At 56.8% G+C, this 53,091-nt stretch carries 71 protein-coding genes and 1 tRNA gene (1 of these 72 only partly in view); 53 read left to right on the top strand and 19 right to left on the bottom strand.

What is annotated here, in order from left to right:
* The first annotated feature begins 502 nt into the window (after positions 1-502).
* From HBR94_RS10635 to HBR94_RS10610, 6 genes are all read left to right on the top strand, one after another.
* On the top strand, positions 503-3,583 hold the full coding sequence (locus tag HBR94_RS10635) for a TrlF family AAA-like ATPase (protein ID WP_170044758.1): 3,081 nt from the start codon (positions 503-505) through the stop codon (positions 3,581-3,583).
* Between the two features lie 110 nt (positions 3,584-3,693).
* Positions 3,694-4,353, top strand: coding sequence for a hypothetical protein (locus HBR94_RS10630; RefSeq protein ID WP_170044757.1), 660 nt, complete (start codon positions 3,694-3,696; stop codon positions 4,351-4,353).
* Complete coding sequence (locus tag HBR94_RS28630; RefSeq protein ID WP_170044756.1) at positions 4,353-5,195, top strand: CoiA-like domain protein; 843 nt, start codon at positions 4,353-4,355, stop codon at positions 5,193-5,195. The genes HBR94_RS10630 and HBR94_RS28630 overlap by 1 nt, the downstream gene beginning before the upstream one ends.
* Positions 5,167-5,733, top strand: a complete 567-nt coding sequence (locus HBR94_RS10620) for a hypothetical protein (protein ID WP_262383384.1) — start codon at positions 5,167-5,169, stop codon at positions 5,731-5,733. The genes HBR94_RS28630 and HBR94_RS10620 overlap by 29 nt, the downstream gene beginning before the upstream one ends.
* Positions 5,734-6,290: 557 nt before the next feature.
* The gene (locus HBR94_RS10615; RefSeq protein ID WP_170044754.1) at positions 6,291-7,271 is read left to right on the top strand and encodes an ImmA/IrrE family metallo-endopeptidase; all 981 of its coding nucleotides are present in this window, start codon (positions 6,291-6,293) and stop codon (positions 7,269-7,271) included.
* Positions 7,268-7,921: a hypothetical protein gene (locus HBR94_RS10610; RefSeq protein ID WP_170044753.1), complete on the top strand. Its 654-nt coding sequence runs from the start codon at positions 7,268-7,270 to the stop codon at positions 7,919-7,921. Before HBR94_RS10615 ends, HBR94_RS10610 begins: the two co-directional genes overlap by 4 nt.
* On the opposite strand, the gene HBR94_RS10605 is transcribed toward HBR94_RS10610, so the two are convergent.
* The 9 genes from HBR94_RS10605 to HBR94_RS28900 form a co-directional block, all read right to left on the bottom strand.
* Positions 7,902-9,050 carry an integrase gene (locus tag HBR94_RS10605; protein ID WP_170044752.1) on the bottom strand — a complete coding sequence of 383 codons (1,149 nt, stop codon included), beginning with the start codon at positions 9,048-9,050 and terminating at the stop codon, positions 7,902-7,904. The two genes, HBR94_RS10610 and HBR94_RS10605, sit on opposite strands and share 20 nt — an antisense overlap.
* Complete coding sequence (locus HBR94_RS10600) at positions 9,047-9,253, bottom strand: hypothetical protein (protein ID WP_025858917.1); 207 nt, start codon at positions 9,251-9,253, stop codon at positions 9,047-9,049. Before HBR94_RS10600 ends, HBR94_RS10605 begins: the two co-directional genes overlap by 4 nt.
* Positions 9,254-9,316: 63 nt before the next feature.
* Entirely contained in the window at positions 9,317-9,517 is a 201-nt protein-coding gene (locus tag HBR94_RS10595) for a hypothetical protein (protein WP_170044751.1), read from the bottom strand.
* Complete coding sequence (locus HBR94_RS10590; protein WP_170044750.1) at positions 9,514-9,789, bottom strand: hypothetical protein; 276 nt, start codon at positions 9,787-9,789, stop codon at positions 9,514-9,516. The genes HBR94_RS10595 and HBR94_RS10590 overlap by 4 nt, the downstream gene beginning before the upstream one ends.
* Positions 9,777-10,217 (bottom strand): hypothetical protein, encoded by a 441-nt coding sequence (locus HBR94_RS10585; RefSeq protein ID WP_170044749.1) that lies wholly within the window; start codon positions 10,215-10,217, stop codon positions 9,777-9,779. The genes HBR94_RS10590 and HBR94_RS10585 overlap by 13 nt, the downstream gene beginning before the upstream one ends.
* A 75-nt stretch (positions 10,218-10,292) precedes the next feature.
* The gene (locus tag HBR94_RS10580) at positions 10,293-10,964 is read right to left on the bottom strand and encodes a Rha family transcriptional regulator (RefSeq protein ID WP_262383383.1); all 672 of its coding nucleotides are present in this window, start codon (positions 10,962-10,964) and stop codon (positions 10,293-10,295) included.
* A gap of 23 nt (positions 10,965-10,987) precedes the next feature.
* Positions 10,988-11,263 (bottom strand): hypothetical protein, encoded by a 276-nt coding sequence (locus HBR94_RS10575; protein ID WP_170044747.1) that lies wholly within the window; start codon positions 11,261-11,263, stop codon positions 10,988-10,990.
* 33 nt (positions 11,264-11,296) lie between these two features.
* Positions 11,297-11,680, bottom strand: a complete 384-nt coding sequence (locus HBR94_RS10570; RefSeq protein WP_170044746.1) for a helix-turn-helix transcriptional regulator — start codon at positions 11,678-11,680, stop codon at positions 11,297-11,299.
* A gap of 127 nt (positions 11,681-11,807) precedes the next feature.
* Positions 11,808-12,569 (bottom strand): helix-turn-helix transcriptional regulator, encoded by a 762-nt coding sequence (locus tag HBR94_RS28900; RefSeq protein ID WP_170044745.1) that lies wholly within the window; start codon positions 12,567-12,569, stop codon positions 11,808-11,810.
* A gap of 110 nt (positions 12,570-12,679) precedes the next feature.
* Here HBR94_RS28900 and HBR94_RS10560 point away from each other — a divergent pair, with 110 nt between their 5' ends.
* Both HBR94_RS10560 and HBR94_RS10555 read left to right on the top strand, forming a co-directional pair.
* Complete coding sequence (locus HBR94_RS10560; RefSeq protein ID WP_170044744.1) at positions 12,680-12,973, top strand: YdaS family helix-turn-helix protein; 294 nt, start codon at positions 12,680-12,682, stop codon at positions 12,971-12,973.
* On the top strand, positions 12,973-13,527 hold the full coding sequence (locus HBR94_RS10555; RefSeq protein ID WP_170044743.1) for a KilA-N domain-containing protein: 555 nt from the start codon (positions 12,973-12,975) through the stop codon (positions 13,525-13,527). The genes HBR94_RS10560 and HBR94_RS10555 overlap by 1 nt, the downstream gene beginning before the upstream one ends.
* A 254-nt stretch (positions 13,528-13,781) precedes the next feature.
* On the opposite strand, the gene HBR94_RS10550 is transcribed toward HBR94_RS10555, so the two are convergent.
* The gene (locus HBR94_RS10550; protein WP_170044664.1) at positions 13,782-14,171 is read right to left on the bottom strand and encodes a hypothetical protein; all 390 of its coding nucleotides are present in this window, start codon (positions 14,169-14,171) and stop codon (positions 13,782-13,784) included.
* Positions 14,172-14,395: 224 nt separating this feature from the next.
* Here HBR94_RS10550 and HBR94_RS10540 point away from each other — a divergent pair, with 224 nt between their 5' ends.
* From HBR94_RS10540 to HBR94_RS10480, 13 genes are all read left to right on the top strand, one after another.
* On the top strand, positions 14,396-14,701 hold the full coding sequence (locus tag HBR94_RS10540; RefSeq protein ID WP_170044741.1) for a hypothetical protein: 306 nt from the start codon (positions 14,396-14,398) through the stop codon (positions 14,699-14,701).
* Positions 14,698-14,967, top strand: coding sequence for a hypothetical protein (locus HBR94_RS10535; RefSeq protein WP_170044740.1), 270 nt, complete (start codon positions 14,698-14,700; stop codon positions 14,965-14,967). Before HBR94_RS10540 ends, HBR94_RS10535 begins: the two co-directional genes overlap by 4 nt.
* Complete coding sequence (locus tag HBR94_RS10530; protein WP_170044739.1) at positions 14,964-15,251, top strand: hypothetical protein; 288 nt, start codon at positions 14,964-14,966, stop codon at positions 15,249-15,251. The genes HBR94_RS10535 and HBR94_RS10530 overlap by 4 nt, the downstream gene beginning before the upstream one ends.
* Positions 15,251-15,988: a Rha family transcriptional regulator gene (locus HBR94_RS10525; RefSeq protein WP_262383382.1), complete on the top strand. Its 738-nt coding sequence runs from the start codon at positions 15,251-15,253 to the stop codon at positions 15,986-15,988. Before HBR94_RS10530 ends, HBR94_RS10525 begins: the two co-directional genes overlap by 1 nt.
* A complete protein-coding gene (locus HBR94_RS10520; protein WP_262383381.1) occupies positions 15,985-16,638 on the top strand; it encodes a hypothetical protein in 654 nt (217 codons plus the stop codon). Before HBR94_RS10525 ends, HBR94_RS10520 begins: the two co-directional genes overlap by 4 nt.
* Positions 16,635-16,871 (top strand): hypothetical protein, encoded by a 237-nt coding sequence (locus HBR94_RS10515; RefSeq protein ID WP_170044738.1) that lies wholly within the window; start codon positions 16,635-16,637, stop codon positions 16,869-16,871. Before HBR94_RS10520 ends, HBR94_RS10515 begins: the two co-directional genes overlap by 4 nt.
* Positions 16,868-17,632, top strand: coding sequence for a helix-turn-helix domain-containing protein (locus HBR94_RS10510; RefSeq protein ID WP_170044737.1), 765 nt, complete (start codon positions 16,868-16,870; stop codon positions 17,630-17,632). Before HBR94_RS10515 ends, HBR94_RS10510 begins: the two co-directional genes overlap by 4 nt.
* Positions 17,619-18,440 carry an ATP-binding protein gene (locus HBR94_RS10505; RefSeq protein ID WP_170044736.1) on the top strand — a complete coding sequence of 274 codons (822 nt, stop codon included), beginning with the start codon at positions 17,619-17,621 and terminating at the stop codon, positions 18,438-18,440. Before HBR94_RS10510 ends, HBR94_RS10505 begins: the two co-directional genes overlap by 14 nt.
* Positions 18,437-19,873 carry a DnaB-like helicase C-terminal domain-containing protein gene (locus HBR94_RS10500; protein WP_170044735.1) on the top strand — a complete coding sequence of 479 codons (1,437 nt, stop codon included), beginning with the start codon at positions 18,437-18,439 and terminating at the stop codon, positions 19,871-19,873. Before HBR94_RS10505 ends, HBR94_RS10500 begins: the two co-directional genes overlap by 4 nt.
* Before the next feature lie 158 nt (positions 19,874-20,031).
* On the top strand, positions 20,032-20,331 hold the full coding sequence (locus HBR94_RS10495; protein WP_099167751.1) for a hypothetical protein: 300 nt from the start codon (positions 20,032-20,034) through the stop codon (positions 20,329-20,331).
* The gene (locus HBR94_RS10490; protein ID WP_170044734.1) at positions 20,328-20,873 is read left to right on the top strand and encodes a hypothetical protein; all 546 of its coding nucleotides are present in this window, start codon (positions 20,328-20,330) and stop codon (positions 20,871-20,873) included. Before HBR94_RS10495 ends, HBR94_RS10490 begins: the two co-directional genes overlap by 4 nt.
* A 160-nt stretch (positions 20,874-21,033) precedes the next feature.
* The gene (locus tag HBR94_RS10485) at positions 21,034-21,204 is read left to right on the top strand and encodes a hypothetical protein (RefSeq protein WP_170044733.1); all 171 of its coding nucleotides are present in this window, start codon (positions 21,034-21,036) and stop codon (positions 21,202-21,204) included.
* Between the two features lie 212 nt (positions 21,205-21,416).
* Positions 21,417-22,226 carry a hypothetical protein gene (locus tag HBR94_RS10480; RefSeq protein WP_170044732.1) on the top strand — a complete coding sequence of 270 codons (810 nt, stop codon included), beginning with the start codon at positions 21,417-21,419 and terminating at the stop codon, positions 22,224-22,226.
* Positions 22,227-22,231: 5 nt separating this feature from the next.
* On the opposite strand, the gene HBR94_RS10475 is transcribed toward HBR94_RS10480, so the two are convergent.
* The gene (locus HBR94_RS10475; RefSeq protein ID WP_170044731.1) at positions 22,232-22,657 is read right to left on the bottom strand and encodes a type II toxin-antitoxin system HicB family antitoxin; all 426 of its coding nucleotides are present in this window, start codon (positions 22,655-22,657) and stop codon (positions 22,232-22,234) included.
* A 51-nt stretch (positions 22,658-22,708) separates the two neighbouring features.
* A complete protein-coding gene (locus tag HBR94_RS10470; RefSeq protein WP_071486899.1) occupies positions 22,709-22,888 on the bottom strand; it encodes a type II toxin-antitoxin system HicA family toxin in 180 nt (59 codons plus the stop codon).
* An 87-nt stretch (positions 22,889-22,975) separates the two neighbouring features.
* On the opposite strand from HBR94_RS10470, the gene HBR94_RS10465 reads away from it, so the two are divergent.
* From HBR94_RS10465 to HBR94_RS10320, 30 genes are all read left to right on the top strand, one after another.
* Entirely contained in the window at positions 22,976-23,299 is a 324-nt protein-coding gene (locus HBR94_RS10465; protein WP_138454224.1) for a peptidase M48, Ste24p, read from the top strand.
* A gap of 1 nt (position 23,300) precedes the next feature.
* Complete coding sequence (locus tag HBR94_RS10460; RefSeq protein ID WP_170044730.1) at positions 23,301-23,573, top strand: hypothetical protein; 273 nt, start codon at positions 23,301-23,303, stop codon at positions 23,571-23,573.
* A gap of 56 nt (positions 23,574-23,629) precedes the next feature.
* Positions 23,630-23,920 carry a hypothetical protein gene (locus HBR94_RS10455; protein WP_170044662.1) on the top strand — a complete coding sequence of 97 codons (291 nt, stop codon included), beginning with the start codon at positions 23,630-23,632 and terminating at the stop codon, positions 23,918-23,920.
* On the top strand, positions 23,920-24,249 hold the full coding sequence (locus HBR94_RS10450) for an HNH endonuclease signature motif containing protein (protein WP_170044729.1): 330 nt from the start codon (positions 23,920-23,922) through the stop codon (positions 24,247-24,249). The genes HBR94_RS10455 and HBR94_RS10450 overlap by 1 nt, the downstream gene beginning before the upstream one ends.
* A 155-nt stretch (positions 24,250-24,404) precedes the next feature.
* Positions 24,405-24,848: a terminase small subunit gene (locus tag HBR94_RS10445; RefSeq protein ID WP_170044728.1), complete on the top strand. Its 444-nt coding sequence runs from the start codon at positions 24,405-24,407 to the stop codon at positions 24,846-24,848.
* Positions 24,848-26,527: a terminase large subunit gene (locus HBR94_RS10440; protein ID WP_170044727.1), complete on the top strand. Its 1,680-nt coding sequence runs from the start codon at positions 24,848-24,850 to the stop codon at positions 26,525-26,527. The genes HBR94_RS10445 and HBR94_RS10440 overlap by 1 nt, the downstream gene beginning before the upstream one ends.
* A 187-nt stretch (positions 26,528-26,714) precedes the next feature.
* A complete protein-coding gene (locus HBR94_RS10435) occupies positions 26,715-27,926 on the top strand; it encodes a phage portal protein (RefSeq protein WP_170044725.1) in 1,212 nt (403 codons plus the stop codon).
* A complete protein-coding gene (locus tag HBR94_RS10430) occupies positions 27,904-28,563 on the top strand; it encodes an HK97 family phage prohead protease (protein ID WP_170044723.1) in 660 nt (219 codons plus the stop codon). The genes HBR94_RS10435 and HBR94_RS10430 overlap by 23 nt, the downstream gene beginning before the upstream one ends.
* Positions 28,564-28,573: 10 nt before the next feature.
* Positions 28,574-29,779 (top strand): phage major capsid protein, encoded by a 1,206-nt coding sequence (locus tag HBR94_RS10425; protein WP_170044721.1) that lies wholly within the window; start codon positions 28,574-28,576, stop codon positions 29,777-29,779.
* 41 nt (positions 29,780-29,820) lie between these two features.
* Complete coding sequence (locus tag HBR94_RS10420) at positions 29,821-30,246, top strand: HeH/LEM domain-containing protein (RefSeq protein WP_170044719.1); 426 nt, start codon at positions 29,821-29,823, stop codon at positions 30,244-30,246.
* Positions 30,239-30,556 (top strand): head-tail connector protein, encoded by a 318-nt coding sequence (locus tag HBR94_RS10415; protein ID WP_170044717.1) that lies wholly within the window; start codon positions 30,239-30,241, stop codon positions 30,554-30,556. The genes HBR94_RS10420 and HBR94_RS10415 overlap by 8 nt, the downstream gene beginning before the upstream one ends.
* 11 nt (positions 30,557-30,567) lie before the next feature.
* Positions 30,568-30,873, top strand: coding sequence for a phage head closure protein (locus HBR94_RS10410; protein ID WP_262383380.1), 306 nt, complete (start codon positions 30,568-30,570; stop codon positions 30,871-30,873).
* Complete coding sequence (locus tag HBR94_RS10405; RefSeq protein ID WP_170044715.1) at positions 30,870-31,340, top strand: HK97-gp10 family putative phage morphogenesis protein; 471 nt, start codon at positions 30,870-30,872, stop codon at positions 31,338-31,340. Before HBR94_RS10410 ends, HBR94_RS10405 begins: the two co-directional genes overlap by 4 nt.
* A 5-nt stretch (positions 31,341-31,345) precedes the next feature.
* On the top strand, positions 31,346-31,693 hold the full coding sequence (locus tag HBR94_RS10400; protein WP_170044713.1) for a DUF3168 domain-containing protein: 348 nt from the start codon (positions 31,346-31,348) through the stop codon (positions 31,691-31,693).
* Between the two features lie 8 nt (positions 31,694-31,701).
* On the top strand, positions 31,702-32,169 hold the full coding sequence (locus tag HBR94_RS10395; RefSeq protein WP_170044711.1) for a phage tail tube protein: 468 nt from the start codon (positions 31,702-31,704) through the stop codon (positions 32,167-32,169).
* Positions 32,169-32,639, top strand: a complete 471-nt coding sequence (locus HBR94_RS10390; RefSeq protein WP_170044709.1) for a phage tail assembly chaperone — start codon at positions 32,169-32,171, stop codon at positions 32,637-32,639. Before HBR94_RS10395 ends, HBR94_RS10390 begins: the two co-directional genes overlap by 1 nt.
* Before the next feature lie 23 nt (positions 32,640-32,662).
* Positions 32,663-32,968 carry a DUF4035 domain-containing protein gene (locus HBR94_RS10385; protein ID WP_222932001.1) on the top strand — a complete coding sequence of 102 codons (306 nt, stop codon included), beginning with the start codon at positions 32,663-32,665 and terminating at the stop codon, positions 32,966-32,968.
* A 66-nt stretch (positions 32,969-33,034) separates the two neighbouring features.
* The gene (locus HBR94_RS10380; RefSeq protein ID WP_170044708.1) at positions 33,035-33,391 is read left to right on the top strand and encodes a hypothetical protein; all 357 of its coding nucleotides are present in this window, start codon (positions 33,035-33,037) and stop codon (positions 33,389-33,391) included.
* A 37-nt stretch (positions 33,392-33,428) separates the two neighbouring features.
* The gene (locus tag HBR94_RS10375; RefSeq protein WP_170044706.1) at positions 33,429-36,806 is read left to right on the top strand and encodes a tape measure protein; all 3,378 of its coding nucleotides are present in this window, start codon (positions 33,429-33,431) and stop codon (positions 36,804-36,806) included.
* Positions 36,806-37,144 carry a phage tail protein gene (locus HBR94_RS10370; RefSeq protein WP_170044704.1) on the top strand — a complete coding sequence of 113 codons (339 nt, stop codon included), beginning with the start codon at positions 36,806-36,808 and terminating at the stop codon, positions 37,142-37,144. Before HBR94_RS10375 ends, HBR94_RS10370 begins: the two co-directional genes overlap by 1 nt.
* Positions 37,141-37,827 carry a phage minor tail protein L gene (locus HBR94_RS10365; RefSeq protein WP_170044702.1) on the top strand — a complete coding sequence of 229 codons (687 nt, stop codon included), beginning with the start codon at positions 37,141-37,143 and terminating at the stop codon, positions 37,825-37,827. Before HBR94_RS10370 ends, HBR94_RS10365 begins: the two co-directional genes overlap by 4 nt.
* Positions 37,828-37,833: 6 nt before the next feature.
* Positions 37,834-38,586, top strand: a complete 753-nt coding sequence (locus HBR94_RS10360) for a C40 family peptidase (RefSeq protein ID WP_170044700.1) — start codon at positions 37,834-37,836, stop codon at positions 38,584-38,586.
* Complete coding sequence (locus HBR94_RS10355) at positions 38,586-39,182, top strand: tail assembly protein (protein WP_262381248.1); 597 nt, start codon at positions 38,586-38,588, stop codon at positions 39,180-39,182. The genes HBR94_RS10360 and HBR94_RS10355 overlap by 1 nt, the downstream gene beginning before the upstream one ends.
* Positions 39,183-39,191: 9 nt before the next feature.
* Entirely contained in the window at positions 39,192-43,103 is a 3,912-nt protein-coding gene (locus HBR94_RS10350; RefSeq protein ID WP_170044698.1) for a DUF1983 domain-containing protein, read from the top strand.
* 30 nt (positions 43,104-43,133) lie between these two features.
* The gene (locus HBR94_RS10345; protein ID WP_092236114.1) at positions 43,134-43,529 is read left to right on the top strand and encodes a hypothetical protein; all 396 of its coding nucleotides are present in this window, start codon (positions 43,134-43,136) and stop codon (positions 43,527-43,529) included.
* Between the two features lies 1 nt (position 43,530).
* The gene (locus HBR94_RS10340) at positions 43,531-44,256 is read left to right on the top strand and encodes a hypothetical protein (RefSeq protein ID WP_170044696.1); all 726 of its coding nucleotides are present in this window, start codon (positions 43,531-43,533) and stop codon (positions 44,254-44,256) included.
* Positions 44,257-44,294: 38 nt separating this feature from the next.
* The gene (locus tag HBR94_RS10335) at positions 44,295-45,053 is read left to right on the top strand and encodes a hypothetical protein (RefSeq protein ID WP_170044694.1); all 759 of its coding nucleotides are present in this window, start codon (positions 44,295-44,297) and stop codon (positions 45,051-45,053) included.
* Between the two features lie 2 nt (positions 45,054-45,055).
* Complete coding sequence (locus HBR94_RS10330; RefSeq protein ID WP_170044692.1) at positions 45,056-45,604, top strand: tail fiber assembly protein; 549 nt, start codon at positions 45,056-45,058, stop codon at positions 45,602-45,604.
* Between the two features lie 61 nt (positions 45,605-45,665).
* Positions 45,666-46,091: a cell wall hydrolase gene (locus HBR94_RS10325; RefSeq protein ID WP_170044691.1), complete on the top strand. Its 426-nt coding sequence runs from the start codon at positions 45,666-45,668 to the stop codon at positions 46,089-46,091.
* Entirely contained in the window at positions 46,091-46,609 is a 519-nt protein-coding gene (locus HBR94_RS10320) for a lysis system i-spanin subunit Rz (protein ID WP_170044689.1), read from the top strand. The genes HBR94_RS10325 and HBR94_RS10320 overlap by 1 nt, the downstream gene beginning before the upstream one ends.
* A 34-nt stretch (positions 46,610-46,643) precedes the next feature.
* Here the strand turns inward: HBR94_RS10320 and HBR94_RS10315 are convergent, their stop codons facing one another.
* The 4 genes from HBR94_RS10315 to HBR94_RS10300 form a co-directional block, all read right to left on the bottom strand.
* Positions 46,644-47,162, bottom strand: coding sequence for a type II toxin-antitoxin system death-on-curing family toxin (locus HBR94_RS10315; RefSeq protein WP_169898439.1), 519 nt, complete (start codon positions 47,160-47,162; stop codon positions 46,644-46,646).
* A gap of 3 nt (positions 47,163-47,165) precedes the next feature.
* A complete protein-coding gene (locus HBR94_RS10310) occupies positions 47,166-47,336 on the bottom strand; it encodes a hypothetical protein (protein ID WP_169898437.1) in 171 nt (56 codons plus the stop codon).
* A gap of 380 nt (positions 47,337-47,716) precedes the next feature.
* The gene (locus HBR94_RS10305; protein WP_169898435.1) at positions 47,717-48,067 is read right to left on the bottom strand and encodes a hypothetical protein; all 351 of its coding nucleotides are present in this window, start codon (positions 48,065-48,067) and stop codon (positions 47,717-47,719) included.
* A 161-nt stretch (positions 48,068-48,228) separates the two neighbouring features.
* A tRNA-Thr gene (locus HBR94_RS10300) sits at positions 48,229-48,304 on the bottom strand.
* 253 nt (positions 48,305-48,557) lie between these two features.
* On the opposite strand from HBR94_RS10300, the gene HBR94_RS10295 reads away from it, so the two are divergent.
* Both HBR94_RS10295 and bcsQ read left to right on the top strand, forming a co-directional pair.
* The gene (locus HBR94_RS10295) at positions 48,558-49,406 is read left to right on the top strand and encodes an SDR family oxidoreductase (RefSeq protein ID WP_170044687.1); all 849 of its coding nucleotides are present in this window, start codon (positions 48,558-48,560) and stop codon (positions 49,404-49,406) included.
* A gap of 190 nt (positions 49,407-49,596) precedes the next feature.
* On the top strand, positions 49,597-50,448 hold the full coding sequence (bcsQ, locus tag HBR94_RS10290; protein WP_170044804.1) for a cellulose biosynthesis protein BcsQ: 852 nt from the start codon (positions 49,597-49,599) through the stop codon (positions 50,446-50,448).
* Positions 50,449-50,678: 230 nt separating this feature from the next.
* On the opposite strand, the gene HBR94_RS10285 is transcribed toward bcsQ, so the two are convergent.
* The 3 genes in view from HBR94_RS10285 to HBR94_RS10275 are tightly spaced (at most 38 nt apart) and all read right to left on the bottom strand, a layout consistent with a single transcriptional unit that may run on beyond the window.
* Positions 50,679-51,902 carry a methyltransferase gene (locus tag HBR94_RS10285; protein WP_170044685.1) on the bottom strand — a complete coding sequence of 408 codons (1,224 nt, stop codon included), beginning with the start codon at positions 51,900-51,902 and terminating at the stop codon, positions 50,679-50,681.
* On the bottom strand, positions 51,883-52,572 hold the full coding sequence (locus tag HBR94_RS10280) for an ABC transporter permease (RefSeq protein WP_029295855.1): 690 nt from the start codon (positions 52,570-52,572) through the stop codon (positions 51,883-51,885). The genes HBR94_RS10285 and HBR94_RS10280 overlap by 20 nt, the downstream gene beginning before the upstream one ends.
* A gap of 38 nt (positions 52,573-52,610) precedes the next feature.
* Positions 52,611-53,091, bottom strand: partial view of an ABC transporter permease gene (locus tag HBR94_RS10275; RefSeq protein ID WP_057437111.1) — the 3' portion only. 215 nt of this gene lie beyond the right edge of the window; only the last 481 of its 696 coding nucleotides appear in the window; the start codon falls outside the window, past its right edge; its stop codon occupies positions 52,611-52,613.

Below are 53,091 nucleotides of genomic sequence, written 5' to 3'. Positions count from 1 at the left end.
AAGCCCCCGCATTTCTGTGGAGGCTTCGTTTTGTATGGTACGGCACCAGACGAACGGTAGCGGTCAGCGGGGCTAGGTTTTCTGCGGGTCTGGAAGTCGGTGGAAAATTTGGCGTATCCGAACTAGTAACTATAAATAAATCAGCTAGTTATGGATTTCTGTGGAGTCGAATCCGGGACATCTTGAGATGTCACCATGGAGTAGTAAATCTACTGAATTCGAACGTTGTCGACCATCACCTCCGTAGAGAATAGGCAGGAGTTCGCCAAAAGCTGTCGTGGCGACAGACAGCAGACGGCTAGACGCGGACGCTTACCACCTTTCGCACATAAGCTTAGGGCGGCAAGCTAGGTCTCGGTTGACTCAACGCAGGCCGTCGAGCAGAAGATAGGCTCGTCTAAGAAATGATTGTTTTTTAACCCCCTTCTTGCTAAGACTGAGCGCAAAGGTGGTAAAAGGCCACTCGTCTAGTTTTTGCCGTTGACCAGTGGGGGAAAGGAGCATGGACGCAGCGAGCTATGAGCGCGGCTCAGAGTGGCGCCAGTGGGACCTTCATATTCACACGCCGGCATCATTCCACTGGCAAGGCCAACGATTTGATGCAAAAAATCCGGACTCAGCGGAAAACCGTGCACTGGTAGACGAAATGATCAAGGCTCTCAATCAAGCAGAGCCCGCTGTGTTTGCTTTGATGGATTATTGGACATTCGATGGATGGTTCGCGCTTAAGAGACGACTAAGTGAACCAAATGCTCCTAAGTTGGAGAAGACAGTATTTCCTGGAATTGAACTACGGCTAATGTCCCCTATGAAGGGGCGGCTAAATGCGCACGTCGTCTTTTCGGACAAAATCGATAACCAAACGCTGAATGACTTCAAGGCTGCGCTAACCGTTGAATTGGTCAACAGACCTTTGTCGGATACAGCACTACGCAGTCTTGCGGGAATTGTCACTGCTGAGAAGTTAAAGGCCCATGGGTTTTCAAAGTCTGATGTCGACTCGGCTGATGCTACTGCATTAAAGGCTGGCAGCACTATTGCGGAAATTAATTGCGATAGCTACAAGGAAGCAATTGCAGCAGTTCCAGAAGGAATGGCAATTGGCTTCATGCCTTATGACACTCACGATGGACTCGCTGAGGTGGACTGGGTTGAGCACTACGCCTTCTTTATTGGGCTAGCGAAAAATTCACCTATATTCGAGTCTCGAAATCTGACAATGCGTGATGCATTGGTCGGGGTTAGAACCTCTGAAAATGAGCGATTCATTGATAGTGTTCAGCGATCTTTGAAAGACTTACCCAGATTAGTTGTGGCTGGCAGCGATGCCCATAGGCTTGTGGGCACCCCTGGCGATCCAGACAAAAGAGGCTACGGAGATTTCCCGTCTGGGAAGATTACTTGGATAAAGGCTGATCCTACGTTTCTAGGCTTGCAGCAGGCCATCAGAGAACCGGCTAAGCGATCATTTATTGGCGCCAAGCCCCCAAAAGTAGATGAAGTTGAAAGAAATAAAACTTTCTTCATTGATAAGGTAGAGATTAGTAAGATTGGGGGGGGGACTACCTCTGGGGATTGGCTGGCTGAGACGGAACTTCCTCTGAGTCAAGACTTAGTTGCAATTATCGGTAACAAAGGTAGTGGGAAAAGTGCTCTGGCAGACATTTTGGCCTTGCTGGGTAACTCTAAGCAGAAAGCACATTTTTCTTTTTTAAAGAAAGATAGATTCAGAGGGAAATCCGGTGACCCGGCGAAGAACTTTGAGGGCAGGCTTACATGGGTTAGCGGTGCGTCTGAAAGCCGTAACTTGAATGATGATCCGCCTGAGTCAAAGGTCGAGTTGGTTCGTTACATTCCTCAGGGGCATTTCGAAGAGCTTTGTAACGCACATATCAGTGGAAAATCCGACTCCTTCGAAAATGAGCTGCGAGCAGTCATCTTTTCTCACGCAAGTGAGTCGGTCCGACTGGGAGCACTTGATTTCAATCAATTGATTGAACAGCAGGAAGGAGAGTACCGAGATCGTCTTGGTGATTACCGTAATGATCTTAGAAAGCTTAATGAAGAAATTGCATACATTGAAGATCAGGTTAGGCCTGAAGTAAAAAAAGAAGTGACTGAATTGCTCATTCAAAAAAATAAGGAAATTGAAGAGCATGAGAAATTAAAGCCTGAAGTTTTGCCGCTGCCCGACACTAAACTAACGCCTGAGCAAAATGCTGCGTCTCAGGAGCTAGATTCTATAGCTGTGGCTCTGAAGGAGAAGGCAGAGGCGATTGAAAGAATCGTCAGTGAAGAAGTTAGTCTCGCGAGCAAATTGAAGGCTGCCCTGAATGTACGTGGTCGCATGCTGTTGTTAGACAAAAATTACAAACAATTCATTGCTGACTCCCAATCTGACTTCGAGTCTTTAGGAGTTGATCATGCGGATTTGGTAAAGATTGAATTTGATTTTGGCAAGCTAAGTGAGGTCATCACCTCATCACCGGACAAGCAACTCGAGTGTTCACAAAGGGTTGCCGATGTCGAGGCCGAGAAACAGAAAATACAAACTAGGCAGTCAGAATTGGAAGCTAAGCTGGCTGAGCCCCAGCTGCTTCACCAGCAAAGCTTGCAGGCTTTGCAGCAGTGGAATGAAAAATTTGATGAGCTTATTGGTACGTCAGTAGAGCCAGAGTCGCGGGCTGGGCTTCAGACCAAGATTGCTCAAATTGAACTCCTACCTCAGCGACTTAATGAATGTAAGACTCGGCGCGAAGAGATGGCCGAGCACATATATGAGGTTCTCGACTCCCAGCGTAAAGCGCGTGAGACTTTATTTGCACCAGTTCAAGAGTTGATCAAAAGCAATAGTCTCATAAGAGAAGAATATAAGCTCCAGTTCCAAGCAACGCTTGGGGCTTCAGCAGACTCAATTGCGGCGTCTTTATTCAACCTCATAAAGCAAAACGCTGGTGAATTTCGAGGAGAGGACGAAAGTTTCAATGTGGTGCGACGCCTCGCCGAGCAGTTCGATCTTAATCAGAAATCGCAGGCATTAGATTTTGTTCGAGATTTGAATTCAAAAATTGAAGCAGCATCCAATAGTAAGAGCCTTGGCGCAAGCTCCATGTTGCGCAAAGAGATTGTGGCGAATCAGGTTTACGATTTCTTGTTTGGGTTAAGCTTCTTGGAACCCAAATACTCTCTACTTTTTCAAGATGCTCAGATTGAGCAACTCTCTCCTGGTCAGAGAGGGGCGCTACTTCTAATTTTCTATCTCCTTGTCGATAAAGGACGAACGCCTATTATTCTTGATCAGCCAGAGGAAAATCTGGACAACGAAACCGTGGTAAGCCTGCTAGTTCCAGTCTTAACTGAGGCCAAGAAGAGGCGCCAAATAATCATGGTAACGCACAACCCAAATTTGGCAGTGGTTTGCGATGCAGAGCAAGTTATTTGGTCGGTTTTTGAACGAAAGAATAAATCAAAAATTTCATATCATGCGGGCTCGATCGAAAACCCATTGATTAATCAACAGGTAGTGAATGTGCTTGAAGGCACGATGCCTGCATTCAGCAATCGAAGAATCAAATACCATTAAAGTCTAGAGGCAAGGGAATGCTTGTAAATCCATATCATACTAAAGTTTTGATGGAATGCGCTCATTGGGCTGATCGACTAGCCAGGTCGGATCTCATCAATGGTTACATAGTGGATGAAAATGACTATACTTCAAATTTTTTGGCTAATTTTCGTCGAGAGATTAACTCTCGGAACGTAGTTGGTCTGAAGGCAGTCGCTTATCGATTAACTCCAAGAATTGAAAGAAGATTCGGTGCTGATGGTTGCATTATTATTGATAACGGATCGAGCTATAAGGTTGGTATTTTTGAAGCTAAATGGCCCGGGGTACAAATAGAGAGAGGTCCGTGGGATTATATTCAGAAATCTGCTGGAGTCTCGCATTTCGATACTCAAGTTAAGCGGCAGTCACAATGCAGTCGAGATTTCGCTATCTGGGAAATGTTTTATTGCGATAGTCATTTTGAACAGCAGCCTGGTGGTTACTCTGACTACGGGTCGGCGTGTGTAGAACATAAAAATGCTGCTCATCACGTGAATAATCGGAACAATAATTTTCCTTGGAGTGATCGGGAGTTGGAGTCTATGTTAGCTTCCTCCACTTCCATTGAGTTTGTAATCAAAGATATCTGTGAGTGCCTTCGTGGAAGGCCACTAAATATTAGGCCCTATGAAAAGGCTTTCGATGGAATGAACCTTCCACAGGAGATTCTGTTAATAAAGTCTGCCAATCAAGACGAAAAGCCCTATTCGCCTGAGTTTTCATATACGGATCACCCGGAAATATAATGCAGTACGCAATTGTTGGGGAGCAGCGACTTGAGCCGTTTCGGGGGGGTAGGGGAAAATGCCCTATCTGTGGATCGGTGATGATTGCCAAATGTGGCCCGCGCATACTTCACCACTGGTCCCATTTTGGGCGAAGAAATTGCGATGCATGGTGGGAGAGTGAAACGATCTGGCATCGTGATTGGAAGTCTCAGTTCCCCGCCAATTGGGCAGAGGTACGCCATCAAGCTCCGGATGGTGAGATCCATAGAGCTGATATAAAAACTCCCAAAGGAATCGTTGTGGAGATCCAGCATTCTCCAATGAGTGATGCAGAAAGGATATCTCGCGAGCAGTTCTATAAAAACATGGTGTGGGTAATCGACGGCAGAGATTTTAAGCGAAATTTCGATATCTATCACATGCTGCCTAGTCCAAACTCAAAACTTGCTGATGATATCGTCTGGATTAAAGCATCTCGACCTATGCAGGGAGCAGCTAGAGGAATTTTTTTCAAATTAACAGAGGCGCTTGAATACACTCCAGAGGCTAATAAGAAAACTTTAAATAGCGGCATTATGCATTTTTTCAATGAAATAGAACGCGATATTAAGCTAGAGTTTCGAGGCCACCATCAGTACGACTGGGTTCGTCCGAGAAGAACATGGCTCGATTCTTCATGTCCCGTCTTTATTGATTTTGGATGGGATTGCCTAGTTAAACTTTCTTTATATGATGAGTATGCACTGCCTTGTATTGTGTTGGTTTCGAAATTTCAATTTATTCATGACACAATGACAGTAAGTCATGCTTCTGAAATTTGCGGAGTACTCGATGATCTCTGGACCATTGGAAGGCATTAAGCTTTCTAGTAAATGCACTATTTCCCAATATATGGATATGTTGGCTGCTCAAGATAGAGTTGCAATAGCTGATTTTATTGAGCAAAGATTTTTGGAGAGATATCTAGATCCAGTGACAGTGGGGTGCAATAGTAAGAACGGTTTTTCTATCATGGCAATATCTTGCTTAATGATCGAGGCGCTAGAGTGTTTTGCGCAGGGGCGTAAAGACTCAAAACAATTATCGAGGCGTATGTTTCATGATTTTTTTGATTGTCATCAACAGTTCTCGTCCTTTCGGGCTGTTGCCGATGACTTTTATGTCCACGTTCGATGCGGCATTCTCCACCAAGCAGAGACAACGGGTGGTTGGCGTATTGTTAGAAAGGGCCCTTTGATTGAGGGGAAAGTAATTAACGCGACCCAGTTTGAAGGAAGGCTGCGGAAAGCACTTAGCGACTACTGTGCTCGATTGAAAGCTGAGGATTGGAACTCTTCCGTATGGGAATCCTTCAAGCGAAAAATGGACTCTGTCTGTGCGAATGCGTCCGCACTATGACTCATCGCAATTTATTAAAACCTCGTCTGCAAAAACTATATTTAGTTAATCGGAAAAGTGGAAGGATTTATTTTCACCCGTAATATGCAGGCAGTGAGTACGTCGGGTGGTAAGTAGCCAGGTGAGGACGTAAACGGCAGAGTGGAAAAGACGGGTGCGCCCAGCCCCCCCCAATCCCCAGAAACAACAAAGCCCCCACATTTCTGTGGAGGCTTCGTTTTGTATGGTGCCGGCACCAGGAGTCGAACCCGGGACCTACTGATTACAAGTCAGTCCCGTTAGCGATGTGTGATACGGGGTCTAGCGTATTATTTGTACGCGGAGATGCAATTTAAAGCCCCGATTTCCGCGCCTCCAGCCTCCTAATGTACGCGCCATCTGAAGCCGTTTATACCGGCTGAGGGCTGTGCACAAGGCTGTGGATAACTTGCGTGAAACGCAAAAAAGAATTATGCTTTGCGTGACTTTTCAGGGGCGGGCCGATGTCTAACCGGCATGCAGAAAAGCTCACACCTGACTATTTCTTATGTCATTAACGTCTGAATGGAGGCTTTGATATGACTGAATCCATGCAAAGCCTTTACAGTGCGTTCCGAGCCCACGGCCTGCCTAAGCGGCAGGTGCAAGCGTTCCTGCCTTCATGGTGGGATGACGAGATAGCTGAAACGCCTAGCGGTCTCCAGCAAGCTAAGTTCATCTTGGCGCGGGCATTGAATCTGAAGCTGCGATCTATCGCCGAGACGCCTGCGCGTATCGAGTTTGACTTGCCTGAGCAGCGTCGATTCAGGCTCATCAAAGGCACGACAGCGGACGATGTTGAGCTCGCTGTGGCTTTGGCTCGCAGTGCATCCAAAATCGTACTGTCTAATATCGAGCGTCCTTACGTACGGCCGGCAGCTGCAGCGGACATTCGTAAAAAGATATTGTCCTCTGGTAAACCTTGGGTGGGCTTGAGCGACCTATTGGACTACTGCTGGGAGTGCGGCATTCCAGTAATCCATCTTGCGTCTTCTATTATGAAGAAAAAGATGGACGGTATCGCAATGTCTACGAACGAGCGCCCGTCGATTGTGCTCTCGTCGAAGAAAGAGTGCGGCTATCTGCTTTTCCACCTCGCTCACGAACTCGGACACATAGCTTTAGGGCATGTAGATGCCAATGGCGCGATCGTTGATACGGAAATTGCAAAAAACGATGACGGTCGGGATGACGATGAAGTTGCGGCTGATGAATTTGCGCTTGAGCTTCTTGCGGGTAAAGCATCAGCGAAGTTGCGGCTGGGTCGCTTTATGCCGGCCGCAGATCTCGCTAGAGTTGTAAACAACTATGGCGCTGCGAACCATATTGATCCAACACATGTTTTGTTGAATTGCGCTCATAACGGTAATTTTTGGCCGTTGTGTACTAAAACGCTTAAGCTTTTAGCTCGAAATGTGAGTGATAAAGCTTTGGTGTCTAGCTATTTGTTTTCAAATCTTGCAGAAGAGATTAAAGAAGATAGTCTCGACTTGCTAAGGGCTCTAGTTGACCCTGAATGATCCTACTGTCCGATAACGACTTGGTGGTCAAGCTTGCACAATGTGACCTTCTTCAAGAAACTCTCGTTAGCTTAGAGTCGGGCGCCAATGATTGCTTCGTGCTTTCTAGCCTTCCATACAGCCTTCGTCTTAAAGACCCAGATAAATCTATCGAAAAGTATGTTGGAAGCGTACAGGCTTACGAGCGAATCTGTGGATTTCTCGAGCAGTGCAGCGTGCTCAATGACGCGAAAGTTGATTTTGACTTAATCGATCATATGCAAAAAATCGATGAGGTTGATCCTGGAGAGTTTGCTTTATTTCTGCACGCGAACGATCTCCACGGCAGCGGCGAACAGTTCAAAATACTGACCGGAGATAAGAGAGCGCTATCGGCTATCTGTTCCTATGAGCATTTTGATACGGCATTTTCTTTCCTGCCGGATAATGTTGATTGCTTAGAATCTTCAATGTTAAGGCTTATCGACTATGCCGGATATGAATTTGTCAACGAGCGGGTTTCGGTCGCTCGACAACAAGTAATTGAAAAGAAATACGATAAAGTTCTTCGTTTTGCATTTGGCGAAGGCCGGGACGAAAAACATTGTACTGAATGCCTTCGCAGTTACATGCTTGATGTTGTAAAGCTATTCAATCCCCAGATGGGTTGACTGTCGGTACGCTCAGGTCGTACACATCCATCATAGATTCGTCTTTGTGGCCTGACGCCTGCTGCTTGTCCGCCCGGGTGCCCACGGTATCGGTGATGCCCTTGCGCTTGAAGTCGTGCATCCCGAAACGTTGCTCCTCAATGAGCACTTTCTTTTCAATGGCCTGAACGATCAGTCGCTGGAAGGCTGTATCAAGCCCCGACTTCGACAACTGTCGACCGGTGGCGGCAATGATCAGGAAGCGCTGGTCTGCGCGGATCGGCACCGGCACACGCTTTCGTTCCCACGTCTCCGACCTGATGGCCTTGGCCGCATCCCACGCCGCCCGCAGCCTGGGCGTCCATCGAACAATATTGTCCCGGCTCCCCTTGCGGCGGTTGGTGAGGACGCCTTCGGCGAGCTCGTTCTCGTCGGTGAGCGTGATCGTCTCGATACCGCGTAGGCGGCAGAGGTAGCCGATTTCCATCACATACCAAAGGTAAGGCGAGCAGGCTCCGGGCTGGCCGCTCTTGAGCTGGCCTTGTTGTTTCGCGAAACTGATCAGGTTAATCATGACCGTGTCGTCTGGCAGTCGGCGCTGTTTGCGCTCCTTGGGCGACTCGATGCCCTTTGCCGGGTTGTCCTTCACGAACCCACGGTTGCGGCCCCACTGCATCACACGGCGCAGGTAACGCAGGGCGTGAGCGGCCTTCGATGGCTTGCCCTCCTGGGCGATCTTGTCGATGATCCGCTGAATCAGCGCCGGCGTGAACTTGAGCACCGCCAGCTCGCCCAGCGGCTTGCCGAGCTTTGTCGGGAACGCCAGCAGCACATCGCGGGAGTAGACGTAGTCGTCGTGGGTTTTCGGGCTGAGGACTTTGTACTGGTCGCTCTTGTGGAATTCGTCACAGAGGTACTGCAGGCTGTCGCGGTCTACGCCGTTGCGTTCCTCGATCAGTCGGTGGAGCTCTGAAAGCGTCACGTTGCCCGCGCACAGGTTCTGCCGCTGGCGCCGGCCGGCCTCATTGAAATACAGGATGTACCAGCACCCCGCCCCCCGGTGGTCGAAATACACCGAGCGTGGCAGGGCCGCCTGGTCAATATGCCCAGGGATGTTCGGGTTGTGCTGGCGCTTCCTTCCTCGCTTCATACAATGTCCGCGTCATACTTTTCTTGATCGATTGGCTTGAGCCCGCCCGCCTGGTTGACCAGGTCCACGGTGGTCCAAGGCCCCTTCCTGCCGAGGAATATCCGTATTCCTTCCCCGCGCAACGCCTTCTCTACGTCAGCACGCCGCGTATAGCCGGTGATCCGCTGTAACTCCTCAAACTCTATAACTCTAGCTGCGCTCATGTCTGCCCGCCTTCGTGTCGCGACACGTCTTCGTTATACGCGGATGGTGTCGCGACACTTTCACTAATCATCGCCGCGCCCATCCGAATCAGTCGCCACATGCAGGTTCAGATTGAAGCGGCACTCCTGGGCCAGGCGCATCAGTTCGCCGATCTTGGTCTGGTCGTCCTGCAGCATCTGGCCCAGGCGGACCAAGCGAGAACCGAGGTTGGCCAGCTCGCCGGCACGGTTACGGTGCGTCACTACTCTTGCTTCGCTGCTCATAGCTGGAACCTCTCGTCGCCTGGTGCGGGGGCGGCCTGCAATGGGGCGATTTCAGCCGATGAACTGGCCTGAGAGGCCCGGCCCGCCTCGCTTGAGGGGGTGGCCTGCTGCTGGTGCTGAAGCGAGCTATCCGGCAAGCAGCTTATCCCGGTGTTGTTCAAGATCCAGCAGGTGACGCCTCGGGCGCTGTCGTGCTGGACATCGATCAGTTGCTCGCCGGCGGAGGCCTGGCCAACGATCAGCAGCAGGGCAATGGTGATCAGTTCGCGCATGGGTGCAACTCCTCCAGGCGGGCCAGGCGCATTTCATCGTCGACGTTCATGTCTAGGTCGTGGCCGAAGAACACGGTGTCATAACGCGCAACGCACAGCGCGGTATCGATATCGGTGACGCGGTTCCGGTCGCGCAGCCATTCGTAGCGCTTGGCGTTCGCTGCCATCTTCACGCGGTCGTCGATGTGCATCGAATCGGTTGGCGCACGACTGGTCGCGGGCAGGCCGATCACGCTCAAGGCCAGGCACGCAGAGGCAATCAACCAAACGGAAACGCCAAAGAAGCCAGCAACAACTTCAAACTCTGATGAACTTCCGATCAGATTTGGAGCGAAGTGGATCAACCAAATACCCGAGGCAGTGATGTAGGAAAGCATCACTGTCAAAATTAAGAAAAGCCGTGTAGGTGTAACTCGCATAGACTTCATTTGTTTTCTCCAGGCAAGCCGAGGGCGCGCCGATAACTTGGCTATCAATGAAAGTTGAGGTTTTGCTTGGTGGCGCTAGTGTTGTGTGCTGGAACTACCGATAAGTAGCGATCCGGCGTACTTGACGAACTCTACTGTTGCGTCCCTTGCCTTCTTGGCTGCCTCCTTGTGGCCCTCGCCAGCATCGAGACTGGCCTTGAGCTGATTACGGAACACTGCCTGCAAAGTTGTCAGCAGTAGTTGCTGATCAAGGGTCAGACTTTCACGCTGGCCAGCGGCAATACCCATTGCCGAATTGATCGCTTTGTTGGCGTTGATATGGAAAATCTTTTCTGGCGTGGTGCTACCGCGCTCTTCTGCGCGAAGTGCAAGGGCTTTAACTTCGTCGTGCATCTCCTTGTACAGCGGCAGGTACTGCAAGTTGCTGACAGTTTCCTTGTTGCGTGCCTCACGAAAGGCCATGACCAAATCGGCCTTGAGGTCGACAACAATCTCGCTATTGCGTGTGAGCGAGAGCAAGAAATAGCTCTGGTCTTCGTTGAGCAGCGCGAATCGCTCAGCCTTACCGCCGCCTTGGGCGCGCTTACCAACCTCCGTTTGAAACGGAAGATGGCCAAACCGATGAAACTTCGGCTCGTACCGATCAATCAGCTCAATCGTGCTTTTGTGGTTGTTGCCCAGGTCCATGGCGATCAGACGGCTATCAATCCGTGGCTCGCCTCGAAATGTGGTCACTTGAAGATTCATGCTGCCTCCGACTATGGGCATGATTAAAGGTAACCGTCTTGAGTGCGGGCCTTGACGATCTGATTAACTTGATCGGGTGTGAACGTCAGCGCTTCCTGGAACCCACTGGAGGCCGTGCGTGCGCGCTTCGGCTCGAACCCCAGGCGCATCACATAACGCCGGGCCGCGCTGCGATCCATTTTGATCTTGTCCGCCAGCTCTTTAAGCGTGGTCAGCTTCGGCACTGAACTCTCAACATGGACGCTCGGCGCGGACATCTCGCCAGCCTCGGAATCAATCGCGATGGTTACACTGATCATGGGCTGATCCTGTCTTAGAAGTTCAGGGCTGGGTTATGCGACTTGGCTGGATTCGGCACGACGAACCGTCATGCGAAGTTCAGTCTTGCGCTCACCACCACGGCGGATCTTGAGCATCTCATCGGTACTGGATGCCCCGTGGATGGCCAGAATCATCGCCAGTACGGCGGCAGGGGAGATCAAGCCGCGCTTGAATGCTTCGGCTACCAGGGCGGCGCGGCGGGTGACGCCGAGCTTTGTGGTCAATGCAAGTAAACGCTTCTTGACGCTGTCCTCGCTGATACCGAGCGCCTTGGCGGCTTCCTTCCCGGTAGCGCCACCAGCAACGGCCAGCAGGCATTCCAATTCACGCGGAGCTGCACCACGACCGAGAAAGCCGATGAAGCCGTGAGCGGTGATCGAGGATGCTGTGGTCATGCAATGAACTCCATGCTGGGGTGCGATGGAGTGGAATTTACAACCATATTTTGTATGTTGCAAATAAAAACTGTAGATCAAGACGAAAAAAAACCAGGAAGTCCTGGATTTTTTTTCGGGCGCACCTTTACCACAAAACGGAAGACCAGAAGACGCGCCCAATGATACTGATATCTCTCTGGTCCATTTCCTCTAAGGAGTACTCTTCGTCTGGATACTCCTCACGATTAAAGCTGCGCAGTCTAATGCCGCCGTCAGGCAGCCTGTGCAGCGTCTTCACTCGCAAGTGGCCACTTTGGTTTATCGCGTAGGTTTTCCCGTCGCGGACTACTGTAGATCCCGTATCAACGCCGATTGTGCTGCCATCCGGCAAAATGGGGCTCATGCTGTCGCCATGCACAGTTACACATACAGCCTTGTCATACTGTACGCCCTGGGCTCGCAGTGTGGCTTTACCAAACCTCAGTTTGCGCTTACTCGACATCTCTACTGCGGTTCGCCCAGATCCTGCTGATACCTCAACTTCTTTGAGAAAAGGTACGTAAACCTCATCGTCATCGAGTGGCGTTTCGTCATCCCACGCAGAGATAGGCCCGTCAAGAGTCGCCTCTAATTCGGCCTTGCGATCCTCGTAAGCCTCTCCAAGCAACGCTAAGGCTTTGCTGGTTTCATCGCCCGGTTTTGAATCAAGCACCGACGAGATAAGGGCTGTCGGAGTTATTCCTAGCTCATGCGAAAGCGAACTCAGCATCTTTGGCCTAGGTGTAGACCTGCCGGACTCCCATGCCTGTACCGATTGAGGGGTGATGCCCAGCCGCCTAGCAAGCTCGGACTGACTCAACCCTACTCGTTCGCGGCCTTCGGAAATTATTTGAGCGGTAGTTTTCATAGAGTTAAGAGTACAGTCGGTTGTTGTAGTGGTCACTGCAAAAAATGTTTGTATGTATCAGTTTTCAACTGTAGCCTGTGCGCATCGTCATAAGTCCGCAGGGACAGGCAATGAATATCGATGCAATCAATTCTGCAGTTCAGGTTGTAGGAAGTCAGACAGCTCTTGCAAAAGTGCTGGGATGCACGCCGCAAAACGTTCAGCGGATGTGTGCAACCGGTAAGGTTCCCGCGAAGCATGTTTTGAAGATTGAGGCCGCCACCGGGATATCGAGGTCGTTACTAAGCCCTGAAATCTACCCGGAATCCTCGCCGACCCTGAACGAAACTCTACGCCCAAACCCGACCGCCCATCAGTCCGCTGTCGGTGCTGGTGTTTTGTCCAGTAGTGCGGAGGTGGCCTGATGAACAACGTCATCCCGTTCGACTACCTTGGAAAGCCCGTTCGCTTCAGCATTGAAGGGTGGCTTCATGCCACTAAGCTGGCCGACCGTTTCGGTAAGCGTATCGACCACTGGCTGGATAACGCAGAAACCCTGGAGTACATCCAGGCGCTTGATGAGCATCTGACCGGTGCCGACTCGAAAATTCTAGATACCCGGAATTCCGGGTATGTAAAAACCAGTAAGGCGCGGGTTGATCGTGGCGGGGGCACCTGGCTCCACCCTAAACTTGCCATTCACTTTTCCCGCTGGCTCAGTGCGAAATTTTCGGTGTGGTGTGACTCGCGTATCGAGGAGATTTTGCACCGTGTGCCATCTGCGCTTGAAGACTTCAATCGCACCTGCAAGAAATTCAATGACCGAAAGTCGCTGGCTAGCGCTCACGGCCGTGGCCTGTGGGAGTGGCGGCGTGACGAGCCCACTCTTAGCCTTGAGGTCGAGCGGAAGCTCAATCTGCTTCAGATGACGCTCGAATTAAATCGTCCAGACCAACCACGCTTGCAGGCTTTGTCATGACGGCCTGCTCATTCCCGCTGCCGACGCTGTGCGCCCGTGACGTCTTAAACAGGGCTGACACCACGGCCGCCCAGGCGCGCTGCAACAATGCGCAAGACAGTGGCGATCGGACCGTCCAGTTTCCGCATGCGGAATCTTTTGCAGGCTGCCATAGCAATTCTTTAAACAAGATTAAAAGAAATCATGGAGCCGAGAGCGGACCATTCATTCAGTCGCAGGGCAAAGCTCAGAAATGGGGCAGTACCTACCCACTATTACAGATAAGAAACTCGCCCCTCCTGAGGCTCTCGATAAGTGGGTATGGTCCGAAGCTGCACGTTTGCAGTGTAAAGGGAAGGCCCTCGCCAGGGCCTGTTCAGCGACTTCCAATGGTTGGCTTTTGCCTGCCCAATGAAAAGGAACCCGGCATGAGCCAGCACGAACCATCCCAGTTTTTGTTGTCCGGCTAAATCGCAGGCAACAAAAAGGCCCGCATTCGCGAGCCTTCTTAACCAGTCCACGCCAATGGACTTTTTTGAATCTTCGTTCTGGAGAACGATTTCATGCACCCAAAAAATAGCAACAAACCACCTGTAGCGCAAGAGGTGCTGCTTACCACTCACTCGGATTTCTACCATCAAGACGTTAGTGCTGACGGCATTCACTCGCGCCCTCTGCTTGCTGTTCAGCCTGGGCAGGACTGCGAGGAAGCTTTGAATTCCGCCTCAATGCTGCTTGGCTCTGTCGAGGAGATTATGACCGCTCTCACTGACGAAGGGCTTGAGACGAATGCCATCTATGGACTTCGCTTTCTGATTGAGACCTCAAGGGCGTTAATGGATTCGACTATTTGTTCCGTGATGGCGGCTAAACGCCAAGGCGGTGCCCAATGATCACCAAAGAGCAACTGCAAGCCGTAGCGCTCAAGAGCATCGATTTTGGCGGCATCGACAACGACCTTTTCCAGGTCCATGCGGGCGGAGATATTGAGCAGTCACTCGCTCTTGCCAGTGATCTCAACCTCGCTTTGACCACCCTCTGCGATCGCCTGGACTTTAGCACCAATAACAACGGAGACCCTGTGACTTGCGCAGAGCTTCGGGCGCTGGCTCACATTTCCAGTACCGCGAACGCGCTGATTCAGCAGGTTCGTTATGGCCTGCGCGCCGAAATTGTAGTGGGAGAGCAGGCATGAAAACCGATCTTCTCACCCTCGAGCATCCTTTCTGCGTGCGCGGAAATATCGAAATTCTCAGCGCGGCCGGCGATGTGCCGATTCATGACTCGCTTGAGGCTGCAACCGAATACCTCGAAGCGGTTGTTCATGGTCTCCGCGATCTGATGTGCACGCCCGAGGTGTCGAACCTCGCCACGTTGACCTTCTTCGCCGCCGAGACTGCGCTGGCGCTGATCTATAGCGCTGCCGCCTCCGTTGATCCTTCGACCGGGGGTGAACTGTGAAGACCTCTATCCCTAAATCCAAACGACCTCTCGCGCGTGCCTCCTGCCGTCCTTTGATGGATGTAGCCAACGAAGCCTTGGACGATATGGAAGTAGCGAAGTACGCGCTCCGGAACGCGAAATACTTGTTCAAGGCAGTGCTGAAACTCCTGCCAGAAGGCGATGTGGCGCGAGAGCTCGCTCGTATTGGCGATGAGCATTGCGAGGAGTGGGAGACCAACCTCGAAGGTTGGAAGCTCAAGATGCAGATCGACCTTGAAGAAATTGACCGGGAGACACCCTGATGACCATCGCCAAATTCCAAGGCGGCGATGCCGTCACCATGTCCTCCCGCGAAATTGCGGAGCTCACTGGCAAGCGTCATTTTCATGTGACGACAGACATCGAGAAGATGCTCGCCGACCTAAAAGAAGATGCCACGGGTTTTCGTGCCATCTATTTGGACAGCATGAACCGTGAGCAAACCGAGTACCTGCTCGACCGTGAGCACACTGACTGCTTGCTTACGGGCTACAGCGCAGCCATGCGGATGGTGGTGATCAAGCGCTGGCGCGAACTGGAAGAGCAAGCCGCTCGCCCGATGACCCAGGCCGAGATCACCGCCGCCAACGCGAACCACCTGGTGGCTGTCGAGCGCCAGCAGCGGGAACAGCAGGTGGCGCTGGAGCGGATCGAAACCCGGGTGGCCAACGTCGAGCAGGTTCGCTACCTCGACTCAAGGCCCGCCGGCTTTGAGTCGATGACCACGATCCGCGAGCGCATCAACCTTCGTCACGGCATTCCGCCCTGGGTGATCAATGCAGTGATGCGCGACATCCCCGGTGCGCCGCTGCCGTTCGCCATGGTGCGCAGTAATCACGCTGACGACGGCGCGCAGCCGTACGCCATCTGGCCAAAGGCCGATATCACCCGCCGCTTCGACCGCTTCGTCACCGAGTGCACGTTGGTGACCGCTGAGCGAGCCACCCATCCCGATATTCAGCAAGGCCGCTTCAAGCTGCGCCAGAGGACTTCCGCATGAACGCACGACACAGCAGTACCGAGCAGTTACCCGCGGGCTTCAGCCTGGTGCGTGAACTTGTCCGCATAGCACAAAAGCCCGGTGCCAGCATGAGCACCAGTCTCATAACCACCCGCCGTATCTGCCGGGTTTTCGGCGAGCGTTTCGACGCTATTAGGTCGGAGAGGCGGGCGTTTCGCCGCGAAGCGGGCAAGTTGCGCCATCACCTTCCCTTCACGGCAAACAAGATCTACGAGCTCCAGGAGCAATCAAGTCAGCATCGCAAGGAGCAGTTTGACGACTTGCGAAAAGTGTTGGCTGGCTTTGGCCGCTCGTTGATGCTCGATACCGAAGGGCTCACGGACGGTCTGGGCTTTGACCGCCTGTGCGACCTGTTGGAGGTCAACACCGTCGAGCGTGAGAAGGTAAGGATGGATGGGAGCGCTTCGGTCTCGGATCTGGTGTTTGCCCATGCGGTCGAGGAGAGCGCCGCTCGCCGCAGGCAAGAGTGGAACGACACTCCACTGTTTAACGCTTGCCACCTGGCCTTTGCGGACTTCCTCAAGGAGTGCCCGCGCGACCTGTTGCCTGATCCGTTCGCACCTGGCGCGCCATTTGGTCCGAAACTCCCACCGACCTTGACGGTTGTCGCTGGAGGGAAGGCGCAATGACTACTCCCTCGGAATCAACTACCGGAATCCCCGTAGTTACCGCCACCACTGCCGAAGTAGTTGCCGGCCCCTGGCCCAACTACTCCAACTGCCGCCACCTACCTGAGCGCGACCGCTGGGAGGTCTACGCCATGGCGAAGGCCTCGCGTGGCGCCCTGGAGGATCGCGGCGTGGTCATGACCGAGAGCTATGACGCGTTCATTGCCCGGGTAACGCGGGAGCTGGACCTATGACTGTCGATACTCCACGCAAATTCCAGGGCGTATGGATTCCAGCGGAACGTTGGCTTGATCGCACGCTGTCGCCCAATGAGAAGGTAATGCTGGGTGAAATATCCAGCCTGGAGGCTGGCGCACGGGGTTGTTACGCGACCAACGCGCACTTCGCCGAGTTCTTCAATCTTTCGATCTCGCGAGTCTCGGAGATCATCAGCGGGCTGGTTGATAAGGGGCACCTGCGTGTCGAATTGATCCGCGAAGGCAAGCGCGTAGTCGAGCGCCGCCTGCGACTTGTCGACCCCTTCGGTTTTCCGAATACCCCTTCGGGAAACGCTGCGAACCCCTTCGGAAAAGACGGTGAACCCCCTTCGGAAAACACGCAGGGGAACAATACACAGAGCAACAATACAAAGAGCATTAAAAACACTTCGGCATCAGGCGCTAAAAAAGTGGCTTTGGATGAAGGGTTTGAACAGTTCTGGAAGTTGTACCCGAAGAAGAAAGCTCGCAAGGAAGCGATCAAGGCATGGGCGAAGCTGAAACCGAACGATGAGCTGCGCCAGACCCTGATCACCGCTCTGGGTAGCCACTGCGTTTCCGAGGACTGGGCCAAGGAAAACGGCCGCTACATCCCGAACGCCGCAACCTGGATCAATGGTGAGCGCTGGACTGACGAACTTAAGCCCGCATATGGCGCCACGCACCACTCCAGCCAGAGCGCCGTCCTCAGCGTGCCTACCCATACCCAGGAGATGTACCCCAATGACCGTTTCTAAATTCATCCTGGCGCCGGAACTGGCTGAAACCCGTGAGAAGTCGTGCGGTACTCCAGGGCACAACGCGTTCAAGCAGTCGCTGGTGGAGCAGTTCGACGGATCGTGGAAGCTCAACACCTGCCCGGCCTGCCGCTGGCAAGCGCTGTACAACACGCCAAAGGATCGCGAGGAACATTTGCAGGCCGTGGCCCAAGTTGAAGCTGAGCGCCTCAACAGCGACCTCATAGCCACCGGCATCACGCCGCGCTTTCGCAAGTGCGGCCTCGACAGCTACGTAACTGACGATGACAAGGCCAAGCATCGCGCGCTGAGCATCTGCCGTAAGTACGCCGAGGGCTTCGAGGATCACTTGACCGCCGGCCGCGCCCTGATGCTGATGGGCGAGATCGGTACCGGCAAGACGCACCTGGCCTGCGCGATCCTGCAGCACGTTGTCCACACTGGTGGGTATACCGGGTTGATCGTCACCGCGGAGTCGATCACACAGGCCGTGACCGATAGCTTCCGCAATAACTCGGGGCCATCCAAGACGGATCTGATCAACGAGCTGGCATCTGTCGATCTGCTGGTGATCGATGAGGTTGGCGTGCATAGCGTTCGCGCTGGCAAGGACTTCACGCCAAGCCTGTTGCATGAGGTGGTCGACCGCCGCTACCAATTGATCAAACCGACCATCCTGGTGAGCAATCAGAAACCTGAGGATCTGCACAGCTTCATCGGTCCACGCGCAGCTGACCGGTTGCGTGAAAATGGTGGGCTGCTGGCGCCATTCACCTGGAAGTCGGCGCGGTCGGGAGGCTTGGCATGATGGCTTACCCTGAAATTGACGACTCTTCATCGTCCTACCAGCAGGTTCCCGACTCGGCGCTATACAGCCATGAGGCTGAATACGCCCTGATCGGCAGCATGATCCAGCAATCTGACTTGATCGATGAGGCCGGGGGGAAACTGTCCATTGCGGATTTCCACCATCCCGCCTGCGCCGAGTTGTTCGAAGTGGTGCTGGGGCTGCGCTCCAGAGGTCGCGCGGTGGACGTTGTGACCATCTGCGAGGCTCGCCCCTTCCTTGCTGACGGGCAAAGCTCAGTGGCCGTTGTGGGGCTGCTGGTGCAGAACACACCGAGCGCCGCGAACTTTGACGAATACGCGCGGGTCGTCAAGCAGCGCTCTGTGGCTCGCCGGGTTATCGCCGCCGCGAGAATCATGAGCCAGCGCCTGATCGATGGCGAGCCGCTGGACGATGTTCTGAGTCAGGGCCAGCAGGCTTGGGTGTCGCTTGAGGCGGAAGGGCTCGACTCACGACGCCGGTACCGGTTCATCAAGGACATCCTGCCCGAAGCGATCGATGGCGTTGATCGCCGATTCAATCGGACTGCAAGCCTTGGGTTTGATACGGGCCTACCGTCGCTGGATGAGTTTATCCCAGGTATCTGCCCTGGCCACGTTGTGGTGGTAGCCGGGACGCCCGGTAGCGGCAAGACCACCTTGGGCCTGGGCATTGCCGAGCGTGTCGCCCTGGTCAAGAACGAGCCGTCGCTGGTGTTCTCGCTGGAAATGACGGACGTGGAACTGACGAACCGTTCCCTGGCCTCGGTGGGTGGCGTCCAGCTCAAGCACATCAGCGAAGGACACTCGATGACCGACGCTGATTGGCCGGGCCTAACCTCGGCGGTGAACAAGCTGATGGATGCCCCGCTGATCATGTGCGACGACTCGTCGCTGACACTGCGGGACATTCGGCAGATCTGCCGCACAGTGAAGCGCGAACACGGCCTGGCGTTCGTCGCCCTGGATTACATCGGCCTGGTCAACGGCGAAAACAAGTCGTCCAGCCGATACGAAACGGTCACCGAGATCAGCAAAGGATTGAAGCGCCTGGCAAAAGAGCTGGCGGTGCCCATCGTGGTGCTGGCCCAGCTCAACCGAGGCCCGAGCAATCGCCCCAATAAGCGCCCGACCAAAAGCGACCTGCGCGACTCCGGGCAGATCGAGGCCGACGCTGACGTGGTGATCCTGGTGCATCGCGATGGTGAATCCGACGCCGGAAAGGCTGGCGTCACAGAGCTGATCGTCGACAAGAACAGGCACGGGCCCACGGGCTCATGCCGCGTGCAGCACCAGGGTGCCTATCACCGGTTTGTTGAGCTTATCGGCAACCCGTATCCATCAGAGGAAGAGGTCGAGATGGGCCGCCCACTCGCCAGCAAGTACAAGGGGAGGAGGAACGATGAGAAGTTCTGACCTGTTAGACCGGATGGACCAAGGCTCAGATGCCGTGCAGACAGGCGTTAGATTCGGAGATTCACGGAATCCCCTACAGGCCCCGCCGTACAAGGCGTGCGACCACATTCGACAATTAACCATAGTGGAGGTTTGTAAAAGCCTCGGGAGTGCCGCAAATGAATAACGTGACGGCGGCATTGCCGCGCAAAAGCCTGCAGGAACATGAGCGCAAGTTCTTGAAGATCGCCGGCGAGGGGCTGGCCCAGGAGAAGGTTGGCGGCGCTGCAGCCATGGCCTGCCTCTTGGATATGGTCGCCAGTTGGCACGCAACCCGGGTCAATATCGAGTTTGGGGATTACTGCAAGCGCTGGGTGGCAGAGGGGAACGCCAAGAGCAAATCGGCCGACAAGCTGTTGCGCAACCTGCTTGGCCTGGACGACAACCCACCACCGCGCCGCATTCGGAGGGCTGCATGACTGTTTATCGCGATGCTGCACACTGCATCAGTCGGGTGATGTCTATCGAGATCCACGACGGCACGAAAAAGGCCTCATGGCAGCGCAAGTACAAAGCCACCTTCGATGATGAGTTGCCCGGAGGGTCGGTAAGCGATGATCTATCCCCGGAGGAGCGGCTGACTCAGGATTCAATGACCCGGGCGACCATCAAGCGAGCGCTACCGGAGATCCAGTGGCAGGCGCTGGTGGGCAAGTACTCGATCAACCAGAATGAGGTGAGGATCGCCGCCGCGTATCTCACCCCCAGGGTTGTCAGTCCCGCCCACCAACTTTTCAAGACCAAGTGCGTTATGGCCTGGATGGTTCCGGAGAGGCGGAACGGGCTACCGGGGTCGTTCTATGTGCTGCACAGTTGGGATGCCGATGGCACGCCGGAAAGGACGCTACGCCGCTGGCGTTCGATCACCAAGCGCTGGCTGGATGACCAGGTGAGTGCGGCGCACATAGCTGTAGAGGTGCTGCTCGAGGAGCGCGGTCTTTTGCTTCAGCAGGTTGCTTGACAGTGACCGAGTGACCGCGTAGATTTCGAACCTGCGGTTTGGTGCATCACAGGATGACGCCCAAACAGAGAAAGCCCGGCCATTGAGTCGGGCTTTTTTTATGCCAAAATTCAGAGCCCAGCCACCGTGCTGGGCTTTTTCGTTTCAATTGGAGAGCCCCATGGCCAAGACCATCGACGAACTAATCATCAGCCTTCAAGCCGTCCTCGAAGCACATGGTGGTGATCTCCAGCTGAAGGGGATCACCGGTGAAACGTCCAGCGAGTACCGCCGCAATGATGCTGGCGAGGAAGAGCTGTACGCCATCCGGTTCCCCTCCGAGAAAAACTAATTTGTAGCGTGAAGCCATAGCCAGGGTGGGCCTTCGGGCGGGCCTGGACGCGGTATAGCCGGTAGTCACGCGTTACGGAAGAACACCGGCAGTTTGAGCAGCTCATTCCTGTGCTATTGGGGCTGGCTCAAGCAGACCGAGGGGAAAGACCCTCACACCTATTTCAAGGCTCGCCATGTCGGCGGGCCTTCGTCGTTTCTGGAGCACAGCAAATGTCCGGTTCGTTGCAATCCCATGACTACGTGCAGGGCATGTCCGGTTTGAGGATCGATTTCAGGACGGGCGAGCTTGAGCTGAACAGCCTCCGGCTCCAGGTCGGAAGCCTACCGAGCGACCCGCAACTGGTCACCGTCATCGCCGGCGAATGGTCCGACAGCGACCTTCCAAGGAACGCCATCGAGCGATACAAGTTCATTGGTGACCAGGTAATGAAGATCCCCGAAGGGTACCGAGACAGCGCTGAGTTCACGGCCGAGGGTTTCTGGCTTGATCGTGATGGCACTGACCACCGCACCACCTTGACCTACCAGCGCCGCGAAACGGCTGAAGAAGTTGAAGCGCGGCAGGAGAAGGCCAAGGCCGGCGGGTCTGGTATCAAGCTCCTGGATGGCGTTCTTACGATCACCCATGATGGTGTTGTTCGGGCCCAGTTGACCGGCTTACTGGACTTGCGCGAACCCGAGCAAACTAAGCCATTCAAGGTCGAGGGCGGCAAGGTCTACATTAACGAGGACTTCCTCGCGGAAGGCATGGCCACAAGCGAGGGGCTCCATGGCGCCTGGTTCGGCCCATGCATGTGCGCTGGCGGTTACACCGGCACCGTGTCGGAACCGGGCGCTGCGTTGAAGGCTGGCGGCGTTAACGCGGCGCTAGACCGAATGGCTGCTGTCATCCGGGAAACCAAACTCTACGAGCCGCTTCTGGCTGATTCCGAGCAGTTCAAAGCCAGCTTTGCCGATGACGTGAAGGACGTGATCCGCTCCGAGCTGCGCCAGGGCGGCCTACTCTGGCGCCGGGGTTAGAACAGTCAGGCAGCCAGGACAGAAACCTCCAAGCGTTTGCCCAGGGCGGCCAGCGCCTTCTCGATAGCTTCCATTTTCGACGTGTGGAGGAAGTCGACAAGACGGTCGCCCTGAGTCTGGGCCAGGCCCAAGAGCCGGCACAGATCAGCCTTGCGCATATCCCGCGCCATCATTTCGTTCCAGAGGACGATCTTCGCCACGGTAACGGCTGGCAAGTAGATGACTTGTTCGCCTGGTTGTGGCGCGGACGCCTCTGGGATCGCTCGACGCTGATCCACGTAGATGGACAGAGTTGTTTCAATTGCGTCCACCGCTTCACTGATGGCGTGTTCTTTGTCGTCGCCGTAGCTGTTCAGCTCTGGCAGATCGCGGCAGAACACAGCCAGCCCTGGTGCGCTGTCTTGCTCAAAACGGATTGCGTAGTTGTACATGGTCACTCCTTGGAGGTGATCGCCCAGCGTTCAGATGTGGTGAAGGGGCTCTCAGAGCCCCAGTTGTTTAATGATCGCCTTGCGGGTCGGTTCCGGCATTTCCTTGGAGCCGTGATCCGCGAAGGTGCTTCTGTTGCCGTTTGGGGCGGTGACTTTGAAGTGGCTTCCTTTGCCTGCTTCGAAGATCACCCCTTGGGCCTTCAACCATCGTCTGAACTCGCTGAACTTCATCACCTCGCCTCGTTGTTTGGATGAATCCAGTATACAACGTTTTTGTGGTTATACAACAATTTTGTATTATTTATTTTGGAGAGACCAATGGCAGAACCAGCGAGCACCGCCGCCAGCGTAGTGCTGGTCAAGTACGGCGTGGTCATGGCTGCATTCATCGGCTCGATCCTATCCCTGGGTTTCTTGAGGGACTTGACCCGGTGGCAGGCGGCCTCAGCTGTCCTCACCGGCTTCCTGTTCTCGGTGTACCTGACGCAGCCCGTAACGATCTGGCTCGCCCCCAAGCTTGAGATGGCAGTGACTGATGATCTGTTGTGTGGCGTGGCATTCGTGCTTGGGTTGACAGCGATGAACATCATCCCGGCAATCAAAGCAGCAGCGGGGTCGTTCCCGACTGCGCGAGGTGCCTGACATGAACAGCATCCTTGTTTCAGCGCTGGGGGTATTCGATGCGCTTCTGTGCGTATTGGTGGCCCTGGCTGCGTGTGACTACCTTCGCCGGATTCGCCCGGTCGATCAGCCGCTACTGTGCGCTGCCTTCTACCTGGTCGCCATTGGTGCGTTCGGTGCCTTCGTGACTGCCATCCAGGGGCATTGGGTCAACCCGTTCGGCGTGATGCTTCATGCCGGTGTGGTGGCTTATGCCTGGGCGAGACGCGGCTATGTCTTCGGCAAGGCCGAATAATCCGCGCCACGTTTTCGAATGCGCCAAATCGTGGCGCGCAATCATGAGGATTCACCATGGGAGTTCTAACGGGTCGCCCGCGCTTCAATCCCAACGAGGAGCAGAGGAAGGCGATGCGCCTGGTTGAAACCCTGGTCAACGACGGTCACCTGGTGCTGGAGCCTGATCGGTATGTTCCGAATGGTGGGCTGCGGTTTCGCCGGCCAGATCCTGCCCCTGCGCCACCAGCATCACCACCCATGCGCACCCCGAACGCCGCCCACGTCGCAAGTCTTGCGTCAGTGCTGATCGTGCTGGTGTTCATTGCTGGTGTAGTGGTCGGTGCCAAGATGGCAGGAGGCTGGTGATGGCCAAGCTGAAGATGCACAGGTCATCACTGAAGATGGCCGCAATCCAAACCTTAAAGGTTCACGTCGTGGCTGACAGGCGAATCACTGGTCGCCGGCTCCAGGCCCGGCGCCTGGCTGTGTGGCGACAAGATCCAACCTGCGCTACCTGCGGCCGAGTGGTCAACTTCCCTGATGGTTTCGAGTTGGACCACAAGACTCCGCTGTTCATGGGTGGTGAGGATGTCGAGGCGAACTGCCAGGTGCTCTGTGTGCGCTTCGAGTTGGTCGATGGCCAGCGCATCAAGAAGGGCTGCCACGCATCCAAGACATCGACTGAGGCGCCCTGAACCTGCCAGGTCACGACGCACCGAAATGGTGCTTGGGTCGGGGCTTTGGCGTGCCACAAGGGGGGGGAGGGGGTAAAACCTCAGACCTCCTTTGCTCGGAAACCTCACCCTCTCCCATTCGTAGATTTTATTCCCGTTAACAGGATCCGTTAACTATGGCGTTAACCGAACAAAAGCGCCGGTACGCCGAAGCGCGGCTGTCCGGTGAAAGCAAGAAGCAGGCAGCGATATCTGCTGGATGCCCCGAAAAGACTGCATCGCAGGCGGCATCTCGGCTCGAAAAAGATCCGGAGGTTCAGGCGGCGATAGGGCGGTCGACGGCTGTTAAGTCTGTCGCGGCGACAGTCGCACCATCTGGCGATCCAGACCCCTACATCCCAAAAGCTGCCGCCGACCCGCTGGAGTTCTTCAAGGGCATGATGAATGACCTTGAGGCCGATCCTAAGTTACGCCTGGACGCAGCGAAGGCGCTGGCAAGTTTCACGGTCAGCAAGCCTGGGGAGAAGGGCAAGAAGGAGCAAGTGCAGGAGGCCGCCGAGCAGGTGAACTCGGGCAGGTTTGCGTTGCGTAAGCCGGGGCAGCTAAAGGCGGTTAAGTGATGAGCTGGACGACCAGTTGCCCAGACTGGGAAGCGCGCATTGTCGATCAAGAGTCGATCATGCCTCTGCTCCCGATATTCCAAGATCAAGCTGATGACGCGCTCGACGTGTTCTGCAACTTGCGGATGGTTGATGCGATTGGCAGCCCCCTGATGGGCGAAACATGCGAACCGTGGGTGCTGGAGTTGGTAGGAGTGCTGTTCGGCGCCTATGACGTTGAGACCCGGCGCCGACTGATCACCAACTTCTTCCTGATGGTCAGCAAAAAGAACGGCAAGAGCACTATCGCTGCCGGGATCATGCTTACCGCGCTGATACTAAATGCTAGGCCTTCAGGTGAGTTCATCATCCTGGCGCCAACCAAGGAAGCCGCTGACAACGCCTATAAGCCGATCCGAGACATGATCAAGGCGGATGAGGAGTTGGAGGCGCGTTTTCATGAGCAAGAACACCTTCGCTTGATCACCGACCGGTTGAATCAGGCGACGCTGAAGGTGGTGGCCGCAGACAGCGCGACGGTCACCGGCAAGAAGGCCATCGGCGTATTCATCGATGAGCTTCACGAATTCGGTAAGCAGGCCAAGTCGGCAAACATGCTGACCGAGGCAACGGGCGGCTTAGCATCTCGGCCAGAGGGCTTTGTCTTCTACTGCACGACGCAGTCGGCGTCACCACCCGCTGGCGTGTTCAAAGCCAAGCTGGATTATGCCCGCGGCGTGCGCGACGGCAGGATCATCGACAAACGATTTTTGCCAATCATCTACGAATTCCCGAAACGGATGATTGAGCAAGGCCTGCACAAGGATCTAGCTAACGCCTACGTGACCAACCCGAACTGGGGTGTTTCGGTAGATCAGCAAGTGATTGAGCAGAAGTACCAGGAAGCCCAAGAGGCTGGCGAAGAGGCCGTCCGAGACTTCCTGGCCAAGCACATGAACGTAGAGATTGGCCTGGCACTGCTAAGCAATCGCTGGCCGGGCGCTGAGTTCTGGGAGGCGCAGGCGCGTGAGCGCGTGACGCTGGAATACATCCTCCGCCGCAGCGAAATCGTGACCATCGGCATCGACGGTGGCGGCCTTGACGACTTGCTAGGCCTGGCGGTTTTGGGGCGGGACAAGGATACCCGTGAGTGGTTGGCCTGGTGCAGGGCATGGGCGCACCCATCAGTGCTTGAGCGGCGCAAGGACATTGCGGCGAACCTTCACGACTATGCCCGCAGCGGCGACTTAGTGATGGTTGAGCATATTGGCGATGACGTGGCCGAGGTCGCCGACATTGTTGAGCAGGTTGAAGCCTCTGGCCTTTTGCATCAGGTCGGGCTCGACCCGGCGGGAATCGGCGCCATTCTCGAAGCGATCATTGCGCGAGAGGTCAGTCAAGAGAAGGTTGTCGGCGTTAGCCAGGGCTGGCGACTCGGCGGGGCGATCAAGACCACTGAGCGAAAGCTCGCCGAGGGCGGGCTTATTCATGCCGACCAACCCTTGATGAATTGGTGCTGCGGTAACGCAAGGGTCGAGCCCAAGGGCAATTCAATCTTGATTACAAAGCAGGCCAGCGGCTCGGCAAAGATCGATCCGCTAATGGCTCTGTTCTGCGCGGTTTCGCTGATGGCAACGAACCCGAAAGTGGAAGGCACCCTTTCCGACCACATCATGAAGCACGGACTAAGAACCCTATGACCGATGAAATTAAGGCGCCAAAGCTTGCTGCGCTGAAGGAAGCCCTGCCTGACGTTATCGGGATACTTGGGCTTGGCCTGCTGACCCGGGGTTTGTGGGCATGGATGGGTGAACCTCTGGCCCTGACTGTTTGCGGAGCGCTCCTGATCACCTTGTCTGTTGTTTCGATAGTGCGGGGTAGTCGGTAATGCTTCGATCACTCCTTGGAAGAAAGAGCGCCTCCCAGGCAATCGATACTTCGGAGAAGCTCGCTAAAGCCCTGGGAGAAGGATACGAGAGCAACTCAGGACAGCGCGTCACTACGAATAGCGCCATGCAACAGTTAGTCGTATTCAACTGTGTCCGAGTCTTGGCGGAGTCGATGGGGATGCTTCCTTGTCAGCTTCTCAAAAAGACCGATCGAGTCCGGTTGCCTGCTACCGGCCACCGGCTTTACCCGCTCATTACCATGGCTCCCAACAGCTACATGACCGCTCAGGAGTTCTGGGAGCTGCTGGTGGCCTGTCTGTGTCTGCGCGGTAACTTCTATGCCTACAAGGTCTCGGCGCTGGGGAATGTGGGCGAGCTGTTACCACTAAACCCAGACATCGTCAGACCGAAGCTCAAGGACGACTGGACGGTTGAGTACACCGTCAACTTCAAGTCAGGCACCAAGGTTCTGACGCAGGATGAAATTTGGCATGTTCGGCTGTTCACGCTGGATGGCCTGAATGGGCTTAACCCGATTGCCTATGCCCGCCAGGCGCTTGGTCTTGGTCAGGCTATGGACGCCCATGCAGCCAAGCTGTTTACCAATGGCGCCGTTACAAGTGGCGTATTGCGCACCGAGCAGGAGCTGTCTCCCGAAGCGTTTGATCGGCTCAAGACGGAGTTTCAGGGCGAGCACATGGGAGTGGCCAACGCCTATAAACCAATGATCTTGGAGATGGGGCTGGATTGGAAACCAATCAGCCTCAGCGCCCAGGACACCCAGTTCATCGAATCCAAGAAGCTGACCGAGGCACAGATCTGCGGCTTGTTCCGCGTGCCGCCGCACCTGGTGGCCAGCATGGAAAAGATGACGCTCAACAACATTGAGCACATGGGTATGAGCTTCGTGAACTACTCACTGGTTCCGATCATGACCCGCATCGAGCACCGCATTCGGGTCGGGCTACTCAACGAGAAAGATCGCCTAACTCACTACGCCAAGTTCAATGCCGGCGCCCTGATGCGCGGCGATCTTAAAGGGCGATACGAATCCTACGGCAAGGGTATTCAGTGGGGGATTTTGAGCCCTAACGACTGCCGCGAGCTGGAGGACGAAAACCCCCGTGATGGCGGCGACATCTATCTCACCCCAATGAACATGACCACCAAACCAGAGGCTGCCGACGATGCAGACAAAACAGCGTCTTGACGTGCCGCTGACCATTAAACAGGTCAGTGACAGCGGCGAGTTCGAAGGCTATGGCTCCGTGTTTGGTGTCGAGGATAGCTACAGCGATGTTGTTGTGCGCGGCGCATTCACCGCAAGCCTGGCCAGATGGAAAGAGAAAGGCCGCCTGCCGGCGATGCTCTGGCAGCACCAAATGAGCGAGCCGATCGGCATCTACACAGAGATGCGCGAGGACGACGTGGGCCTGTACGTCAAAGGCCGACTGCTTGTTGATGATGACCCGCTGGCCAAGCGAGCGCACGGGCACATGAAGGCGGGAAGCCTTACCGGGCTATCCATCGGCTACATGCTCGAAGACGGCGGTTACGAATACGACAAGGAAAAGGGCATCTGGCTGCTGAAGGCTATCGACCTCTGGGAAGTATCCCCGGTCACCTTCCCGGCCAACGACGAGGCCCGGATCACTGATGTGAAATCTCTGCTGGCCCGCGGCGAAACACCGCCGCCCAGCAAAGTGGAGCGAGCCCTTCGAGAGGTTGGGTTTTCTGGCTCCCAGGCCAAGGCCTTTATGGCCAAGGGCTACGGCGCAGTTTCACCGCGAGAGGCGGGTGCCGACGAAGCACTGCAATTCCTCAAAACCCTATCTGATCGAATGTAAGGAGCCTCTCATGGCTGTTGAAATCAAAGACGTACAAGACGTTGCCGAAGCATTGGGCAAGAAGTTCGACGAGTTCAAGGAAAAGAACGACAAGCGTATCGATGGCTTGGAAGCCGAAAAGGGCAAGCTGTCCGGCCAGGTCGATACCCTCAACGAGAAGTTGAGCGAGTTGGATGAGCTGAAAAGCAATCTGGAAAAAGAGCTGTTGTCCCTCAAGCGCCCAGACGGTACCGGCACCAAGGCCGCCAGTGAGCACAAGACCGCATTCATGCAGTTCGTGCGCAAGGGCATCGAGACCGGCCTGGGCGAACTGCAGGCCAAGGCATTGCAGGTTGGCGTTGATGCAGATGGTGGCTTCGCCGTTCCCGAAGAGCTGGATCGCAGCATCATCGAACTGTTGCGCGACACCTCGCCAATGCGCCAGGTCTGCAACCAGATCACGGTCGGCAGTCCAGACTACAAGCGTCTGGTGAACCTCGGTGGTAACGGTGCTGGCTGGGTTGGCGAAACCGAAGCGCGCCCGGCAACCAATACTCCGAAGCTGGGCAACATCTCTGCGTTTATGGGTGAGCTGTACGCCAACCCACAAGCCACTCAGACCAGCCTTGACGACATCTTCTTCGATGCCGAGGGTTGGTTGAATGGTGAGGTTGCCCGCGACTTCGCCGAGAAGGAAGGTAATGCTTTCCTGAAGGGTGATGGCGTCAACAAGCCTAAAGGTCTGCTGGCCTACGGCCTCGACCTGAAGACCGACGACGACCGCGCGTTTGGCGTTCTGCAAAAGCTTGTCTCTGGCAGCGCTGGCGCGATCACTGGCGACAGCCTGATCAACCTGATTCACGCCCTCAAGGCGGGCTACCGTGCCAACGGCACCTGGATGATGGGCAACCTGACCGTTGCTTATGTCCGCAAGCTGAAGGATAGCGAGGGTAACTACCTCTGGCGCCCAGGCCTGGAAGCGGGCGCTCCGTCGGTCATTCTGGGCTACGGCATCACCGAAAACGAAGACATGCCGGATGTCGCCGCCGATGCCAACGCCATTGCATTTGGCGACTTCAAGCGTGCTTACACCGTTGTCGACCGTATTGGCACCCGCGTGCTGCGCGATCCCTACACCAACAAGCCGTTTGTTGGCTTCTACACCACCAAGCGCGTCGGCGGCATGCTGGTCGACTCCCAGGCTGTGAAGATTCTCACCCTGAGCGCCGCTGCCTAAATGGGCGGGCGCCTACGGGCGCCCAGCCTGCTGGAGGATTTATGCCGATCATTATTGTGAAAAAGCCGTTCCCATTCTCTGCGGATGGCAACCATGTAGTTGAGGTTCCTGTTGGCGAGCAGGATGTCTCGGAGCGTTGCGCGCTGGTGGCTGTTGAGCACCTGGGCGTGGCCACCTATCTCGATCAGCAAAGTCTCTCAGGGCTGAAGTTGGACGGGCCGACCATCGCTGAGTTTGTCGAGGCCGGTTACCTGGCGATCAACTATCCGCCAGAGGGCTATGCATCGCGCAGCTCTCAGGATGAGATTGATCTGGCAGTACAAGCACAGAAAGATGCTGATACCGAAACTGACCCGCTCAAAATGACAGTGCCAAAGCTGAAGGAGTGGCTTACCGCCAAGAGTATCGCCTTCGATCCGGCGCTGAAGAAGCCAGAGCTTCAGGCCCTGGTCCCAGCGGGTGATTGATCTGTCCATCGTCAAGGTTCACTTACGGGTCGACCATGACGACGAGGATGCGCTAATTGAGGGCTACAGGGATGCAGCTCTCAGCGCGTTTGAGACCTGGACCAATCGGACTCTAATCGATCCCGCCGAGGCCCTGCCTGATCCCGTCGGTAATGCGCTACGACTGAGCAAATCGATACAGCAGGGTGCGCTCTTACTGATCGGGCACTGGTACGGCGGCCGTGAAGCTGTGGTGATCGGGACTATCACTGCTGAGTTGCCAATGGCGACCAACGCGCTTTGGAAGCCTCATCGTTGGGTGAATATATGAGAGCTGGCCCAATGCGTCACCGCTGCATGCGGCGCGGCTATATCGAAGGCAAGGATGGCCTCGGCCAGCCCTCAAAGGTCTGGGGAGACCTGGGCAAGCTCTGGGCGGAGATCAACATTCCCTCCGGACGCATGTACGAGGCCGCGTCACAGATGCAGGTCACGGTCACCGCCGAGATCAACATCCGCTACCGCAAGGACGTGGTGGCGGGCCAGCACCTGGTGCATGACGGCAACACTTACGAAATCATCGCGCCGCTGGCTACCAACCAGCGGGACATGCTGAAACTCATGTGCAAAACGGTGAAACCCAAATGAGCAACGGATCGCTGACAGTTCTGGGGCTTGGCGAGTTGCAGGTCGACTTCGAGCGGCTGGCCAAGTCTGTCGGTAACAAGGTAGTTCGGGACGCCGTCATGGCCGGCGCTCGCGTTGCCAGAGACAAGGTGCGTGGCACTGCGCCTGTTCGCACCGGCAAGCTGAAGAAGAACATCGCGGCGGTGCGTCTCAAGCAGGCTGATACACCGGGCGGCGCGACCGCCGGCATCCGTGTAAAGAAGCCAGCCGGCAAACAATCCAAGGCACTCAAGCGCCCTGGAAAGAAAGGCCGCAACAGCAAAACCGAGTGGGATGCCCCGTTCTACTGGAAATTCCTGGAGCTTGGCACTTCGAAGATGCAGGCCCACCCCTTCATCCGGCCGGCCTGGGACGGCAGCCTTCCTGAGATTGAGAAGGCTGTCGCTGACAAGTTGGCCGAAGGCATCGACAACGCCATCACCCGGTAAACCCAATGATCGAGAAATCCCTCATCGACAGGCTCACGCCTCTGGTCGACGGGCGCGTGTACTTCGGCGTTGCGCCAGAGGATGCCGCCCAGCCTCGCCTGGTTATTCAAACGGTGGGCGCCACCACCGGTTTCACGCTCGCCGGTTGGGATGGCTCCAGCGACCTGACAATCCAGCTCGACGCCTGGGGCGAAAGCTTCCTTCAGGCGTTGACCCTGGCCGGCGAGGCGTTCACTGCGATGACAGCGGACGGCGACGACTTCACCACCGGCAGCGCAGACCGCCTGCCGGACGTATTTGAAAGCGACACCAAACTTTTCAGCGTGAGCTGGGAATACACCCTGCAACCATAGGAGGCCATATGGCCGCTCAAAACCCAACCAGAGCCAAGTTCGTCAAGACGCAGGGTACCGACCTCAGCGTTTCCAAAACCACCACCCTTGACCCTAAGGACGCGACCCTGACCTGGGCCGACCTTTCCGTCACCATTAAACAGCCGCAGTTCCAGGGCGGTCAGTCTGATGAGATCGAGACTACCGTGCTCGCCAGCGTGGCCAAGGAGTTCACTACCGGCCTGGCTGACAATGGCACGTTCAGTATGTCCGGCAACTGGAAGGCGGACGATGAAGCGCAGACCGTCCTGCGTACTGCGCGTGATGATGCGGAGCCTCGCGCATTCAAGTCGGTGTTCAAGGACGGTACCTCCTCGACGTTCCTGGGTCTGGTCACCCAGTTCACCTGGGACGCTGCGCCGAACGGTACCGTGAACGGCACGTTCAACGTGCGCATCACCGGCGCCGTATCCTTCGACCTGCCGGGGGCTCCGTAATGGCCCGGACTAAAGCCGCCGGCGTGGATCTTCGCTCCATGGCGCTGGACCCGATGCGCAACTTCAAGCATGAGCGCCTGACCATCGAAGAATGGGACGGCGCGCAAGTGGTCGTTCGGGCGTTGAGTGCTGGTGACTGGGTTGAGTACCGTCGCCGAGCTTCGTTGGCGGTTGCAGAGGCGCGGCAGGATGCTGGCCTGCCTGTCCAGAACTCAGAAGCCGAGGATGCCGAAGGTGCACCGATTGAGCCTCGAGTAGAAATCCACTCTTCGCCGCTGTACGCGTTTGTCCTGGTGCGGGCGTTGCTCGATGAGAGCAATGCGCGAGTCTTCACGGATGACGACGTGCCAGCGGTCGCTGAGGCCTTCAGCCCGGTGCATGACCGCCTTGTCGGTAAGGTGTTCGAGTTGAGCGGCGTTGCTGCTGGTGCCGGTGCAGAGGATCCGGTGGACGCAGCGGGAAAAGGCTAAGGGAGGAGCCAGAGTTGGCGTTTATGCTGACTCTGGCCCTCCGGCTTGGTATGACGCTTCAGGATCTGCGCGAGCGGATGAGCGCTGAAGAGCTGTTCCTCTGGATGTCCTACAACCAGGAGTCGCCATTGAGCGATGCCCGTGGCGATATTCAGACCTCAATCATAGCTGCGTCGGTGTTCCAGGCCCAGGGCGCCAAGGTTTCGGCTGTTGACCTCTTGCCGAAGTGGAGGGAAGAGCCAGAACAAGTAATAGATGAGGCGGCCCAGGCTGAGGAGGGGGTTGAGCTGTTCAAGGCTTTCCTGATGGTCAAAGCTGCTGAAATTTGATGGTCGCCTTTAAAGTAACGTCGGTGGGCCATGGTAGATTCTGCTGTTTTGCCAAGGAGAACTACCTTGAAAAGATTGTTAGCGCTGTTCGCTGGCGTGCTTGTTGGTTGCGGCAACTCAGAGAGAGCTGACTCTGAAGTTGTTATTGATGAGTCCGCTCTTTCCACTTACTCAAAAGAGCACTACCCGAAAACCTACGAGCAGTGGGGGGAGAGTGGCGTAGACCGCATTAAGGCTGTAGAGAGGTCTGCTTTGATGAAGGCCGCTAAACAGCGTATTTGCGACAGGGTCGAGTATGTGGGGCTTTCCGAACAGTTGAGCAGTCCGCCGTCCAAAATTGTTGTATATGCCGACTGTCTAAATCGATGGCGTTTTTACATCGATGGCGATTCAAATATTCTCAGCAGTGAGAGAACAAAATAACCCGCCTCGGCGGGTTATTTAATGCCTGGAGAAATGTATGGCAGGGCAAACGCTGCGCTCTCTGGTTGTCAGTGTCTCTGCAGAGACAAGCGCTTATCAGCGCGAAATGGCCCGGGCTGGTCGTATGGGGCAGAACTACCTTCGCACCATCACCACTGGCAACAGGGATGCTACTAGCTCCTGGCGATCTCAGGAGGCCGCCGTCCGCGCCCAGGGCACGGCAATGCAATCTCTCACCTCAACAGTTGGAAGTTATGCCGCCGCCATGGCCGGAGCACTGGCTGTTGGGAACATAATTCACCAAGCTGATAGCTGGAATCAGGTTAACGCGCGACTAAAACAAGCATCTACAAGCACTGATGACTTTGCTGTCAGTCAGAAGTCGCTGTTTGAAGTAAGTCAGCGCACCGGCACAGCCTTTGCCGACAACGCAAACCTGTTCAGCAGATCTTCTGCGTCGATGAGGGAGTTTGGCTATTCGTCGAGCGATGTTCTTGGCGTGACCGAGGCCCTGGCCTTGGGGCTACAACTTTCTGGGGCGGGCGCCGCCGAGTCTTCCTCGGTTATTACGCAGTTCTCCCAGGCGCTCGGCCAAGGGGTATTGCGCGGCGAGGAGTTCAACGCCGTCAACGAAAATGGCGATCGAGTGATTCGAGCGCTTGCAACTGGTATGGGCGTTGCTCGGAAAGACCTCAAGGCCATGGCCGACCAGGGATTGCTGACCATCGACAAGGTGGTACCTGCGTTAATCAGCCAGTTAGGCGCATTGCAGGGAGAGTTTAAGGATTTGCCCGGCTCGGTAAGTCGAGCTACTACAACCGTCAGTAACTCATTCCAAGCTTGGGTTGGCGGGATGGATGGGGCGACTGGCAGCACCAAAATACTTGCCCGCGCGGTTACGTTTGTTGCTGAAAACATGGACGTACTTGCGGCCTCGGCGCTCACCGTTGGGGCTGCTTATGGTGGTCTGAAAGCGGGAGATTTGATCAAGAGTCTATGGGCTCAGGTCAGTGCTATTCGGGAAGCAAACTCAGCAGAAATCGGGCGTAGCAGGGCGCAGCTTGACTCCGCCAATATGGCGGTTAGGCGCGCTGCAGCGGAGACTGTGGCTGCGAATGCTCAGGTTGCTGCGACAAGATTTACTGATGGGCATGCAGCCGCTCTTAGCCGGTTGCGTATCGCCAGGCTTGCCGATGCGCAGGCTGCTGCTGCACAAACTGCAGCTCAGTCCGCACAATCAGCAGCGACATCGCTGGCTGGGCGTGCTGGGGCGGCTCTTCTTGGTGTGATGGGCGGCCCTGCCGGACTTGCACTGACGGTCGGCGCGGCGGCTGCCAGCTACCTTCTGTTCAGTGATAACAGCGAAAAGGCCAGAAAGGCCACGGTCGACTTGAAACGTCCGGTCGAGGAGTTGCGCAAGGAGTTTGCAGAGCTGGGCAAAGAACAGGCCCGGTACAAGCTGGACGGCGTTATCCAGCAGAAGGCCGACGCTCAGGTGGCGGCACAGAAAGCGCTGCGGGAGATTCGCGCCGCTGCCCAGGGCAATGACAAGTGGGGCGACACTTACACCGCCACTCCAGTTCAGCGGGATCGGGCAGTGACCGACTTCAATCGTCGGATAGCTGGTGGCCAGGACATTGACTCAGCAAGCCAGCAGTTGGTCACGGCTATTGGCTCCAACAAGGAAATGACGAAGGCCATCAACGAGTCGGCTTCTGCATATGGCGAAGCAATCAAGGCCTCTGGTGACTATGGCGACGTTGCCAATATGCTCACGGCGCGCCTGAACGATGTTGCAGTTGCCGCCGGCCAGGCCGGCGCAGGTCTCAAGAAAATTGAAGGCCCGGACCAGAAAACCATTGATGGCTGGACCAGCTATTCCAAAACCCTGGTCGAGCGGCTGAATTCCGTTCGAGATGGCGGCGATCTGGTTGGCGAAGTAAATCGTCGCATTGAGCGGGAAGGTGTCGATCCTGCTACAGCGGAGGGCTGGCGAATTCTTGCCGGCGCGATCAAGGGCTCTGAAGCGGCAGCCAAGGCATCCGAGGAAGCGCAGCAGAAGGCGAAAAAGGCATCTGAGGATATCCAGCGCCAAGCGGAGCAACTCAACAACGCATACAAACAAACCCTGGCGAACCTCACCCAGCAGGTTGCCTTGTACGGAGAGACCACGGAGCTGGGGCGTCTTCGGTACGACCTTACTACTGGTGAGCTTTCCAAGCTGACCGAAAAAAACAAGGTCATGCTTGAAGGCAAGGCTATTGAGTTGGACGCGCTTAATGCCCGAAAAGCCTATGACGGTTTGATGGCTGGCCTGCAAACAAAAGAGCAGGCGCTGCTGGCCACCACGAAAGAACGGATGCAGGTGCTGGAAACAGCCAATCGAGCAGGGAAGCTCAGTTCGGACGATTACCGCGCCGGTGCTGATGCAATCTCGAAAGCCACTGTTACCGAGGCGCCAGAGTTCGGGGGCATCGATTCCTCGGTGGGCGGGCCTTCCGGCGAGCTGGTCAAAATCGCTGAAGCTGAGGCGGCACTCAAGAAGTGGCACGACAAGCAGTTGGCGATGCAAGCCGATCTGCGCGACCAGATCCTGGCGGACCAGCAAAGCACCAACGAGCAGAAGCTGGCCGCCGAGCAGCAGTACCTGGATCGCGTCGTTGAGATCAATCAGTCCAACCAGTCACGCCTGTCTGATATCCAGGGGGCGTACAAGGTGGCTGTTATTGGCACCTTCAGCGAGTTGTCGGGCCAGGCCGCAGACATGGTTGGCAAGATCGCTGGCGAGCAGTCCGGCGCCTACAAGGCTCTGTTCGTGGCGCAAAAGGCGTTTGCAGTTGCGTCGATCATCATGAACGCCCAGATCGCCGCAGCGAAGGCGCCGGCGGAACTGACCATTTTGGGCGGTATCCCTGTCGGTGCGGCGCTGCTTGCGGCTGGCTATGCCAACGCGGGCATGGTTGCCGGCATGGCCTTGGCCGGTTTTTCGGAGGGCGGTTACACAGGGCCGGGCGGCAAGTTCGAGCCCAAGGGGGTCGTCCACGGCGGTGAAGTGGTGATCCGCAAGGAAGTGGTCGACCAACCCGGAATGAAGGATTACCTGATAGGCCTGAACCGCAGCGGTAAGCCTGGCTATGCCAGCGGCGGGTTCGTTGGTAGCCCGGGTATCTCGCCTGCGTTCACCGCACCCTCTGTTGCTGCCGGTGCAGGCTCTGGTGCTGCGCCGGAGATCCACCTGCATATCAATGGCGATGGCTCTGGCGGTGCTGTCAACGCGCCAGAGGGCTATGAGCAGATGGGCCTGGCGCTGTTGGCCACTGCCCGATCAGAAATGCCGAAGATCGCCCGGCAGGTGATACAGCAGGAGAAGGGCCAAAACGGCCTGCTTGATCCAAACAATCGGAGAAACAGCTGATGGCAGAGGTATTCACCTGGTCGCCACGGGTTGGTGCGTCTGGTGATGACCAGACCGACAACCTCGAATCGAAGTTTGGGAACGGCTACAGCCAGCGCCTGTCGGTCGGCATCAACAACGTGTCTGGCGCCTACGCGGTGTCGTTCACGGGTGGCGAGGCCTACATCAAGTCGATTCGGGATTTTTTCAAGCGGCATAAGGGCGCAAACCACTTCTTATGGGCGCCGCCGCTTGAGGATCAAGGCGCCTACATCACTACCGGTGGCTGGCAACTGCAAACTCACGGTAGGAAGAAATACACCCTAAGCACCACCTTCCAGCAGGTATTCAACCCATGATCACCTTGGACAACCAGAAGCTGGAGCCGGGCGCGATTATCCAACTGATCGAGTTGGATGGTGAGGCGCGGGGCATGGGTATCTTGCGATACCACGCTCACCAGCAGTCGACCCCGATCATCTGGAAGGGGGAGGCATACCTGCCCAGGCCTTACGAAACGGGCGGCTTTGGGCGCAGCGTTGAGGGCAACAACTCAACGCCGATGCTGAAGATCAGCAACATCGACGGCACGATCACTGCGTTGTGCCGCCAGTTCCAGGGGATGAGCGGCGTCAAGCTGACGGTGCGGCAGACCTATGCCAAGTACCTGGACGCCGCGAACTTCCCCGAGGGCAACCCCACGGCCAGCCCCATGGAAAAGCTGGATATCTCCTACATCAATCAGGTGACCAGTTTGTTGCGAGAGGAGGTTGTGTTTTCCCTGGCGCCGCCGACGGCGGTGAAAGGGCAGATGCTTCCAGGCGGCTTGATCATGAACCGCTGCGAGTGGTGCTTGTGGGGCGAGTATCGCGGGCCCGACTGCAACTACACCGGCATCAAGATGTTCGACCTCGACGGCAACCCGGTAACTGACCCTGCGCTGGATCGCTGTAACGGACTCCCGAGTGCCTGTGAGATGCGACACGGGAAAGGAAACCCGCTGCCATTTGGTGGTGCGCCGGGCGCTTCGCTTATTGGATAGGCAACCATGAATAAAACGATGCTGAAACAGATCCAGGCCCACGCCGCTGCTGAGTTTCCCAAGGAGAGCTGTGGTGTGGTGATCCGCGAGGCGGGGCGCCTGAAGTACGTCCCGTGCCGCAACGATGCCAAGACCCCGAGCGAGCACTTCATCATCAACCCTGGCGACAAGTGCGATGCAGAGGATCGCGGCGAAGTGGCAATGATTATTCACAGCCACCCCGACGTGCCTCCCATGCCGAGCATGGCCGACCGTGTCAGCTGTGAGTTGCACGAAAAGCCCTGGGGCATTGTGAGCTGGCCGTCTGGGGAGTATTTCGAGTTTAAGCCCTGCGGGTACCAGGCGCCCTTGGTCGGTCGAGAGTTCGGCCATGGCCTGCTCGACTGCTACGCCCTGTGCCGCGACTACTACGAGCGCGAGCATGGGATTGAACTGCCGAACTACCCGCGCCGGGATGGCTGGTGGAACGACGGTGAAAGCCTCTACGAAAAATACTACGAGGATGCCGGGTTCTATCCGGTCTCGATGCCGCGCAAGGGCGACATGATTGTCATGCAGATCAACGCTGCTGCACCGAACCACGCTGGCATCTATCTGGGTGACGGCCTGCTGGCCAGCGATCCGGATCTACACCCGGCCCCGGGCACCTTCCTGCATCACCGCTACAACAAGAAATCCACCCGCGACGTTTACGGCGGCATGTGGGCCGACTACACCGTGCTGATTCTTCGGCACCAACGAGTGCCGGAGGTTGACTGATGGCCATGAGAACAACGGTTCGCCCGCAGCCTCTGGTGGTGCTGGTGATGCTCTATGGCGTGCTGGGTGCCCGGTTCGGGCGCGTGCATCACCTGGCCGTCGCGTCTTGTGCTGAGGCCGTCCACGCCTTGTGCGTGAAAATCCCGGGCTTCAAGCGCTTTCTGAGGTTCTCCGAAGAGCGCGGCCTGACCTATGCAGTATTTCGTGGCAAGCAGAACCTCGGTGAAAACGAGATCGAGATGCGCCAGGACACCGTTGAGCCTATCCGCATTGCGCCAATCGTGATTGGGAGCAAGGGCGGCGGGCTGTTCGCAACCATTGCCGGCTTGGCCCTTGTGGTAATTGGGGCGATTACCCAGCAGTACTACCTGGTGGCAGCGGGCGCCGGCCTGATGATTGGCGGTATCGCCATGAGCATGTCGCCCTCACCGTTGGGGGTGCTGGATAAGGAGGGCGACGGCAACAGGCCTTCATATGCATTCGGTGGCGCGGTTACCACGATGGCTCAAGGCCGTTGCAAGCCCCTGCTCTACGGTGAGCGCGATATCGGCGGCTCCCTCATCTCGGCCGGCATCTTCTCGGAAGACCAGCAGTAAGGAAAACCCATGACCAAGACCGCAACAGCGCCCGCTACCAAGCGCCGGCGCCGGCCTGCTGCTGCCCGCGTTATGGGCGGCAAAGGTGGTGAGAAGAAGCCATACACCCCATACAAGGCGCCAGACAGTGCGCTGTCGGTCGCCACGGTCAAGCTGCTGTATGCCTTGAGCGAGGGGCCGATTGTTGGCCCGGTCAATGACAGGCAATCGATCAAGCTCAACGGTACGCCTCTGATCTCGCCGGACGGTAGCGAAAACTTCCCGGGCACGATCTGGGATTTTCGTCCAGGCACCGTGGACCAAGAGCATATCGCTGGCTTCCCGGCTATCGAAAACGAGGCCTCACAAGGCCTACCGGTTGAGCTGAAGTCGGACAACGCCTGGACGCGTGCCATTACCGATCAGCAGTTGTCGGCGATTCGTATCCGTCTGTCCTGGCCGCAGATCTGGCAGGTCAAGACCAACGGTGACCAGATTGGATATCGCATTGATTACGCCATAGATCTATCCGTTGATGGCGGTAGTTATCAGACAGTTGTGTCAGCCACGCTGGACGATAAGGGCACCACGGAGTACGAGCGCACCCACCGGATTGACTTGCCGGAAGGTTTCACGAGCGCGCTTGTGCGTGTTCGCCGGCTCACACCGAACCGCAATGACTCAAACTTCGCCGACCTCATGCGGGTCAAGGGCCTGACCGAGGTCATCGACAAAAAGCTGCGTTATCCAAACCTGGCCCTGGGCGGCCTACAGTTTGACGCCAAACAGTTTCAGGACACGCCAAAGTTCAGCGCGCTGATGCGCGGACGGATCGTTCAGGTTCCCACCAACTACGACCCGCAAAGCCGGACCTACACTGGGGATTGGAACGGCACGTTCAAGCTGGCCTACACCAATAACCCTGTTTGGGTTTGGCGCGACCTGCTGTTGCACCGCCGTTATGGCCTGGGCCGTCGCATCACCGCTGACATGGTCGATCACTGGACTCTCTACGAGATCGGCCGTTACTGCGATGTGATGGTGTCCGATGGCAAGGGCGGCTTGCAGCCCCGCATGACGACCAACGTTTACATCCAGGATTCGATAGAGGGCTATGCGCTGCTGTCGGACTTGGCCAGCGTGTTTCGTGGCAGCAGCTGCTGGAACGGATCCAAGGTCACCATGGTGGCTGACATCCCGGGCAATGAAGACGGCTACGTCTTCACCCGTTCGAACATCATCGGTGAATTTGAATACGTTGCTGCTGCTTACCCTGACCGGCACACCCGGGCCAAGGTGGCCTGGGACAACCCGGAGAACGAGTTCAAGACCCAGCCGGCCCCTGTTACCAATGACGAGCTGATCGGTTCACTTGGCCACCGGATGCTCGATATCTCCCGCTTCGGCTGCACCGTCGAGGGCGAGGCGATCCGTCACGGGGTCTGGGCGCTGAAGTCCGAGCAGTACGAAGAGTGGTCTGTCAGCTTCACTACCGGCATGGAAGGCCAGAACGTTGAGCCTGGCCAGATCATCTGCGTGGCTGATGAGATGTTCTCGGGGCGTCCGAACGGCGGGCGTATCAGTGCGGCCACCAGGCGCGTCATCACCTTGGATATCGATGCCGAGGTGCATGAAGAGGACCGGCTGATCCTGAACCTGCCAAGCGGCAAGTCAGAGGGTCGGATCGTCAAGTCGGTCTCTGGCCGCCTGGTCACCGTGATGGCTGACTATTCGGAGCTGCCTGAGCCCGAGTGCAGTTGGTCCGTGGAAAGCGCTGACCTGGCTGTGATGCGCTTTCGAGTGCAGACCATCGAGCCTCAAGGCCTGCACCAGTTCAAGATCGCCGCGACTCAGCACGAACCGCTGAAGTTTCCGGCCATCGACACTGGCGCCCGGATTGATCCGCAGCCCACCAGCGTTCTACCGCCGGGTGTCATGTCGCCGCCGGCGAACATCACCCTGGAGGCGCGCAGCGTCGTGTCGCAGGGGATTGCGGTTACTGGCATGCGCATCACCTGGGACGCTGTTCCTGGGGCGACCGCGTACAATGTGGAGTGGCGCAAGGACAGCGGGAACTGGGTGCGTCTGCCGCGTACCGGAAACCTTGGCGCGGAGGTAGAAAACATCTACAGCGGGCGTTATGTCGCCCGGGTGAGTTCGGCCAACGCTATGGATGTGACCTCAATCTGGGGTAGCAGTCCAGAGGTCGAGTTGACCGGCAAGGTCGGCTTACCGCCGGCAGTGGCGTTCCTGACCACCACCAGCCTGGTCTATGGCATCGGCATCCAGTGGGGTTTTCCACCAGGTGCAGAGGACACCCAGCGCACGGAGGTCTGGTATAGCGAGTCGCCGGACCTGACGACGGCCGAGAAGCTGAGCGATTTCAGCTACCCGCAGGCCAAGCATGAAATGCACAGCCTGCTGGCGGGGGCGAGCCTGTTCTTCTGGGCGCGCCTTGTGGACCGTACCGGCAACGTCGGGCCGTTCTTCCCGATCCCTGGCGCGGTCAATGGCCAGGCCAGTTCGGACCAGACCGAGTACGACAAGTACTTCGCCGACAAAATCGGCAAGGGTGCGCTGTATCCAAGCCTGCGAGAAGAGATCGACCTGATTTCGGGGGATGGCCCTGATTCGGTCAATGAACGGCTGAAGGAGGCCAAGGCAGAGTTGGAGGGGCTGCTGGGCCAGATTACCGGGGCGGAGCCGTACGATCCCACGAAACCCTACACCGCCGGCGCATTCACGCAAAAGGATGGGCACCTGTACCAGGCGACTGGCCCGGTACCGGCCGGCGAAGCGCCGCCAAACCCGCTGTACTGGAAGGACATCGGCACGATCCTGCAAACCACCAACGCGCTGGCCCAGCAGGTTCAACTGGTCACCAGCATGATTGAGGAGATCGAGGGCCAGGTGGTGGCCACCGCGACATCGGTTGAGGCATTGCGCTCGGCCGCCCGTGGTGATGATGGCGCGGGCGATCTGGCGGACGCGGTGAAAGGCTGGCAATCGACAGCTGACCTTGGGATTGAGAAGCGCACGCGAGCTTCTGAAAGCGATGCAATGGCGCGGCAACTGACCACGCTCAACGCCAGGGTAGGGGCGAACCAGTCCGGGCTGACCGTGCTGGAGCAGGTGGTGGCCACCAACAAGCAGACGGCAGCCACCCAACTGACGCAGCTCAAAAGCGACCTGGAGTTGACCGAGGGGAAGGTGGCCGGCAACGCCCAGGCCATTACCGGCCTCGACACAAAGGTCACCAACCTCGACGGCAAGGTCACGTCTCAAGCGTCCAGCAATGAGGCGCTGCGGGCTTCGGTGCGCGGCGATGATGGTTCCGGCGATCTTGCCGGCGCGATCAAGGCCTGGGAGTCGACAGCCAGCTTTGAGGTCGAGAAGAAGGTGCAGGCTACTGCGACTGAGGCGCTGGCCAAGAGGACGGAAACCCTGCAGTCGAGCATCGGCCAGACAAGTGCATCTGTGCAGGCTGTCAGCGAGACCGTGGTCCAGCTCGACGGCAAGGTGTCTGCCCAGACCACCATGAAGGCTCAAACCATTGTGGATGGTCGTAAGGTGGTGACTGGGCTGGCGTTTGGTTCGGATGGTGAACAGTCGGAGTTCTTGATTTTTGCGCAGCGATTTGCAGTCGTGAACGAGATCGACGGAACAGTCATCCCGATGTTTGTGGTCCAGAACAATCAGGTTGTGTTCAACACCGCGATCATCAGCAAGGCGCTCATCCAGGAGATCATCCTGGGCATGACGCTACGATCTGAGGATGTCGACTCCAGAGGTCGGCCATTGCTGGAAATCAACGTGAAGTCAGGCACATTCGCACTTCGTGGCGATGGTACTGGCGGATCGATTCTGCTCAATAACAACGGCCTTGCTGTGTATGACGGTAATGACGTGCGTCGGACTATGACCGGCAATCTAAGGCTTTGACTGGGTTGAAGTTGCAGGGGAGGTGTGGGCATGGACTTTGGTTTAAGTGTGTTTGACGCTAACGGCGTTAAAACATTAGGTATGGAGGATTTCACCCTACAGAAGTTGGCGGTGTTGATAGTCCCGGCTGCAACTGGTGGCGGAAGAGGTTCTAACTATGAGTACATCCTTATGGATGTTCCAGGCTATGATCCCGCCACCTGCTTTGTCACGATCACTCCCAAAGTTTACGCGCCGTATGATCAGCCTGGTTACCCTGATACTTGGGGTGGCTTACCGACTTACACAAACTTGGGCGGGACAAGAATTGCGATTTACACACAAATCAATTACCGCGAGCCGGACGGTGGTGGTGGCGGGAAAAACCGCGAGATGTGGACGCGCAATGTTGTGGAGAGCGTCGTAGAAGTGGTCAAGGTAAATTGATATGGATGACTACGGTTTTGTAGCTGTAAACGATCACGGATCTGTCAGCATCAGCAGCGTGTACAAAGTACTGGTGTTCTCCGAGCGAGGGCAGTTCAGAATCCAGTCTCGCTACACTGACAAGGAAGGCAAAGGGCAGTTTACCTTTGCCAAACCTATTCGCACCGTGGAACCGCCCCAAATATTTTTGAGGACGATATCGGCATCACACGCCAGCCTTGGGCTGTATACCTCCATTGAAGGATCTTCCGGTAACTGGACCGGGTTTCATGTCACATCAGCAGTTCGGGGCGGAAGCGTGTTGCAAGACTATTTAATGGAGTTTGTGTCTTGCAAATATTCCGACCAAAGCAGTTCATCTGAATACGGACTTGAAGTGCGCGATGCGCAAAACCGGATCATGTTTGTGTCCAGTGATAGGGTTGTTCGTTATGGGAAGTTCTCAAAGAACTGGACTATTGGCAGAGGGACCTTTGTCGATATCTACTACAGCGATGTAACGGTTGATGCTGATGATTTTATAAGTGTGTCAAGTCTTGATCGAGGAATTATGTGGTTTGCAAACGCCTCGAAATATGCGGGCATCACAATTTTAGAGGGCGGAGTTCAGGTTTTGCATATTTTCAATCAGAAGCACTACTTGGAACGATTCTACTGGCAAGGATCGGATGGCTTCTGCCTAAGTATTCCCGTCTGTAAATTTCCAATAGAACGCTACTACAACTAATTTCAAGTGCCGATGTGGGCACTCAACTGGAGAAACCTATGGCTTCTTGGTTTTCAGAAGGGACTGTGAGCGTGCAGAACGGGAGCCTGACAGTAACGGGCGTTGGCACCAAGTTCTCGAACTGCCGTGCCGGGGATATGTTTGTCGGCCCTGACCAGGGCATCTATCAAGTGATCAACCCCGCAAGCGATACGTCGCTTGCCATTTCGCCGGCGTACCGTGGGCCGGCCGTTGGCGGCGCCGGGTACGGGATCGTGCCCGTCAATGGCTACCCCAAAGCCCTGGCCGACGCGGTGAACCAATTTGTTCAGCAGTGGGGCGCCACGCTCGCGGGCCTGGGTGATGTTTCCACTCAGGATGTCGTGCCGGTGGCCATGGGCGGTACTGGTGGCAGAAACCAGGTTGAGGGGCGCTCAGGCCTGGGGCTGGGCACTGCGGCGACAGCGGCCGTGACCGTGGGCAATAGCGACACCACCGGCGGCCGAGTGCTGAAAGTCGGTGATTTTGGCGTTGGTGGGGATTGCGTAATCGTCTCTGACTGGAACGATGCTTATAACAATCTTGGTGGCGCCTTTATCGCCGGCAATGCTGTCTCTCCTGGTGGCACCGGAGAAGCGATTAACGCAACCGGTATCAACCTCAGGCGCGGGGGCCTGGTGGGTGCCCAGTTGATGATTTACAACGGCGATAACCGACTCTTCTTTCGATCTGCGTTCGGCGGGTTCGCCCCATGGGTGCAGGTCTACCACACCGGTAACACCACTCGTATGGCCGACAACACGCTGAGGGCGATCTGATCATGGCAAGAGCAGCAATTAACATCACCGGCACGGGTGAAAAGTTTGATTTCGTCTCGCTGGGCGGGACCGAGGTGACCTGTTATCGCAAGGGCATGGGCGTCTACTGCGTCACCGGCACGCAGGGCATGGTCCCATTTCCACCCATCGATCAGGGCTGGGGCTACGGGCTCCACCCAGCAGACAGCCCCGCCGAGGTGGACATTGACTTTGATGACGGCCTGCTCACGGTCACCGTGACCAAAGATGGCAAGCCGTACGATCTGAAGGTCATGATCACGCTGCACATCTTGGTGCCGGATCTTCCCCGACAGGAAGAGCTGCCGCCGCCGGCGCTGGATCCTGTGGTGGCTGCACAAACCCAGATCGCGCACCTGCGAGCCGAGGCGGATTACGCAATCGCGCCACTTCAGGACGCCGTCGATATCGACGAAGGGACCGAGGCAGAGCTGGCGACCCTCAAGGCCTGGAAGAAATACCGAGTGGCGCTGAGCCGTGTGCCTGAGCAGGACGGTTACCCACTTGCCATTGATTGGCCCGCCGCGCCGTAGCGCCGCCCAGCCGTTCACCACACCCGCCATCGAGCGGGTTTATTTTTGCCTGGAGAAAAGCATGACCACTTCCGATAAAGACCGGGACATCCTGGCGCGCACGCTCTGGGGTGAAGCCCGTGGTGAGGGTATGGCCGGACAGATCGCCGTGGCCTGGACCATCCGCAACCGCGTGTTCGACGGCAAGGCCAAGTCCTGGTGGGGGGAGGGCTACGCCGGCGTGTGCCTGAAGCCATGGCAGTTCAGCTGCTGGAACCAGAACGACCCTAACTACGCCTACCTCAGTGGCGCCAAGCCGATCCCGGCCGCGCAGTTCGCCCAGGCCCAGCGTGCTGCTGACCAGGTGATGTCCGGTGCGGTACCGGATCCAACCGGCGGCGCCACGCACTACTACGCAACCACGATGCCCAAGGCCCCGGCCTGGGCGGCGAAGGCCAAGCAGACGCTGCGCCTCGGGCATCACATCTTTTTCAAGGATGTGCCGTGATGACGCCCGTGCAGAAGCTGGCCGGGCTGGTGGTGCTGACCCTGGTGCTGATGGCCAGCGCCGCCGGCGTTACCTGGCAGGTGCAGGGATGGCGAATGGGAAAGATGCTGGCCGAGCAGGCCGGCCTGCACCAGGGCGAGCTGGACAGGATCAGCGCGGTGGCCATCAAGCAAGTGCGCGACGAGCAGGACAGGCGCCTGGGCCTGGAGAAGACGCTGGCCACCTCCGATCAACAACACACCCGAGAACTTTCCGATGCTCAACGCAACCAGGCCCGCTTGCTTGACCGCCTTGCTACTACTGATTTGCGGTTGTCAGTCCTTCTCGACTCCACGGATTCAGCCAGTGGCTGCAACGTGCCTGCCGCCCCCGGCGCCATCGGCGTGGTTCATGGAGCCCGTCGAGCCCAACTTGACCCAGCGCATGCTCAACGAATTATCGCCATCACCGATGCCGGCGATAGAGGATTGATCGCGCTGCGGGCGTGCCAGGCGTATGTCAGGGGTGTTTCAAAATAGGGGTTTGTGTTCGTTCGGCAGGACGCCGGGGGAGTTAAGGGGATGCGGTCTTATTCCCGGGGCCGACGAGAGTCGCGGCAAACATCTCAAGCCAGGCATCCGGGGCGTTGAGGTTTCTGGTATCGAACTCGCGGCCCCAGTGAGCGAGCCAGTTCTCCAGATCATCCCGAGAGTATTCGTTGTTTGCCACACCAAGCATGATTTCTACAAGCTCATGTCCGGGAGCTGTTAACTCATACCCATTCATCAGCAGAAACAGCACGCCGGAAGCAGCGGCCGTTCGCTTATTTGCGTTTGAAAAAGGATGGTTTTTGATCAAGCTCTCCATCAGGACTGATGCGAGACAATACATGTCGCAATTGCGCTCGTAGTACCGGTACTGAGCAGGTCGCTGCTGAGAGGAGCCCAATTCATTAGGCTTGATTACGCCGATCATTTCTCCAGGCGTCTGGATGGAGATCAGCCGCTTGTTGATCCAGATTAGCGCTTCAGGAGTGAGATATCGAATCCCCTCCTGAATTTCGCCGAATGCCGAAAGATCTTTAGGCGGCACGGATCAGACCTTGGCGAGTTCCTCGAAGGCTTTTTCGTAGCGCTCGAATGCCATGCAGAAGGCTTTTTCGATTTGAACCTGGTACTCGCCTTCAGCCGGACGTGCAGATGCCACTCGCGATTTGTCGCGCTGCGGAATATAGATACGGTCGGTTTTTTTCAGTGCGTGTCCCACGATTCTCTCCTCGTCCCGGCTGATTGCCGGGCATGCCATAACTATAGGCAGAAATGGTCTTCGTTGCGCCATAAAACATAATTTATGGCCCACCTAAAGTGGGGGCCGATTCTTCATATGTCAACGCATGAAGTCAATGAAAAATAACTATGATAGCGCCCGTTCGTCATTTGACTTGCCTTCACACAGAGTGTATCGGCAGCCGTTTCGGTATCTGAATGCGCTAACGAACGCATTCATAGCATCTGACAGCAACCTCGATCAGCAGTTCGTAAAATTGACTATTTGATCAAGATTTCAGCCTGGTCGCTGAAAATACGGTCTAAGGCTGTGACGACTTAGCTCGACTTCATTGGTCGAAATAAGTGCTATCCATGCGCTCAATTTCTAGGTCCGGGTGAAGGCCTAGGCTTCAAGTCCAGCGACAAATGCTCATTTTCTCTGCGGAGTAACCTGGCCAGATACTCCAGCCAATCCGCGATGGCTTCGGCAGCAGCCGGTCGGTCTTCTGGCTCCCAGGACATTAGGTGTTCTTCCAGTAACTCCTGAAGGTCTAGGTCTTCACCTGCTTGATGTATGAGGTTGAGCAGAGGGGAGCGGTCCGAAAGACCTGACTCAATGGCAGCGTCCACAATGTCCATTGTATTGAGCGAGATGAAAGGACGCGCGCCTTCTTCTGCTTCGCGCTGGTCAGGAACTTCAAACGTGACTTTGATTTTTCCGGAAAGCATGTTCGTCCTTTTTCTATCCATGACCGAATGTCGGGAACTGGCTGTGGATAATTGCTGAAGACGGGGTAGCCTGCAATGCGGGCTGCTATTGAATTGTACGTCTATTTGTACGTTTGGCAGAAACAACAAGGCCCCGCATTGCTGCGAGGCCTTGTTTTGTATGGTGCCGGCACCAGGAGTCGAACCCGGGACCTACTGATTACAAGTCAGTTGCTCTACCAACTGAGCTATACCGGCGTGTTAGGGCGACGATTATAGCGATTGGAAAGGTTCTGTAAACCCCTGAATTCTGACTATTTTTCAGAACGTGGTTTTTCCGCTGCCGGTCGCACGCTCCAGCGCTTTGGCAAAGGGTGATGCGTGCCGGTGCCGAGGCCTTGGGGTGGCGTGGGGCTTGATACGCAGAAGGTATCAAACCGCCCCTTGATCAGTATTAAACAACGCCGTTGTTCATTGCTAAGTTGAGGTGGCACTCAATGAGGAAAAGCCAATGAATTTCGCAGGGAAAACCGCCGTTATCACCGGCGCAGGCCGTGGCTTGGGGTTTATCTATGCACAAGCACTGGCCCAGCGCGGGGCCAATGTGGTGATCAGTGATATCGGCGCCGATAACCTCGGTTCGGGAAGCGACAACGCTATCGCCCTGGACGCGGCACGCCGCCTTGAGGCCCAGGGGTTGAGCGCGGTTGCTCATCAGGGGGATTTGTCCAGCGAGCAAGGCTGTCGGCAATTGGTCGAGATGGCCATCGCGGCGTTTGGGCAGTTGGATATCCTGATTCATAACGCCGGCTGGGTGGGTTATCAATCCATTGAGGAGGCGGACGCGGCGTTTATCGGGCGTGCGCTGGGTATCAATGTCTATGCGCCCATCTGGCTATGCAAACATGCCTGGCAATACCTCAAGCCATCCACTGCCGCGCGGGTGGTGCTGACGTCGTCTGATCGGGCGATGTACCAGCAATATGCCCAGCCCGGGCTGGTGGCCTATGCGGCGGGCAAGATGGCGCAATTGGGCATCATGAATGCCCTGAGTATGGAAGGCGCGAAGGACGGGATCCTGGTCAATGCGGTGTCGCCGGTGGCCAAGACGCGCATGTGGGGCATCGAGGGTGAGCCGGACAATCTCAAGCCGGAGTGGGTGGCGCCGGGGGTGGTGTTCCTGGCGTCGGGGCAATGCCAGGACACGGGCTACATTCTGCGCGCCAGTAATGGTCAATTTACCGCGACGCGGTTTGTCGAGAATCAGGGGGTGGAGTATCCCGTCGACCTGGCGCGTGTGAGTGCGTCCAGTGCCGAGCACGTTGCGCAGCAGTGGGAGCGCATAAAGCAGAGTCACTAGATTGACTCTTGACCGCTCGTCTAAATGAACATGATAAAAAACACCAAAATAATGACACCTCCTCCGACCTGTCCCAGACTGCCTGAACAACATGTGCGCCCATGCTCTGCAAGCGGTGCCGGGACAAGGAGGGGCTGTGAGCCAGGCCGACGAAGGTTTTGCAAAGCATGCTATCCGTCAGGATCACCCGATGACGGCGACATTGCAGTTCTTCGAAGACACCCCCATCGACGACGCGCCTTCCCCTGCGGAGCAACCCCAGCCAATCGACGCTTCAGCAAAACGCCCACGGGTGGTGGTGTTGGCCTCGGTCAATGGTGGGGTGGGCCGTAGCACGCTGGCGACGGCACTGGGCAGCGGCTTGCAGCGCCTCGGGCGGGCGGTGACGGTGCTGGAGCTGGATCCGCAAAACGCCCTGTACCTGCACTTTGACCTGCCCCAGGGCACCCCGGGCCTCGGTCGTGCCAGCCTGTGTAATCAACCTTGGGATCAGCTCGCCCAGCCCGGTTTCTGCGGCTGCCAGGTGGTGGTCTTCGGCGAGACCGATATGCAGCAGCAGGAAGACCTGCAGCGCTGGCTCAAGCAGGACCCGGAGTGGCTGGCGCAGCACTTGTCACGCCTGGGTTTGCGTGAGCAACACACGGTCATCATCGACACCCCTGCCGGCAATAATGTTTACTTGCACCAGGCCTTACGCGTCGCCGATACCGTGGTGGTGCTGGCCCTGGCAGACGCGGCGTCGCTGGGCACGCTGGAGCAGATGCAGCGCTTGTTGGCGCCGTATCTTGCGCGCCCGTCGGCGCCACGTTGCCTGGTGTTGGTCAACCAGCTGGATGAGGGTAGTGCCTTCAGCCTGGATATGCTGGACCTGTTCAGGCAGCGTCTTGGGGAAGGTGGCGTGGAAGTGATCCATCGTGACCCGCAGATCAGCGAGGCGCTGGCCTTTGGCGAGGACCCTCTGGATAACGAGGCCGCGAGCCTGGCCTGTGACGATATCCATGGGCTGTGCCAGTTACTGGATGGCCCTCCAGGCGCGGCCTGAACCACGTCTTATACGGTTAGGCGCAAATGCTTATGCACAATTTGTTGGTCGCACAAGTGTTGAAACAGTCATTTTGTGAAGATGTTCTCATTACGCTGCAACTGCCTGTTTTGCGTGCGTTTTATTTTGTGAACAAATAATGACCAGTCAGCATTTGTGCCTGTGGCGCCCGTCTTTACGGCACTCGACAGAATTTCATCAACAGACTTATCCACAGGGCGTCCTGCCCTTTAATCGCGCTCGGCGAGCACCATCAGGTTGCGCGGGGTCAGTGCTGTTTCGCAGAAGCGGCCTACTTGAGCCTGGTAGCCGTTCTCTTGAAGAAACAGTGCCCGATCCAGAACCAGCCACATTTCCAACGGGCGGCGAAACAGCCCACGCACCAACTCCAGGTTTCGTACCTGTGCCAGGCGTTGCCAGCCGTGCTGCTCCAGCGCGGCCCAGTCCTGCTCGCCTGTGGATAACCCCTTGAGCGCCGCCAGGTGCTGGCAGTAGTCAGCGAAGGACCGATGCAGCCATTCGCTGGGCAACGAAGGCGTGGGCAGATACTCATCGCACCCGCGCAGCTGCCGCTGCAACTGATCGAAACCCAGGCGCCGGGCCATGGAGGTGTCGCGTTGCAGGCGTACCCGCAAGCCGGCGGTGACGGTTTCGCTCAGGGGCAGGCCGAGGTCTTCCCGCGACAAACGCAGCGCCGAGGCGCGGGCCGGGGCCGACAGCGCCTGGTACTGCTCGCTACTGATGCGGTTGTAACAGCAGGGCGCCACGGCCAGGTGCTTGCAGCCGGCGGCGCTGGCCAATTGCAGCAGGCGTACGTGCAGATCGCCACAGGCGTGCAGGGCGACGGGGGTGTGTTCGCCGCGCAGTTGTTGCACGGCGTCCTCGGCCATCACGTCTTGTGGGTGGTGGCGGGCGGGCATTTGATGATGGTCACTGAGGGCCTGGCCTGCGGCGATCAGCGCCGGGTCGTACTCCAGGCAGGTCAGGTGTTGCCCCGGTTGCAGCAGCCGCCGGCCGAGGTGGCCTTTACCGGCGCACCAGTCGAGCCAATGGGTGGGGCGCTCGGCAAACTGCAGAGCGCTGCCAAACGCCTCGATTTGCTGCCATTTACGCCCCGGTACATCGACATTCAGGCGCGCCGACGGCGCATGCAGCGCGCCCGTCGGTAACTTATCCACAGCACTGAGCTGGGCGGCCAGCTGCGCCCATTGGGGAAACGGCGCTGGGGCCTGGAGTTCGGTGGGCAGGTTATGGCTGCTTTCGGCTTCTGCCAGGGAGCGCCGGCGCAACCATTGGGCCAGCGCTGGATGCTGGGCCTCCCAAGGCAATTGCAGATGGGTGAAGGGCCGTGGTCGCCACAGCCCTTGATGTTCGGTGAGGAACGCATCCAGCGCGAGAAAACGGGCCAGCAGTCGCTCGCCCATCAACCCGCTGTCAGCGTCCCTGGCAGGCATCGACCCGCAACCAGCGTTCCAGCAGCTTGAAGCCGCGCACCAGCACATAGGCCATCAGCAGGTAGAACATCCCGGCGGCAAAGAAGATCTCCACCGGCAGGTAGGTGCGGGCAATGATGGTGCGGGCCATGCCGGTCAGTTCCAGCAAGGTCACGGTACTGGCCAGGGCGCTGGCCTTGAGCATCAGGATCACTTCGTTGCTGTAGGCCGGCAGGCCGATGCGCGCGGCACGCGGCAGGATGATGTAGAACAGCGCCTTGGGCTTGGACATGCCCAGCGCCCGCGCCGCTTCGATTTCCCCGGGCGGGATGGCCTGGATCGCGCCGCGCAGGATCTCCGCGATGTAGGCGGCAGTGTGCAGGGTCATGGTGACGGTGGCGCACCAGAACGGGTCCCGCAGGTAGGGCCACAGGGCGCTCTCGCGCACGGCGTCGAACTGCGCCAGGCCGTAGTAGACCAAAAACAGCTGCACCAGCAGCGGTGTGCCACGGAAGAAGAAAATGTAGCAGTAGGGCAGGGTGCGCACGTACCACAGGCGCGAAGAACGGGCGATGCCCAGGGGGATCGCCAGCAGCAGCCCGGCGATGACCGCGATGGCCACCAGTTCCAGGGTCAGGGTTGCGCCCTGGGCCAGTCGTGGTAGCCACTTGATGATCACGGCCCAGTTCAGGCCCAGGTCGAAATGCGACAGCCAGCTGTAGTCGCCGTTCATTGCGTGCTCCTCGCAAAGCCGCGAGCGGCGCGTTTTTCCAGGAAGTACATGCCGACCATGGCCAGGACGGTGAGGCCCAGGTACATGAAGGCCGCGACCATGAAGAAGGTGAAAGGCTGCTTGGTAACGGTCACGCCGATTTGCGCGTGGCGCATGATTTCTTCCAGGCCGATCACCGAGACCAGCGCGGTGTCCTTCATCAAAATCATAAACAGGTTGCCCAGGCCCGGCAGGGCGATGCGCCACATCTGCGGCATGATCAACCGGGTGAAAATACGCAGCTTCGACAGGCCCAGGGCGATGCCCGCTTCACGATGGCCTTTGGGGATCGCCAGGATCGCGCCACGAAACACTTCGGTGGCGTAGGCGCCAAAGCACAGGCCCAGGGCAATCACGCCGGCAGCGAAGGCGCTGAGCGACAGGTCGGGGTTACCGAAGAACTCCCCGAGGGCACGCATCATATTGACCGTGCCGAAA

This window comes from Pseudomonas sp. WS 5412, from assembly GCF_012985615.1.
Taxonomy (GTDB): domain Bacteria; phylum Pseudomonadota; class Gammaproteobacteria; order Pseudomonadales; family Pseudomonadaceae; genus Aquipseudomonas; species Aquipseudomonas shahriarae.
The sequence above is the reverse complement of the archived record's forward strand: the minus strand, read 5'-3'. Positions and strand labels throughout refer to the sequence as shown.

Bases quoted from the DNA above. Each gene is read 5' to 3' on its own strand.
- HBR94_RS10635 (WP_170044758.1), top strand. From the start codon at position 503: ATGGACGCAGCGAGCTATGAGCGCGGCTCAGAGTGGCGCCAGTGGGAC.
- HBR94_RS28630 (WP_170044756.1), top strand. From the start codon at position 4,353: ATGCAGTACGCAATTGTTGGGGAGCAGCGACTTGAGCCGTTTCGGGGG.
- HBR94_RS10620 (WP_262383384.1), top strand. From the start codon at position 5,167: ATGATCTCTGGACCATTGGAAGGCATTAAGCTTTCTAGTAAATGCACT.
- HBR94_RS10615 (WP_170044754.1), top strand. From the start codon at position 6,291: ATGACTGAATCCATGCAAAGCCTTTACAGTGCGTTCCGAGCCCACGGC.
- HBR94_RS10610 (WP_170044753.1), top strand. From the start codon at position 7,268: ATGATCCTACTGTCCGATAACGACTTGGTGGTCAAGCTTGCACAATGT.
- HBR94_RS10605 (WP_170044752.1), bottom strand. From the start codon at position 9,050: ATGAAGCGAGGAAGGAAGCGCCAGCACAACCCGAACATCCCTGGGCAT.
- HBR94_RS10600 (WP_025858917.1), bottom strand. From the start codon at position 9,253: ATGAGCGCAGCTAGAGTTATAGAGTTTGAGGAGTTACAGCGGATCACC.
- HBR94_RS10595 (WP_170044751.1), bottom strand. From the start codon at position 9,517: ATGAGCAGCGAAGCAAGAGTAGTGACGCACCGTAACCGTGCCGGCGAG.
- HBR94_RS10590 (WP_170044750.1), bottom strand. From the start codon at position 9,789: ATGCGCGAACTGATCACCATTGCCCTGCTGCTGATCGTTGGCCAGGCC.
- HBR94_RS10585 (WP_170044749.1), bottom strand. From the start codon at position 10,217: ATGAAGTCTATGCGAGTTACACCTACACGGCTTTTCTTAATTTTGACA.
- HBR94_RS10580 (WP_262383383.1), bottom strand. From the start codon at position 10,964: ATGAATCTTCAAGTGACCACATTTCGAGGCGAGCCACGGATTGATAGC.
- HBR94_RS10575 (WP_170044747.1), bottom strand. From the start codon at position 11,263: ATGATCAGTGTAACCATCGCGATTGATTCCGAGGCTGGCGAGATGTCC.
- HBR94_RS10570 (WP_170044746.1), bottom strand. From the start codon at position 11,680: ATGACCACAGCATCCTCGATCACCGCTCACGGCTTCATCGGCTTTCTC.
- HBR94_RS28900 (WP_170044745.1), bottom strand. From the start codon at position 12,569: ATGAAAACTACCGCTCAAATAATTTCCGAAGGCCGCGAACGAGTAGGG.
- HBR94_RS10560 (WP_170044744.1), top strand. From the start codon at position 12,680: ATGAATATCGATGCAATCAATTCTGCAGTTCAGGTTGTAGGAAGTCAG.
- HBR94_RS10555 (WP_170044743.1), top strand. From the start codon at position 12,973: ATGAACAACGTCATCCCGTTCGACTACCTTGGAAAGCCCGTTCGCTTC.
- HBR94_RS10540 (WP_170044741.1), top strand. From the start codon at position 14,396: ATGATCACCAAAGAGCAACTGCAAGCCGTAGCGCTCAAGAGCATCGAT.
- HBR94_RS10535 (WP_170044740.1), top strand. From the start codon at position 14,698: ATGAAAACCGATCTTCTCACCCTCGAGCATCCTTTCTGCGTGCGCGGA.
- HBR94_RS10525 (WP_262383382.1), top strand. From the start codon at position 15,251: ATGACCATCGCCAAATTCCAAGGCGGCGATGCCGTCACCATGTCCTCC.
- HBR94_RS10520 (WP_262383381.1), top strand. From the start codon at position 15,985: ATGAACGCACGACACAGCAGTACCGAGCAGTTACCCGCGGGCTTCAGC.
- HBR94_RS10515 (WP_170044738.1), top strand. From the start codon at position 16,635: ATGACTACTCCCTCGGAATCAACTACCGGAATCCCCGTAGTTACCGCC.
- HBR94_RS10510 (WP_170044737.1), top strand. From the start codon at position 16,868: ATGACTGTCGATACTCCACGCAAATTCCAGGGCGTATGGATTCCAGCG.
- HBR94_RS10505 (WP_170044736.1), top strand. From the start codon at position 17,619: ATGACCGTTTCTAAATTCATCCTGGCGCCGGAACTGGCTGAAACCCGT.
- HBR94_RS10500 (WP_170044735.1), top strand. From the start codon at position 18,437: ATGATGGCTTACCCTGAAATTGACGACTCTTCATCGTCCTACCAGCAG.
- HBR94_RS10495 (WP_099167751.1), top strand. From the start codon at position 20,032: ATGAATAACGTGACGGCGGCATTGCCGCGCAAAAGCCTGCAGGAACAT.
- HBR94_RS10490 (WP_170044734.1), top strand. From the start codon at position 20,328: ATGACTGTTTATCGCGATGCTGCACACTGCATCAGTCGGGTGATGTCT.
- HBR94_RS10485 (WP_170044733.1), top strand. From the start codon at position 21,034: ATGGCCAAGACCATCGACGAACTAATCATCAGCCTTCAAGCCGTCCTC.
- HBR94_RS10480 (WP_170044732.1), top strand. From the start codon at position 21,417: ATGTCCGGTTCGTTGCAATCCCATGACTACGTGCAGGGCATGTCCGGT.
- HBR94_RS10475 (WP_170044731.1), bottom strand. From the start codon at position 22,657: ATGTACAACTACGCAATCCGTTTTGAGCAAGACAGCGCACCAGGGCTG.
- HBR94_RS10470 (WP_071486899.1), bottom strand. From the start codon at position 22,888: ATGAAGTTCAGCGAGTTCAGACGATGGTTGAAGGCCCAAGGGGTGATC.
- HBR94_RS10465 (WP_138454224.1), top strand. From the start codon at position 22,976: ATGGCAGAACCAGCGAGCACCGCCGCCAGCGTAGTGCTGGTCAAGTAC.
- HBR94_RS10460 (WP_170044730.1), top strand. From the start codon at position 23,301: ATGAACAGCATCCTTGTTTCAGCGCTGGGGGTATTCGATGCGCTTCTG.
- HBR94_RS10455 (WP_170044662.1), top strand. From the start codon at position 23,630: ATGGGAGTTCTAACGGGTCGCCCGCGCTTCAATCCCAACGAGGAGCAG.
- HBR94_RS10450 (WP_170044729.1), top strand. From the start codon at position 23,920: ATGGCCAAGCTGAAGATGCACAGGTCATCACTGAAGATGGCCGCAATC.
- HBR94_RS10445 (WP_170044728.1), top strand. From the start codon at position 24,405: ATGGCGTTAACCGAACAAAAGCGCCGGTACGCCGAAGCGCGGCTGTCC.
- HBR94_RS10440 (WP_170044727.1), top strand. From the start codon at position 24,848: ATGAGCTGGACGACCAGTTGCCCAGACTGGGAAGCGCGCATTGTCGAT.
- HBR94_RS10435 (WP_170044725.1), top strand. From the start codon at position 26,715: ATGCTTCGATCACTCCTTGGAAGAAAGAGCGCCTCCCAGGCAATCGAT.
- HBR94_RS10430 (WP_170044723.1), top strand. From the start codon at position 27,904: ATGCAGACAAAACAGCGTCTTGACGTGCCGCTGACCATTAAACAGGTC.
- HBR94_RS10425 (WP_170044721.1), top strand. From the start codon at position 28,574: ATGGCTGTTGAAATCAAAGACGTACAAGACGTTGCCGAAGCATTGGGC.
- HBR94_RS10420 (WP_170044719.1), top strand. From the start codon at position 29,821: ATGCCGATCATTATTGTGAAAAAGCCGTTCCCATTCTCTGCGGATGGC.
- HBR94_RS10410 (WP_262383380.1), top strand. From the start codon at position 30,568: ATGCGTCACCGCTGCATGCGGCGCGGCTATATCGAAGGCAAGGATGGC.
- HBR94_RS10405 (WP_170044715.1), top strand. From the start codon at position 30,870: ATGAGCAACGGATCGCTGACAGTTCTGGGGCTTGGCGAGTTGCAGGTC.
- HBR94_RS10400 (WP_170044713.1), top strand. From the start codon at position 31,346: ATGATCGAGAAATCCCTCATCGACAGGCTCACGCCTCTGGTCGACGGG.
- HBR94_RS10395 (WP_170044711.1), top strand. From the start codon at position 31,702: ATGGCCGCTCAAAACCCAACCAGAGCCAAGTTCGTCAAGACGCAGGGT.
- HBR94_RS10390 (WP_170044709.1), top strand. From the start codon at position 32,169: ATGGCCCGGACTAAAGCCGCCGGCGTGGATCTTCGCTCCATGGCGCTG.
- HBR94_RS10385 (WP_222932001.1), top strand. From the start codon at position 32,663: ATGCTGACTCTGGCCCTCCGGCTTGGTATGACGCTTCAGGATCTGCGC.
- HBR94_RS10375 (WP_170044706.1), top strand. From the start codon at position 33,429: ATGGCAGGGCAAACGCTGCGCTCTCTGGTTGTCAGTGTCTCTGCAGAG.
- HBR94_RS10370 (WP_170044704.1), top strand. From the start codon at position 36,806: ATGGCAGAGGTATTCACCTGGTCGCCACGGGTTGGTGCGTCTGGTGAT.
- HBR94_RS10365 (WP_170044702.1), top strand. From the start codon at position 37,141: ATGATCACCTTGGACAACCAGAAGCTGGAGCCGGGCGCGATTATCCAA.
- HBR94_RS10360 (WP_170044700.1), top strand. From the start codon at position 37,834: ATGAATAAAACGATGCTGAAACAGATCCAGGCCCACGCCGCTGCTGAG.
- HBR94_RS10355 (WP_262381248.1), top strand. From the start codon at position 38,586: ATGGCCATGAGAACAACGGTTCGCCCGCAGCCTCTGGTGGTGCTGGTG.
- HBR94_RS10350 (WP_170044698.1), top strand. From the start codon at position 39,192: ATGACCAAGACCGCAACAGCGCCCGCTACCAAGCGCCGGCGCCGGCCT.
- HBR94_RS10345 (WP_092236114.1), top strand. From the start codon at position 43,134: ATGGACTTTGGTTTAAGTGTGTTTGACGCTAACGGCGTTAAAACATTA.
- HBR94_RS10340 (WP_170044696.1), top strand. From the start codon at position 43,531: ATGGATGACTACGGTTTTGTAGCTGTAAACGATCACGGATCTGTCAGC.
- HBR94_RS10335 (WP_170044694.1), top strand. From the start codon at position 44,295: ATGGCTTCTTGGTTTTCAGAAGGGACTGTGAGCGTGCAGAACGGGAGC.
- HBR94_RS10330 (WP_170044692.1), top strand. From the start codon at position 45,056: ATGGCAAGAGCAGCAATTAACATCACCGGCACGGGTGAAAAGTTTGAT.
- HBR94_RS10325 (WP_170044691.1), top strand. From the start codon at position 45,666: ATGACCACTTCCGATAAAGACCGGGACATCCTGGCGCGCACGCTCTGG.
- HBR94_RS10320 (WP_170044689.1), top strand. From the start codon at position 46,091: ATGACGCCCGTGCAGAAGCTGGCCGGGCTGGTGGTGCTGACCCTGGTG.
- HBR94_RS10305 (WP_169898435.1), bottom strand. From the start codon at position 48,067: ATGCTTTCCGGAAAAATCAAAGTCACGTTTGAAGTTCCTGACCAGCGC.
- HBR94_RS10295 (WP_170044687.1), top strand. From the start codon at position 48,558: ATGAATTTCGCAGGGAAAACCGCCGTTATCACCGGCGCAGGCCGTGGC.
- bcsQ (WP_170044804.1), top strand. From the start codon at position 49,597: ATGACGGCGACATTGCAGTTCTTCGAAGACACCCCCATCGACGACGCG.
- HBR94_RS10285 (WP_170044685.1), bottom strand. From the start codon at position 51,902: ATGCCTGCCAGGGACGCTGACAGCGGGTTGATGGGCGAGCGACTGCTG.